Consider the following 57,671-nt stretch of genomic DNA (forward strand, 5'->3'; position numbering starts at 1 on the left):
CAGCAACAAGCTGATCGGGGTATCGCTGTCTCGGGCGAAACGTTCATCGAGATTGCGGATGAAGGCCGGGCGGTTGCCGAGGTTGGTCAGGTTATCGGTGTAAGCCAGACGCTCGATGCGTTGCTGAGCGAGCTTGGTCTGGGTGATGTCTTCGTAGATGCCGATGTAATGCGTCAGCTCGCGGTTGTCGCCGTAGACCTTGGAAATCGACAACTGGCCCCAGTAGGGTTCGAGGTTTTTGCGGCGGCTTTTGAACTCACCCTGCCAACTGTTGCTCTTGGCCAGCGCCGAGTGCGCGTCGAATAACAGTTCGCTGAGGTTTTCCAGTGCCGGCAGTTCCGACAGCCGCTGGCCGTGGACTTCTTCGGTGGTGTACTGGGTGATCGCCGTGAAGCTCGGGTTGACGTATTCCACCACGCCATCGCAACTAACCAGCAAAAAGGCGTTGGCGCTTTGCTCTACCGCACGCTGGAACAGGTGCAGGGCGCTGGTGGCGGTGCGGCGGTTGTGGTTGTTGATGACTTGGGCAAACTGATCCGCCAACTCACCGGCGAAAGCAATTTCGTCCGATTGCCAGGCGCGGGTCATACCGGTCTGTTCCAGGCAGAGTACGCCGACCACTTGGCCATCGACGCGGATGCTGGCGTCGAGCATCGCATTCACATCGCGTGGGCGCAGGTGTTCGGCCATTTCCCGGGTGCGCGGGTCGCGTATGGCGTTGTGGGCGTCGATGGCGCGGCCGGTGTGCAAGGCTTCCACGTAGTCGGGGAAGTTGCTGACGTCGATCGGCTCCGGCAGCAGGTATTCCTGGCTGGCGCGGTGATAGGCCGAAATTGGTACGAGCAGTGAACCTTCGAGGTTCCACAGGCTGGCGCAGTCGATTTCGTAAATGTCACAGGCACTGCGAGTGATCAGTTCGGCGGCTTCTTTCAGGGAGTTGTTGCTGCTATAGCGCTGGCGGGTCAGCAGCAGGATCAAGTCTTGCTGGGCGCGCACCCGGTCCAGGTGCAGAAGCTGTTCCTGCTGCGCGCGCTGATTGAGTTCCAGGGCGATTTGCAGGCGAGAGTTCTGGGTTTCGAGGTCCAGGGCCGGCAGCAGTTGCTCGCCCTCGAACAGGCCGTCGACCACCAGCAGGTAGCCGCGCAGCAGGTGTCGATTGTGTTGTTTGTAGGCTTCGCCCAATTCCAGCAGGTTCAAGGAACCGGCGGCGGTGTGCAGGGTGTAGCGGATCAGGTAATGCGGGCTTTCGGTGAGTTGCTGCTGAACCGCGTCATGCAGTTGGTAACGCGCTTCGGGCTCCATCAGGCTGGCGTAGGGCGAGCCGACCAGAGCGCAGAGCTCCACAGCCGGCAGGCCGAACTGTCGTTCGCAATTGGGATCGAGAAACAGCAGCGCCCAGCTCGCTTCATTCAGCCGTTCGAAACGAAGCATGCCGAGCCGCGAGGGCACAGGCAACTGCGTCACTACCTCGGCCACCATACGGCTGGCGGCATCGGGTTGGCTCTTCATATGGAAGGAAACTCACTTCGAATAGGCTGATCGCGCCGGGCTCTCGCCCTCTTTACTGTTACCTGCGGCAAGGTTGCATCATTGCGACACTGACTGACAAGAGACATGAAGGCCAAGTGCTATAAGAATATGTCGGCCGGCGCGAAGATTTCTCCAGCGCCGGGCCGAAACTAATGCATTTGGCCCTCAAGGGCTCAGCGGAGCGGGATGCTGGTCGACTGCAAAAAGTTGCCGTCCCGGTCGTGATAGCTGACACGAACCTGTTCGGCATCGACGACCACATGGGCAAAGTTGTCCTGGCTGACCACCTGGCTGGTCAGTTCATGCTGATAGTCGCCAGCGGCTGTTCGCGCCAATGGTTGATCGAGGATGAAGGTGGAGGCCTTGGCGTACGGCAGCAGTTTGCTGTTGCACAAGGGTGAGGAGACGATGGTGTGCACCTCGAAATCCGGGTCCTCGCTGTGAGTCAGGCGACTGGTCAGGGAGCCATGGACATCACCGGAAACGAAGATGACGTTCTTGATGCGGTGCGTACGAATCGTCTCCAGCAGCCGCAGACGTTGTTCGGGAAAGGCCTTCCACGCGTCATCACCATGGGCTTTGCGGTCGGGGTAGAACATCACGCTGGTGACCACGAATTTGACTCTGGCCGGAGTGTGAATCAACCATTTGCACAAGGCTTGTTCCTGCTCTTCGTCGAGGATGCGTCGATCATTGGCCGAGAGGTTGCGTCGGGTTCGACTGTCAGTGACAAACCATTCGATATCGCCTTCGGCGAATTGATACCAATAGTGTTCCAGTTTTCTATTTATTTGCCCGTTGGAAAGAAGTTCATGTGCCGGGCTGTGACTGGCTTGATATAACTCATACGCTGTGATGGCGTTTTTGTATAAATAGGCATCGGCCTTACTTTCGTTGGCGGGCCAGTTGTCTTCAATTTCATGATCGTCGAGGATCATGTAAGTCGGCACGCTGGACATTAACTTTGCAATATTGGGTTGGGAAAAAGCTGCGCGGTACTTACTGAGTATTTCCTCGTATTCCCGGTCGGGAGCAATGACGTTCAGGTCGTCGACATAGATTTGATCGCCGGTCATCAACATGGCGCTGATGGGCGGTTCGGCCTGCTGCGCCAGATTCGTGATCGAGGCAAAAATCCGGTCCCCCAGATGCGGTGCCGCCGGGACGCCAGTGGTCATGCGCAGGTAACGACATGAACCGACGATATAGGCCCGTGGAATCTTGGTTTTGCTGGACTGTGTGCGAAACCGGTAGATACCCCGCGGCCATTGCAGCGGCAGTTCCTGAACCGTTTCCACGGTGTGCACCGGGCTCATGGGGCTGAACCAGCCTGCCTGGTACTCGTACTCGGCATCGGTGGCAAGGTCGTTGAGCGAAATGACATCGGACATATCACGCAAGATCGTCAACTTTGCAAATACACCTTGGGACCAGCGCACTTCGCCAAAAATCCGATAACGAATACCCGCAAATACTAAAGCGTTGTTTTGTAGCTCGCCCCGCAAGAAGATGCGTGCGTGACTAGTTGTGGTGTGGCCAATAATAGGGCCGACAGTCGGTTTAAACATGTTCGAATCCATTCGAATTGATGCTAACTAAGCAAAAGAGGCTGGTGAAAGTTATCAGTGATAATTAGTTAAACTAAGCTTAGTTATTGGTTTGCGAAAAATATCGAGCAGAAATGGACTGGCATTGTGGGCGACGTAAGCCGCGAACGTAGGAAAAGGATGTTGCCTGGCTTTCTTGCAGGCAAAAAAAGCCCCGCCAAACTGGCGGGGTTGAGGTACGAGCGTGGCGCTCGGAAAACGTGGAACGCGACGGGCCCTCCGGTGAAGGAGGGCCGATCGGTGTTACAGCAGGATGGTGCGGATGTCCGCCAGCAGGTCGCTCAGACGCTTGGTGAAGCGTGCAGCAGCGGCGCCGTTGATCACACGGTGATCGTAGGACAGCGACAGTGGCAGCATCAGTTTCGGCTGGAAGGCTTTGCCGTCCCAGACTGGCTGAATGGTTGCCTTGGAAACACCGAGGATCGCCACTTCCGGCGCGTTGACGATCGGCGTGAAGCCGGTGCCGCCAATGTGGCCGAGGCTGGAAATGGTGAAGCAGGCGCCTTGCATGTCGTCAGCGGTGAGCTTTTTGTCGCGGGCTTTGGCGGCCAGCACGGCGGCTTCGGCTGCCAGTTGCAGCAGGCTCTTCTGATCGACGTTCTTGATGACCGGTACCAGCAGGCCTTCAGGGGTGTCGACGGCGAAGCCGATGTTCACGTACTTCTTGCGGATGATCGCTTTGCCGCTTGGTGCCAGCGAACTGTTGAAGTCCGGCAGTTCCTTGAGCAGGTGCGCGCAGGACTTGAGCAGCAGCGGCAGGATGGTCAGCTTAACGCCAGCCTTCTCTGCAACGGCTTTCTGAGCAATACGGAACGCTTCCAGGTCGGTGATATCAGCCGAATCGAACTGAGTCACGTGCGGAATGTTCAGCCAGCTGCGGTGCAGGCTCGACGCGCCGATTTGCATCAGGCGGGTCATCGGCACTTCTTCGGTTTCACCGAAGCGGCTGAAGTCTACGACCGGAATCGGCGGGATGCCCGCGCCGCCGGTTGCGCCAGCAGCAGCGGCCGGTGCTTCCTTGGCCTTCTGCATCATGGCTTTGACGTAAACCTGCACGTCTTCTTTCAGGATGCGACCGTGTGGACCGCTGGCGCCGACGGCGTTCAGCTCGACGCCGAACTCGCGAGCCAGTTGACGCACGGCTGGGCCGGCGTGAACTTTGGCGCCCGGCTTGGCTGGAGCCGCAACCGGGGTAGCAGCAGGTGCGGCTGCGGCAGGTGCAGCAGCGGCTGGAGCTGGAGCACTAGGAGCAGCAGCGGCTGGAGCCGGGGCAGCAGCAGGCGCAACGCCTTTGACTTTCAGCTTCAGGATCAGGTCGCCGGTACCGACTTCGTCATCCAGCTTGATGGAAACGCTTTCCACCACGCCAGCGGCAGGCGATGGAATTTCCATGCTCGCCTTGTCGGATTCCAGGGTGATCAGCGACTGATCGGCTTCAACGGTATCGCCGGCCTTGACCAGGACTTCGATGATCTTGGCCTTGCCCGAAGAGCCGATGTCCGGGACATGAATGTCCTGAACGCTGTCGGCAACCGGTGCAGCCGGGGCCGCAGCGGCTGGCGCTGGAGCAGCGGCAGCAGGTGCCGCCGCCTGAGCTGGCGCGGCCGCAGCCGGTGCCGCGGCACCTGCCACTTTCAGGGCCAGAATCAGGTCGCCAGTGCCGACTTCGTCGTTGAGCTTGACGCTGATGCTTTCGACCACGCCAGCGGCGGGCGAAGGAATTTCCATGCTGGCCTTGTCGGATTCCAGGGTGATCAGCGACTGATCAGCCTCGACGGTGTCGCCGACCTTGACCTGGATCTCGATGATCTGGGCCTTGCCCGACGAGCCGATGTCCGGCACGTGCACTTGCAGGGTGGTTGCAGCAGCGGGAGCAGCGGCAGGTGCAGTTGCTGCCGGAGCAGGAGCAGCAGCCGGTTTCGCTTCAGCTTTGGCAGCCGGCGCAGCGGCAGCCGCAGGGGCCGCAGCAGCGGCACCTTCGACTTCCAGCTCCAGCAGTTCGTCGCCTTCTTTCAGGCGATCGCCCAGCTTCACTTTCAGGCTTTTGACGATGCCGGCCTTGGGAGCAGGGATTTCCATGCTCGCCTTGTCCGACTCAAGCGTCAGGATGCTCTGGTCAGCTTCCACGCGGTCGCCGACTTTCACAAATAGTTCGATTACTTCACCTTCACCGCTGCCGATGTCAGGTACGCGAATGAGTTCGCTCACAGAGTGTCTCCTCAGCAGTCCAGTGGGTTGCGTTTTTCCGGGTTGATCCCGAACTTGGCGATGGCTTCAGCCACCACTTTAGGTTCGATATCACCACGGTCAGCCAAGGCTTCCAGGGCTGCCAACACCACGAAATGACGGTCGACTTCGAAGAAGTGACGCAGCTTCTTACGGCTGTCACTGCGGCCGAAACCGTCGGTGCCCAGGACTTTGAATTCCTTGGACGGGACCCACTGACGAATTTGCTCAGCGAACAGCTTCATGTAGTCGGTAGACGCGATGACCGGACCTTGACGGCCGTTCAGGCACTCTTCGACATAGCTCAGTTTAGGCTTCTGACCCGGGTGCAGACGGTTGCTGCGCTCTACGGCCAGGCCGTCGCGACGCAGTTCGTTGAAGCTGGTAACGCTCCACACGTCAGCGCCGACGTTGAACTGTTCACGCAGGATTTTCGCCGCTTCACGAACTTCGCGCAGGATGGTGCCGGAGCCCATCAGCTGAACGTGGTGCGCCGCTTCGCGGGTGTCTTCCTCGAGCAGGTACATGCCCTTGATGATGCCTTCCTCGACACCGGCCGGCATGGCTGGCTGCTGATAGGACTCGTTCATCACGGTGATGTAGTAGAAAACGTCCTGCTGCTCTTCGGTCATCTTCTTCATGCCGTCCTGAATGATCACCGCCAGCTCGTAGCCGTAGGTTGGATCAAAGGTGCGGCAGTTCGGGATGGTGGCAGCCAGGATGTGGCTGTGACCGTCTTCGTGTTGCAGGCCTTCGCCGTTCAGCGTGGTCCGGCCGGCGGTGCCGCCGATCAGGAAGCCACGGGTGCGGCTGTCGCCAGCGGCCCAGGCCAGGTCGCCAATACGCTGGAAACCGAACATCGAGTAGAAGATGTAGAACGGCAGCATCGGCTGGTTGTGGCTGGAGTACGAAGTACCGGCAGCGATGAAGGAGCTCATGGCGCCCGCTTCGTTGATGCCTTCTTCGAGGATCTGGCCCTTCTTGTCTTCTTTGTAGAACATCACCTGGTCTTTATCGACTGGCTCGTAGAGCTGGCCGACGGACGAGTAGATGCCCAACTGACGGAACATGCCTTCCATACCAAAGGTACGGGCTTCGTCCGGGATGATCGGAACGATGCGCGAACCGATTTCCTTGTCCTTGACCAGCTGCGCGAGGATCCGCACGAAGGCCATGGTGGTGGAAATTTCACGGTCGCCCGAGCCGTCCAGGATTGCCTTGAGGGTATCCAGCGATGGCGTCGGGATGTCGAAGCTTTTGGCACGGCGCTGTGGCACGAAACCGCCCAGTGCAGTGCGGCGCTCGCTCAGGTAACGGGCTTCAGCGCTGTTTGGCTCTGGCTTGAAGAACGGCAGGTTTTCCAGCTCTTCGTCCTTGACCGGGATGTCGAAACGATCGCGGAACAGCTTCAGGCTTTCAACATCAACCTTCTTGGTGTTGTGCGCGGTGTTCTTCGCTTCGCCGGCACCGGTGCCATAACCTTTGATGGTCTTGGCCAGGATGACGGTCGGTTGTTCTTTGTGGTTGACCGCTTCGTGGTACGCCGCGTAGACCTTGTACGGGTCGTGGCCGCCACGGTTGAGTTTCCAGATCTCGTCGTCGGACAGATCAGCAACCATCGCCTTGAGTTCTGGCGAGTTGAAGAAGTGTTCACGAACAAACGCGCCGTCTTTGGCTTTGTAGTTCTGGTACTCGCCGTCGATGACTTCGTCCATGCGACGTTGCAGGATACCGTCGACGTCTTTGGCCAGCAGTGGGTCCCAGAAACGGCCCCAGATGACTTTGGTCACGTTCCACTGAGCACCGCGGAACACGCCTTCGAGTTCCTGGATGATCTTGCCGTTGCCGCGAACCGGGCCATCAAGGCGCTGCAGGTTGCAGTTAATAACGAAGATCAGGTTGTCGAGCTTCTCACGGCCAGCCAGCGAGATCGCGCCCAGGGATTCTGGTTCGTCACACTCGCCGTCGCCCAGGAAGCACCAGACTTTTTGCTTGCCTTCAGGGATGAAGCCACGGGCTTCCAGGTACTTCATGAAGCGTGCCTGGTAGATCGCCTGGATCGGGCCCAGACCCATGGATACAGTCGGGAACTGCCAGAAATCAGGCATCAGCCAAGGGTGCGGATAGGACGACAGGCCCTGACCGTCCACTTCCTGGCGGAAGTTGTTCATCTGGTCTTCGGTGATGCGGCCTTCCATGAACGCACGGGCGTAAACGCCTGGCGAAGTGTGGCCCTGGAAGTAGATCAGGTCGCCGCCGTGCTCGTCGGTCGGGGCCTGGAAGAAATAGTTGAAGCCGATGTCGTACAGGGTTGCGCTGGAGGCGAAGCTGGAGATGTGACCGCCCAGGTCAGAATCTTTCAGGTTCGTACGCATCACCATGGCCATCGCGTTCCAGCGTACCAACGAGCGAATGCGGCGTTCCATGAACAGGTCGCCAGGCATGCGTGCTTCGTGGGTAACGGGGATCGTGTTGCGGTATGGCGTGGTGATGGCGTAAGGCAATTGCGAACCGCTACGGGTTGCGAGTTCGCCCATACGGGTCATCAGATAGTGAGCGCGGTCTTCGCCTTCTTTGTCGAGAACCGATTCCAGGGCGTCCAACCATTCCTGGGTTTCGACGGGATCGAGGTCTTGCATGGCTTGCTCCAGGGCGGAAAGGCTTCCAGAATCGGTTGCCTGAGTTTGCGACTGGCCTTGTGGGCAGACGATATAAATTCTTGGATTGCCGAGAGGTTGTTCCGGCGGCGTGTAGTTTTACTACAAATCATCGGGCATTTCAGCCTTTCGAATGTATATACGAGTAGTAAAACTACAGATGAGCGGCTTGTGGCCTCCAGCTGCGTTGTGAGAATAATCGTTAAGGTTGGTCTTTTGCCAACCAGAAAAGGTGAAAGCTTGATGCTGTCTGCCAAAAATAAAGAAATTTCAGCTATTTCTAACCTTTGTTCGACAGTCGATCAGGTAGTGCATTCTCGCGAATCACTACATGCAGCCCTCTACACGCCGATCAAGGATAGACCATGAGCCTCCCTTCGCTTGCCGAACTGCCTGGCATCCTCCTGCCGTTTGTCACCCGCGCCGAGCAGTCGTTCCGTGCGGCTGTCGCGGGGCTTCCCGACGATCATGGCCTGACCGGCTGGACGCCTGAACGCTGGGCGCAATTCGCCCGCGTCACCGCTGCCAGCGACTTCGTGATTGAACAAAGTGTCCGTGACCCGTTGATGTTGCTGGAGCTGGTGCAGTCCGGTGAGCTGGACCGAAGTTTTGCGCCCGGCGAGTTGTGCGCACAGATTGCGGCCGCGGTGAATTCAGCAGAAACCGACGATGGGCTCGGTCGCGCCCTGCGTCGTCAACGTACCCGTCATCAAGTGCGGATCATCTGGCGCGACCTGACGCGTCAGTGCGATCTGATCCAGACCTGCCGCGACCTCTCGGACATGGCCGATGCCAGCATCGATCAGGCCTATCAGTGGTTGTACTCGCGGCATTGTCAGCAGTTCGGCGTGCCGACTGGCCGGCGCAGCGGCGAGCCGCAGCAAATGGTCATTCTCGGCATGGGCAAGCTCGGCGCGGTGGAACTCAACCTGTCGTCGGACATCGACCTGATCTTCGCCTATCCCGAAGGCGGCGAAACCGTCGGCGTCAAACGCTCGCTGGATAACCAGGAGTTCTTCATCCGTCTCGGCCAGCGCCTGATCAAGGCTCTGGACCCGATGACCGTCGACGGTTTTGTATTCCGCGTCGACATGCGCCTGCGGCCTTACGGTTCGGCCGGCGCATTGGTGCTGAGTTTCAACGCGCTGGAGCAGTATTACCAGGATCAGGGCCGCGACTGGGAACGCTACGCGATGATCAAGTCGCGGGTGGTGGCCGGCGATCAAGTGGCCGGTGCGCAATTGCAAGACATGCTGCGGCCGTTCGTTTACCGGCGTTACCTCGACTTCTCGGCGATCGAAGCGCTGCGCACCATGAAGCAGCTGATTCAGCAGGAAGTCCGGCGCAAGGGCATGGCCGACAACATCAAACTCGGCTCCGGTGGCATTCGTGAAGTCGAATTTATCGCCCAGGCGTTCCAGCTGATCCACGGCGGCCGCGACCTGAGCCTGCAACAACGTCCTCTATTAAAAGTACTGAGCACGCTGGAAGGTCAGGGTTACCTGCCGCCGGCGGTGATCAGCGAACTGCGCGAAGGCTACGAATTCCTGCGGTACACCGAGCACGCGATCCAGGCGATCGCCGATCGCCAGACCCAGATGCTGCCGGACGGCGCTCAGGATCAGGCGCGTATTGCCTTTATGTTGGGCTTCGCTGATTGGACGGCTTTCCACGAACAGCTTATGTATTGGCGCGGTCGCGTGGCCTGGCACTTTGGCCAGGTGATTGCCGACCCCGACGAAGAGGAAGGCACCGAAAGCGAAGTGGTGGTCGGCGGCGAATGGCTGCCGCTGTGGGAAGAAGCTCAGGATGAAGAGGCCGCTTGTCGTCAGTTGGAAGAGGGTGGCTTCGTCGATGCCTCCAAGGCTTTGAAAGCCTTGGCTGGCTTGCGCAGCAGTCCGCAATTGCGCGCGATGCAGCGCTTGGGGCGTGAGCGCCTTGATGCCTTTATTCCGCGGTTGCTGGCTCAGGCTGTCGAACACGCCAATCCGGATCTGGTGCTGGAAAGAGTATTGCCGCTGGTGGAGGCCGTGGCCCGTCGTTCCGCGTATCTGGTGTTGCTGACCGAGAATCCCGGCGCGCTGCGACGTTTGTTGACCTTGTGCGCCGCGAGTCCGTGGATCGCCGAACAGATCACCCGCTTCCCGCTGCTGCTCGACGAATTGCTCAACGAAGGTCGGCTGTTCAAACCGCCGCTGGCGCCGGAACTGGCCGCCGAATTGCGCGAACGTTTGACGCGGATTCCCGAAGACGACCTCGAACAGCAAATGGAAGCCCTGCGGCATTTCAAACTGGCGCACCGCTTGCGCGTCGCCGCTTCGGAAATCGCCGGCAGCCTGCCGTTGATGAAGGTCAGCGATTACCTGACCTGGCTCGCCGAAGCGATTCTTGAACAAGTGCTGGCCCTGGCCTGGCGCCAGACCGTGGCCAAATACGGCACGCCGCAGCGCACCGACGGCACCTTGTGCGATCCCGGCTTTATCATTGTCGGTTATGGGAAAGTCGGCGGTCTGGAACTGGGGCATGGTTCGGACCTGGACCTGGTGTTCATCCACGATGGCGACCCGCAGGCGGAAACCGACGGGCCGAAACCTATCGACGGCGCGCAATTCTTTACTCGGCTGGGGCAGCGGATCATTCACTTGCTCACGGCCCAGACCAACTCCGGTCAGCTGTATGAAGTGGACATGCGTCTGCGGCCGTCCGGTGCGTCGGGGTTGCTGGTGAGTTCGCTCGGTGCGTTTGCCCGGTATCAGGAAAATGAAGCCTGGACCTGGGAACATCAGGCGCTGGTGCGGGCGCGGGTGTTGGTGGGCAGCCCGGACGTCGGCCAGGCGTTCGAGAAAGTCCGCGCGGCGGTATTGGGCAAGCCGCGGGACCTTGCAACCTTGCGCCAGGAGGTCAGTGAGATGCGCGCCAAAATGCGCGATAACCTTGGCAGCAAGAGCACCGCGGCGGGCACCGGGGCAAATGCCTTCGAGGCCACGGCGCCATTCGATCTCAAGCAGGACGCCGGAGGTATCGTCGATATTGAATTTATGGTGCAATACGCGGCCCTGGCGTGGTCCGAATCGCACCCGCCATTGCTGCGCTGGACTGACAATATCCGCATTCTGGAAGGGCTGGAGGAGGAAGGGCTGATGCCCGCCGAAGACGCCAGCCTGTTGCGCGAGGCCTATAAAGCCTACCGTTCAGCCGCTCACCGGCAGGCCTTGCAGAAGGACGCCGGGGTGATACCGGGCGACCAGTTCGTGGACGAACGGCGGCAGGTAGTGCGGATCTGGCGCGAGTTGGGGCTAAGCTGAAACCGGATAGTTGAGACATCAAATACCCAAAGTGGGAGCGAGCTTGCTCGCGATGAGGCCGTCACATACAACATTTATGCTGACTGTCACGCCGCCATCGCGAGCAAGCTCGCTCCCACAGTAGATCTGCAGTGTTTTGTAGAATTCTCGAGGCGGGGAGGCGTATGCCTCCCCGGCTCGTTTATGGAAACCACATGAAAATTCTGATCGTTGGGCCCAGTTGGGTCGGTGACATGGTGATGGCGCAGACACTGTTTCAGTGTCTCAAGCAGCGCCACCCGCAATGCGAAATCGACGTGCTGGCCCCCGAGTGGAGCCGGCCGATTCTTGAGCGCATGCCCGAAGTACGCCAGGCCTTGAGCTTTCCGCTCGGTCACGGTGCCTTGGAGCTGGCGACGCGTCGGCGCATCGGCAAATCCCTGGCCGGCCAGTACGACCAGGCGATTCTGCTGCCCAATTCCCTGAAGTCGGCATTGGTGCCGTTCTTCGCCGGCATCCCGAAACGCACCGGCTGGCGTGGCGAGTTCCGCTACGGCCTGCTCAATGACGTGCGCACGCTGGATAAAGAACGTTATCCACTGATGATCGAACGCTTCATGGCCCTGGCTTACGAGTCCGGTGCCGAGCTGCCGACGCCTTATCCACGGCCGAGCCTGCAGATCGACCCGGTCACTCGCGAAGCGGCAATGGCCAAGTTCGGCCTGGCCCTCGACCGCCCGGTGTTGGTGCTGTGCCCCGGTGCCGAATTCGGCGAGTCCAAGCGCTGGCCGTCCGAGCACTATGCCAAGGTTGCCGAAGCGAAGATCCGCGAAGGCTGGCAAGTCTGGCTGTTCGGTTCGAAAAACGATCACGCCGTCGGCGAAGACATCCGTTCGCGGCTGATTCCCGGTCTGCGTGAAGAGTCGGTGAACCTCAGCGGCGGCACCTCCCTGGCCGAGGCCATCGACCTGATGTCCTGCGCCGACGCGGTGGTGTCCAACGACTCCGGCCTGATGCACGTCGCCGCCGCGCTGAATCGCCCGTTGGTGGCGGTCTACGGCTCGACGTCGCCGGGTTTCACGCCGCCACTGGCCGAGCACGTCGAGATCGTGCGCCTGGGCATCGAATGCAGCCCCTGCTTCGATCGCACGTGCCGCTTCGGTCATTACAACTGCCTGCGCCAGCTCATGCCGCAAGCGGTGAACGAAGCCTTGCAGCGTTTGCAGGGCACTGTGGTCGAGGTCAAATAGTTTGCGGGTACTGCTGATCAAGACTTCTTCGCTGGGCGACGTGATTCATGCGTTGCCGGCGTTGACCGACGCGGCACGGGCGATCCCCGGCATCCAGTTCGATTGGGTGGTGGAAGAAGGCTTCGCCGAAATCCCGAGCTGGCACCCGGCCGTGGGCAAGGTGATTCCGGTGGCGATCCGTCGCTGGCGCAAAAACATCTGGCAGACCATCAAGAGTGGCGAGTGGAAGCGCTTCAAGCAAAGCGTTCGCGCCAACAAATATGATTTGGTGATCGATGCCCAGGGCCTGCTGAAAAGTGCCTTGCTGACCCGATACGCCAAAGCCCCGGTGGCCGGGCTGGATAAAAACTCGGCCCGTGAGCCGATTGCCGCACGCTTCTATTCGCGGCGTCTGGCCGTGGCCCGTGGGCAGCACGCGGTGGAGCGGGTGCGTCAGCTGTTCGCCGTGGCCCTGGGTTATGACCTGCCCAAAGGTTTGGGCGATTACGGCCTGAACGTCGAGCGACTGGTGGAATTGCCGCGCAAGAATCCTTACGTGGTGTTCCTGCACGGCACCACGTGGGACACCAAGCACTGGCCTGAAGCCTACTGGCGCGAGTTGGCCGAGCGCGTCGGCTATCTCGGTGTCGCGGTGAAGCTGCCGTGGGGTAATCCGATCGAGAAAGCCCGGGCCGAGCGCATCGCCAAAGACATGAGGCACGTCGAAGTGCTGCCCAAGCTGAACCTGGCGGGTGTCGGCAAAGTGCTGGCCGGCGCGCAAGCCTGCGTGGCGGTGGACACCGGTCTCGGTCACCTCGCCGCTGCACTGGACGTACCGACGCTGTCGCTGTTTGGCCCGACCAACCCGGGCCTGACCGGTGCCTACGGTAAAGCGCAGATTCACATCGCCAGCGATTTCCCCTGCGCGCCGTGTATGCAAAAGAAATGTATGTATCAACCGACGGCCGAAGATGCCCGTCAGTTTGACCTTAAGCGCGAGTGGCCCCTGTGCTTCACGCGTCTGAATCCCGAGCGTGTCGCGACCCGACTGAGCACGTTGTTACTGGCTGAGGAGCTGCGCTGATGCAATTGGCATTCGTCTTGTACAAGTACTTTCCATTCGGGGGCTTGCAGCGCGATTTCATGCGCATTGCCCTTGAATGTCAGCAGCGCGGCCATCAGATTCGGGTCTACACGCTGATCTGGGAAGGCGACATTCCACCGGGCTTCGAAGTGTTGGTGGCGCCGGTCAAAGCGTTCTTCAATCATCGACGCAACGAGAAGCTCAGCGAATGGATGGAAGCGGATCTGGCCAAGCGTCCGGTGGACCGTTTGATCGGCTTCAACAAAATGCCGGGTCTGGACGTCTACTACGCCGCCGACGGCTGCTTCGAAGACAAGGCGCAGAACCTGCGCAACTCGCTGTACCGTCGTTGGGGTCGCTACCGGCACTTCGCCGAGTACGAGCGCGCCGTGTTCGCCAAGGATGCCAAGACCGAAGTGCTGATGATTTCCGAAGTCCAGCAGCCGCTGTTCATCAAGCATTACGACACGCCGCTTGAGCGCTTCCATTTGCTGCCGCCGGGTATCTCTCAGGACCGTCGCGCGCCGGCCAATGCCGCCGAGATCCGTGCCGAATTCCGTCGCGAATTCAACCTGAAAGACGATGATCTGCTGCTGGTGCAAATCGGTTCCGGGTTCAAGACCAAGGGCGTGGATCGTAGCCTCAAGGCGCTGGCCGCATTGCCCGCCGATCTGAAGAAGCGCACCCGGCTATTTGTAATTGGCCAGGACGACCCCAAATTATTCCAGGTGCAGAGCGCCACACTGGGGCTCGGCGATAACGTGACATTCCTCAAGGGCCGCAGCGACATCCCGCGTTTTCTGCTCGGCGCCGATCTGTTGATTCACCCGGCGTACAACGAAAACACCGGGACCGTGTTGCTCGAAGCCCTGGTGGCCGGGTTGCCGGTGCTGGTGAGTGCGGTGTGTGGTTACGCCCATTACATCGCCGAGGCCGACGCCGGTCTGGTGCTGGACGAGCCTTTCGATCAGGCGCAGCTGACTCAGTACCTGACCGGCATGTTGAACGACGCTCAAGCACGGGCGGCCTGGAGCCGCAACGGTCTGGCCTTCGCCGAGACGGCCGACCTCTACAGCATGCCGCAGCACGCGGCCGATGTGATTCTGGCGGAGCACGCTTAATGAAGTTGATGCTGGCTGAACCGTTCAAGAGCCTCTGGGCCGGACGCGACCCGTTCGCTGAAGTCGAGGGCCTCCAGGGCGAGGTATACCGCGAACTTGAAGCGCGCCGGACCCTGCGTACCGAAGTCAATGGCAGTGGCTTTTTCGTGAAGATCCACCGTGGCATTGGCTGGGGCGAGATCTTCAAGAACCTGCTCACGGCCAAGCTGCCGGTGCTCGGTGCCGGCCAGGAATGGAAGGCCATCCAGCGCCTGCAGGAAGTCGGCGTGCCGACCATGACCGCCGTGGCTTATGGCGAGAAGGGCAGCAACCCGGCGGACCAGCATTCGTTCATCGTCACCGAAGAGCTGGCGCCCACTGTCAGCCTCGAAGACTTCAGCATCGACTGGGTCAAGCAGCCGCCCGAGCCAAAACTCAAGCGCGCGCTGATCGCCGAAGTCGCGCGCATGACCGGCATGATGCACCGCGCCGGGGTCAACCATCGCGACTGCTACATCTGCCACTTTCTGCTGCACACCGACAAACCGGTGACGGCCGACGATTTCAGGCTCTCGGTGATCGACCTGCACCGTGCCCAGACCCGTCCGACGATTACCCAACGCTGGCGTAACAAGGATTTGGCGGCGCTGTATTTTTCGGCACTGGACATCGGCCTGACCCGTCGCGACAAATTGCGCTTCCTCAAGGGTTATTTCCAGCAGCCCCTGCGCCAGATTCTGGGTGAAGAAGCCGGGTTGCTCGCCTGGCTCGAAGGCAAGGCCAACAAACTCTACGACCGTAAACAGCGATACGGGGATGCGCTCTGATGGCGGGTTGGAAACTGGAGCCTGAGTACAGCGATCTGGCAGAAGATTTCGGCAGTCTTGAGGCTGTGTTTGCGCTTCAGGGAGAACGCCTGACGCGCGACCTGTTGTCCGAGGTCATTCGCGTCCAGCGCAATGGCGTCAACTATTACGTCAAACGCTACACGGGTGCCGGTAAAGGTCTGCGCCGTTACCTGGGCAAGCCTCGAGTGAAAGCCGAGTGGCAGAATCTCAAGCGCTTCGCCAAGTGGGGCATTCCTACCGCTGAAGTGGTGGCCTGGGGCCTGGAACGTCGCGGTGCGGCGTACGATCGCGGGGCAATGATCACCCGTGAGCTGCCGCATACCGAAGACTTGTCGGCTTTGGCCGAACGGCATGATCCGAAACTGACGGACCGCGCCTGGGTCGACAACGTCAGCCGGCAGCTGGCGGGTTATACCCGGACCATGCACGACCACCGCTTCACCCATAACGATTTGAAGTGGCGCAACCTGTTGATCGACGATGAGCCCCGGCTGTTTTTGATCGACTGCCCCAATGGCGATTTCTGGCGCGGCTTTTGGCTCAAGTACCGGATCACCAAGGACCTGGCGTGCCTGGACAAGGTTGCCAAGTATCACTTGTCGGCTACCCAGCGCCTGCGCTTTTACCTGCAATACCGCCAGTGTGATCGGCTGAATGCCGCCGACAAAAAACGGATCCGGCACGTGGTGAGATTTTTCGAGGGGCGCGAATGACTGATTTCCTGGCGGCTGAAGACCGTGCGCTGCTTGAGCGTCACGGCCTCGGCACCTTTGACGCACTCTGGGCCAAGCAGCTCGACGCTGTGGACGAGCCCAACACAGCTCGCGGTGGCTGGAGCAGCGTGTTTCGGCTGGATCTGGAAGGTCATGGCTACTACCTCAAACGCCAGAGCAACTACCAGATGCGCACCTTGCATGCGCCCTTTGGCGAGCCGAGCTTTGCCCGTGAGTTTCGCAATATCAGTCGCTATGAAAAGTTCGGTATTCCGGCGTTGAAAGCGGCGTTTTTCGGTGAGCGCAAAGTCGACGGCGAAGTCCGGGCGATTCTGCTGACCCGTGCCCTGGACGGTTGGGATGACCTGGATTCGCTGTTGCAGCGCTGGTCTGATCTGAGTTCGGCACAGCATTCGGCCATTCTGAAGGCCTGTGGGCAACTGGCCCGGCGCCTGCACGGCGCGCGTCAGGTTCACGGTTGCTTCTACCCCAAGCACATTTTTCTCCAGGCCACTGGCGACGGTTACCTGGCCCAGTTGATCGATCTGGAAAAGACCCGGCCGTTGCTGTTTGGTCTGCGTGATCGGGCCAAAGACCTGGAGCCGTTGCTGCGTCGGGCGCCTGAGTGGAGCGAAGCGCAGTTGCGCGAGCTGCTGGCCGCCTATCTGGATCAATCGCAAGACAGTTCGCTGATCGACAGCTGGCTTACGCGTCTGACCGCGCGGCGCACTCACAAGGAGACGCGCTGATGCGTTTGTCGGAACTGAAAAACGCAGGTCGCAGCCCGAGCCTGCCGCTGAGTATTCCACTGGCCGATGCCGCCGGGCCTGCCGAGTTGCAGTTGCTCAGTCTGCTGCGGGTATTGCCCGGTCAGCGTTACGTCGGTGCGGGCGTCTGGCGTGGGCGGCCGGTGCTGGCCAAGTTGCTGGTCGGCAGCAAAGCGGCGCGGCATTTTCAGCGGGAACGCAACGGTGTGCATTTGCTCGCCGCCCAGGGCTTGACCACGCCGCAACTGTTGGCCGACGGCCTGAAGGACGGCGAGGGCGGCTGGTTGCTGTTCGAGTTCATCGAGGGCGCCGAAAGCCTCGGTGAAACCTGGAAACAGGTCGAGCATTTGCCGGTGCTGGCGGATATGCAAGGGGCTGTGCTGGCCGAGGCGTTGGGCGCTATCGGCCAAATGCATCGCAAGGGGCTCTGGCAGGAAGACCTGCACCTGGACAACCTCTTGCGCCAGCGCGGCCGGTTGTATTTGATCGATGGCGGCGGCGTCTGCTCCGAAACCCCTGGCCAACCGCTCTCGCGGCAGAAAGTCCTGGAAAACCTCGGGGTGTTTTTCGCCCAGTTGCCCAAGTCGCTGGAGCCCTTCACCGAAGAATTGCTGGTGTATTACCTGCTGAGCAACGGCGAGCATGCCCTGCCCATGGAGGCGTTGCAGAAGCAGATCAGCAAGGTTCGCACCTGGCGTCTGAAGGACTTCCTGATCAAGGTCGGCCGCGAATGCACGCTGTTCAGTGTTCAGCGCGGAGCGTTCGGCTTGCGGGCGATTCGCCGCGAGGAAGAGGCAGCGATGCTGCCGGTGCTGGCGCAGGCCGATGCGTTGCTCGATCAGGGTCATCTGTACAAGACCGGCGGCGCGGCGAGCGTCGGCAAGGTCGAGGTGGCGGGTCGTACGCTGGTGATCAAACGCTACAACATCAAAGGTTTTGCCCACTGGCTCAAACGCTTCTGGCGCCCGAGCCGTGCCTGGCACTCCTGGCGTGAAGGCAATCGCCTGGCGTTTCTCGGCATCGCCACGCCGAAACCGTTGGCGTTGCTGGAAAAGCGTTTTCTCTGGTTCCGCAGTCGGGCTTATCTGGTGACCGAGCATTTGCCGGGGCCGGACATCATCGAGCGGTTTGCACCTTACGTTGAAAGCGGTGAGGCGCCGGAAGCCGAATTGCTGGCGCTGGATCATTTGTTTGCCGAGCTGATTGGCGAGCGGATCAGTCACGGGGATTTCAAGGGGCATAACCTGTTCTGGCAGCACGATCGCTGGGCGCTGATTGATCTGGATTCGATGTGTCAGCACGCCTCGCTCAGCAGCTTCGCCCCGGCCTATGCGCGGGATCGGGCGAGGTTCATGCGTAACTGGCCTGAGAGCAGTGCGCTGTATCGGGTCATTGATCAGCGTCTTCCCAAAGATATCTCCAGCGCTGCCTGAATCCCCATCGCGAGCAAGCTCGCTCCCACAGGGGATCTTCGGCGTTACATAGATCCAGTGTGGGAGCGGGCTTGAACTGGCCTAATAATTCCGGACACCTCTTAAGGGCGATATGATTTCGCCAACTTGGAGGCTCCATGAACGAAAGAAAGGTCTATTCGCGCGAGTTCAAACTGCGTGCTGCCAGCATGGTACTTGATGATGATTGTCCCGTTCCAGACGTCTGCGCGTCGTTGGACATTGGGCCTACCGCTTTGCGGCGGTGGGTCGAACAGGTTCGTAAGGAGCGCGAAGGCCAGCCGGTAAAAGGAACCAAAGCGATTACCGAAGATCAGCGTCAGATTCAGGAGCTGAAGGCCAAAATCAAGCAAATGGAGTTGGAGGCCGAGATCTTAAAAAAGGCTACCGCGCTCTTGATGTCGGATCCCGCTCGTTTTCGATGATCGCGGAGCTGAGAGCGTCGTATCCGACCGCCACGCTGTGTCGTGTTTTCAACGTCAAGCGCAGTAGCTTCTATGAATGGATTCAGCGGCGCTCCCGCCCCAAAATCAGGCGTGAAGAGCTTATGGCTCAGGTGGTCAACCTACACGCTGAGAGCCGCGAAAGTATGGGCTCCAGAATGATCTCCAAACGCCTGAAGGCCGAGCATTTTCCAGTAGGAAGAAGCCTCGCTGCGTCGCTGATGAAGGAAGCCAACATTGTCAGCAAACAGCGCCGACCGCATCCATTCAGATCCAAGGGGGTCGAAGCCTTTGTTGCGCCTAATCGACTCGAACGTAACTTCAGGCCGGCGGCCATCAACCAGGTCTGGTGTGGCGATGTAACAGTCTTTTAGTGGGAAAACGCTGGTGCCACCTGGCAATCGTGATCGACTTGTTTGCGCGGCGTGTCATTGGCTGGGCGTTTTCCCTGATCAATGATGCCAACTTGGTCAGCAAAGCACTGCGCATGGCAGCAGACCTTCGACAAGGTGCGCCAGGGCTGATGTTCCATTCTGATCAGGGCTGCCAATACACGAGCCGCAAGTTTCAAGGGGAGTTGGAGCGATATGGCATATTGCAGAGCATGAGCCATCGTGGGCAATGTTGGGACAACGCACCGACGGAGAGGTTTTTCGGAACGCTGAAGTCGGAATGGGTACCTCGCAAAGGCTACGGCAGCACCGAAGAAGCACAAACCGACATGGTTCGCTTCTTCATGTACTACAACCGCACTAGGCTCCACAGCTACAACAACTACCTGTCGCCAATAGCTATGGAGCAAAAAGCGGCATAAACACCGTAACCGGTGTCCGGATTTGCTTGACCAGTTCAGCTTGCTCGCGAAGGGGCCAGAACAGCCACTCGAGATTTAGGGACAGGTTTTTATGAATCGTCCTACATGATCTACAGAGCCCATGAACTGTGCCCTGAATACCCGCGATGCTAGTTTGCCTGACGTTCACGGAGGGCAGATTTTGACGATGAAAATGACGGTGCTACTGAGCACTTTTGCGCTGGTTTTATCAGGCTGCGGGACCGCTGTTACGGTACTGCAGGATGACGAAGACTCGGCTCGTAGCCTTAGAAAGCAAAAGACCTACTGTCAGTCCATCCCGCGTATCTACAGTGGTCTGGCCTACGACTTTTGCGTATTAAACGCAGCGCCTGACCCCACGGGTATTCTTTTGCCGTTCGTATTGGTGGATTTCACCCTGTCGGGTGTTTTCGATACCGTCCTCCTGCCCTATACGGTTTACCGGCAGGCTACTGACGGCAATATCAGTATTTACTGGAGGTCAGGCCGCGGATGAGCAATGCCGCCTGCTTTCGCCCAAGTCATATTTACGGGGGTAATAAGCGCTGGGTCATTCCCGTCATGTTTACGCTATAATCCCGCCCTTTAGCTGCCACTCGCCCTTTGCGAGGGCACATTAATCTTTGAGGCGCCTTGCGCCTGCATGCAGACTAAAGAGGCTAGACCCCTGTGGCATTGACGATTCTTGGCCTGTCCGGCGCCCTTAGCCATGATCCTTCCGCAGCGTTGTACATCGACGGCAAGCTGGTCGCGGCGGCTGAGGAAGAGCGCTTTGTGCGCGATAAACATGCAAAGAACCGCATGCCTTACGAGTCGGCGAAGTTTTGCCTCGAACAGGCTGGCATCAAGCCGTCCGACGTTGATGTGGTGGCGATTCCATTCGCACCGATCAGTCTGTTCGGCAAGGCTCGTTGGCAGTACGCCAAGCGTTACTGGTACGCCCCGGATCGCGCTCTTGACGCGATCCTGATGGGCAACCGTCGCTACAAGCGCTATCGCAACAAGATTGTCTGGTGCCTCGAGCAACTGGGCTTCGATCCGAAGAAAATCAAGATCGAGCCGGTCGAGCACCACCTGGCCCACGCCTCCAGTGCTTACCACTGCTCCGGTTTCAAAGAGAAAACCGCGATCCTCGGGATCGACGGCAAGGGTGAGTACGCCACGACCTTTTTCGGTTACGGCGAAAACGGCAAGATCCACAAGATCAAGGAATTCTTCGATCCAGACTCCCTCGGCGGCCTGTACGGCGCGATCACCGAGTTCCTCGGTTTCGATATGCTCGATGGCGAGTTCAAGGTCATGGGCATGGCGCCGTACGGCGACGCCAGCAAATACGATTTCTCGCGCCTGGCTTCGTTCGAAAACGGCGAGTTGGTGATCAACACCGACTACGCCAACGTCATTGGCCTGCGTCGTTACAAAGAGAAGGGCAAAGGCTACTACTTCTCGCCGAAGCTGATCGAGTGGCTGGGACCGAAGCGCGAAGGCGACATCGCTGACGAGCCGTACATCCACTACGCCGCGAGCATTCAAGCGCTGTTCGAAAAAATCTCGCTGCAGATGATCGATTACTACCTGGGCGACGTGCTCAAGGAAACCGGCAAACTGGCCTATGCCGGTGGCTGTGCATTGAACGTCAAGCTCAACCAGAAAATCATCGCTCGCGATGACGTCAAAGAGCTGTTTGTCCAGCCTGCATCCGGCGACGCCGGCACCGCGGTTGGCGCGGCGGCCTATGTGTCCCACGCCCGTGGTGTGCCGGTCGAGAAGATGGAACACGTCTACCTCGGTCCGTCGTACACCAACGAAGACGTGCTCGCTGCATGCGCCCGTCACCCGAGCAAGCCGGTATGGCGCAAGCTTGAGAACATGCCGGAAAACATCGCCAAAATCATGGTCGACGGCAACCCGGTGGCCTGGTTCCAGGGCCGAATGGAGTTCGGTCCGCGCGCCTTGGGCGGTCGTTCGATCATTGGTTGCCCGAGTGCGACCGGCGTGGCTGACCGCATCAACCACCAGATCAAGTTCCGCGAGCGCTGGAGGCCTTTCTGCCCGTCGATGCTCGACACCGTTGCACCGCAGATGATCAAGATCGATCACCCGGCGCCGTTCATGACCTTCACCTTCGAAGTGGCGGAAGAGTGGAAGACCCGCGTGCCGGAAGTCGTCCATGAAGACGGTACGTCCCGGGCTCAAGTGCTCAAGCGCGAATACAACCCGCGCTACTACGACATGATGAAGGCGCTGGAAGTGCTGACCGGTAACGGCGTGTCGCTGAACACCTCGCTCAACCGTCGTGGCGAACCGATGATCTGCTCGCCGACGGACGCCCTGAACATGTTCTTCGGTTCCGATCTACAGTATCTGATCATGGAAGACATCCTGGTGGTGAAAGAGGGCGCGGACGCATATGACACGCTCGGCTGAACGCCATGTGCTGCAGTTCTGTCACGGCTATGACGGGCCGTTTCTGGACTGCGCCCGGCAGTACGCCAGCCTGTTCGCGGGGACCGGTTATCGAGTGACCACGGTGTTTCTGACCGGGGCTGCCGATGCCGAAGTTGCCGCGGGCTGCGCTTCCGATGAAGTGCTGTTCATGGAGTACAGCTCCAAGGCCATTCGTGGCCTGAAGCTGGGCGCCATCGGCGATCTGCGCAAGATCGCCGCCTCGCGCAATTTCAGTTTTTGCATCGCTCACCGTTTCAAACCTATTTATATCGCCTTGCTCGGTACGTCGTTGCCGGTGATTGGCGTGCATCACGCGTTTGACGATTACAAGCGCGGCACGCGCAAACTCTTCGCGAATATTTTCCGCAAGCGCCTGAGCCTGCTCGGGGTTTCCGATGCCGTGCGCGACGACATGCGCCATTGCCTGCCGAAGTGGCCGGCGGCGCGGATTCAGACGCTCTATAACCGTATCGATGTGCAGACCTTGCAGGACAGCCAGGTGTCGGTTCGCGAGGCCCGGGAAACCCTCGGCCTGGCGCCGGATGCCTGGGTTGTCGGCAATGTCGGACGGCTGCATCCGGACAAGGATCAGACCACGCTGCTGCACGGTTTTGCTGCGGCGTTGCCGGGTTTACCGGCCAGCAGTCAATTGGTGATTCTCGGTGCCGGTCGACTGGAGCAGGACCTCAAGGCTCTGGCGCGTGAGTTGGGTATCGGCGACCGCGTGCTGTTCCTCGGTCAGGTGCCTGAAGCCCGACGTTATTTTCGTGCCTTCGATGTGTTTGCCCTGAGTTCCGATCACGAACCGTTCGGCATGGTGCTGCTGGAGGCCATGGCTGCCGGCGTGCCGTTGCTCGCCACGGCGTGTGGCGGGGCGAAGGAAGTGGTCGAGGGCGTCGGTATTCTGTTCCCGCTGGGCGATGCCGAACACTTGGCTCAAGGGCTGCAACATCTGGCCGCGATGGACGAGCAGCAACGTCACCAGTGCGCCGAGCTGATGCTCGATCGCCTGCGTGAACGCTTCTCCGACCGCGCGGTTCGCGATGCTTTCTGGCGTTTGCCACACGTTACCGAACTGGCGCCGAGGGGCTGATGCTCAACCGATTTCAAGGCTGGCGCGAACGTGGCTGGGCGGTAGTCGACGCCTCGACATATGCCGAGGCCTGGCAACGTTATGGCGGCAGCGTCGCCACTCATCCCATGGTGGTCGAGCGGCTGGCGCAGTTGGCCGACATTCCTGTGCGCTACCTGGCCTGGGAGCAAAACGGTGAAGTCAAAGCCGCGATCCCGACCTGGGGCCGCGACCTCGCCTTGTCCAAGGACGTGCTCAAGCGCTGCGGTAAAAAAGGCCTGTTCGATCTCGGTAATGCCGAGTTCATCCTGCCGGCCGCTGCCGATGCACAAGCGCCGCTGCGTCATCGTGGACGCTACCTGTCGGCGCTGAATGAGGGCCGCTTCACCGGCATCAAGTTGCAGGCTGAACAGCTGGCGATGGCCCGCACTCCCGAAGAACTGTCGAAGAAGTTTCGCTACAACCAGCGCCGTGAATTGCGATTGCTGGAGGAAGCGGGCGGAGTGGTCCGGCCGGTCGCGGAGTTTTCCAGCAGTGAACTGGCGGCGATCTATTGCGACCTGTTCCAGCGTCGCTGGGGCTTCCCGGCGACGGGGGCCGAGCGCATGGCTGAGGTCATCGAGTTGCTGCGTGATTTGCTGATCGGCTCGGTGATTTTTCTCAACGATGCGCCGATAGCGATTCAACTGGTCTACCGTGTCGAGACACCGCAGTGGATCAGCGTCGAGTACATCAATGGCGGCGTCGATCCCGAAACCCGCGAATTCAGTCCGGGCAGCGTGCTGAGCTTTCTCAATACGCAAAGCGCCTGGGAGCATGCCCGGGCGTTGGACAAACCGTTGCGCTTTTCTTTCGGTCGCGCCGACCGTGAATACAAGGATCGCTGGTGCAATCCTGTGCCGGTGTTCACCGTATGAGCCAGCCCATGAACCGCAAACAACAATTGCTCAAGCGCCATCGGCGCAACAAGCGCATCGGTCTGCTCATCGCGCTGGTGCTATTGATTGCCATGGGTGTGCTGGTGACCTGGTGGCTGCCGTTGGTGCTCGCGGTTCTGGGCTGGATTGCCCACGAGGCATGGTTTGCCGACCATTTGTTTTATTCGCCCAAAGACGATTATCAGTACAGCTTTCCACCGTACACCCAGCAGCCCAAGGTTCACCTCGACGGTGAGCGTTTGCGCCTGGACGACGGTGTCATGCTGGTCGACGACGCCACTCTGGTTTTGGCGCTGCGGATAAAAAGCACCTGGCTGGGACGCTTCATCGATCCCGTGGTCGAGTTGTCGGGGGGGGATAACCCGGACCGACAAACTTTCGAGCGTGGTGTGAACGGCCTGCGTTACCTCAACCTCAGTGGTCAGGCGCAGGTTCTGTCGCAAGGTGAGTTACGCCTGCGTGGGCGTTTCTGCCGACTGCTGGGTGAGCCGGTGCTCAGGGCGTTCGAGCATCCGGATTACAGCCGTCAACGGGTGATGGTGATCGCGCCTCACGCCGACGATGCCGAGTTGGCCGCCTTCGGGTTGTACAGCAGCGCCAGTCAAAGCTGGATCGTGACCTTGACTGCCGGTGAAATCGAGGCCGGGCACTATCAGCAGATGGGGCTCAATGGCGTTGAAGCGTCCCGGTTGAAAGGCTCGCTTCGCGCCTGGGATAGCATCAGCGTTCCGCTGTGGGGCGGCGTACCTCAGGAGCGCTGTATTCAGTTGGGGTATTTCTGCCTGCAATTGGCCGCCATGCAAAGCACGCCGACCGAGGCCGTGGTGTCCCGTGAGGCACAGCTTGGCGATACCCGATATTTTCGACGGTTCAATCCGTTTGCCCTGGCCAGTGACGTCGATGGCATACCGTCCTGGAACAATCTGCTGGCCGACCTGAGTGAGTTGATCGAGCGCATTCAGCCTCAGGTCATCGTTTTGCCACATCCGCGTTTCGACCCGCACCCAGACCATCTATGCTCACAGCAAGCGGTGATGCAGGCACTGAACGGTACAGCCTGGCAGCCCGAAACCTTGTTGCATTACGCCAATCATCTACACGACAACGATCGCTGGCCAATGGGTGATGCCGGGACCGGTGTGACACTGCCGCCACAGATCAATAATCACGAACCGTTGCGGCCCTGGGCGCTTTGTCTGTCGACCGAAAAACAGTGGCACAAGGCTATGTCGTTGGGCATGATGCACGACCTTCAGCCCCGACTTCCCCTCAAGCGTCTACTTCGCCGGGCGATCCAACGTTGTCTGGCGGCCCGACACTGGCCGGCTTTCGGCGAAAACGAGTTCTTCCGTAAAGCGGTGCGACGCCACGAATTATTCTGGGTCCAAGAGCTGTCTGGAAAGAGAGAGACCAATTGAAAGTTCTGTTTCTGGTGCAGAAAGAGCAGCGAGCGATCCTCGATCGACTGTATGACGGTATCGCCGAGCACTGCGACTGCGACAAGCGCGAGCTGACCAGCGCAGAGCAGGACGACTTGCGTGGATACTTTCGCAAGCATGTCGATGTGACCCGCTACGACCGGATTGTTTTTTTTCTGCGCTTCAAAAAAGAAATCAGACAGGTGAGGTTCATCCAAACCCTGCCCAACCTGGTTATTCTGGAACACGATGCGTACCAGAATTACATCCCGTGCAAGTACACCGGCAAGTTCAGTGCGCATTACCGCAAGCTGCCTTGGGCGCGGGTGATCAGCTCGGGTTTCATGGTCAGCCAGCGCTTGCGTGAGGAAGGGTTTGACGCGCATTTCGTGCCCAAGGGCTACGATCAGGCACTGTTGCAAAACTGCCAGCGTGAACGGGATATCGAGCTGGGTTTCGTCGGCAGTCTCAACAGCGTGGCGTATGCCGGACGCAAGGCCATGCTCGAGTCCGTGGCCGAAGTGGAGAACCTGCTGATCACCCGCACCAAGTCGGGTGAGGAATACTGCGAGACGTTGAGCCGGATCCGTTACTTCGTGAGTGCCGACGTCGGCATGGGCGAATACATGATCAAGAATTTCGAGGCCATGGCCTGTGGTTGTGTGCTGTTTGCTTACGATCAAGGGGAAGCAGAGAATCGCGCGCTGGGGTTTGTCGATATGCACAACATCGTGCTCTATCGAACCCGCGACGAACTCAGGGAAAAGCTGGCGGTGTTGCGCGAGTCCCCACAGCTGACCGAGACCATTTCATTGGCCGGACAGGCTTTGGTAGAGCAGCGTTACACCTTCCGGGCTGTAGGGCATGCGATTGTCGACGCCCTGCGTGCGCCGCTGCGCGAGCATGTCCCGCTGGGCTGGAAAGAAAAATTACGCTTGTCGCTGGGGCTGTGAAGCCGGGCGATTAAACAACCAATGGTGCGGTGCAAATAAATGCTGTTCAGCGAGACTAGCGACATTTCGGTAGTAATCACTAGTTGCGGTCGCTTCGATCTGTTGAAGCGTACCCTCGAGACGTTTGACCGGTACAACACGGCTCCCATCCGTAAAGTGTTCATTACAGAGGACTCCGGTGACAGCGCCGTAGAGGCCTGTATTCCGGAGCACTGGAGGGCGCATACCCAGTTTTTCATCAACAAGCCACGCCTGGGTCAGTTGCGGTCCATCGATGCCGCTTATGCTCAGGTGCAGACATCGTGGATTTTCCACTGTGAAGACGACTGGGATTTCTACCGCGAAGGGTTCATCGAAGAGTCCCAATGCCTGCTGGAGGAAGATCCGCAGGCACTGCAGGTTTGGTTGCGCAGCTTCAATCATGACCTGATGGTTCATAGTCCTTACGTGTTCCTGAACGAGCGCAAAGTCAGCCATGGCATTCCTTTCTATGTACTGGGCTCGCAAAAAGCCGAGTGGCAAGGTTTTTCCTTTAATCCAGGGCTGCGCCGTCGTGCGGATTACTTGATGCATGCGCCGTATTCCGGATTTTCCGGGGAGAAAGACCTGTCGCGTCTGTATGCTGGCGAAAATCGCTATGCGTTGATTCTGGAAAACGACGCGGTATTGCACACCGGTTTCGGTGAGCATGTGGTGGTCCCGAAGGAGCGGGAGAACAAATTACGACGTAAACGTCTCGATCGGCTGAAGCTGATCGCAGCTCTTATCTTGGGTCTGGCAATAGGTTGGGTACTGCATGGAATTTAGCGGCATGAAGCCAGGAAAGAACACCATGGCGTATTTCGGAACGGTGCTCTGTCTGTTTCTTTTGAGCTTTGTGGTGGGCTGGTCGTCGAAGTGGACCAACAACCTGTTCTACGTCCTGGTGGCATTGCCGGGCCTGGTCTTCCTGATCAAGGAACGCGGTGCGGGCTTGCTCAAGGAGCCGCTGGCGTGGGGTTGGCTGGCGTTCATTCTGTGGTTTCTGGTGCCTGCGACGATTGCAGGGCAGATGCAGTTCTACAAACACGTCTTCTATGTACTGATGTTCGTCATGGTGGTCGGCGCCCTCACCGATCCGCAGTTCTTCCGCAGTGCGGCGTTCATTCGCGCTCAGTTCTGGATCCTGACGTTGTACATTTTCAGCAGCGCGCTCTACGGTTGGGTAACCGGTGAATTCGCCATCGGCGGCCGGGTGGCGATACTTCCGGCACGCTTGGAGAACGTCATCTACGCCAGCATTTGGCTGTTCTGTGCGCTGGCGCTGGCGCTGCCAATCTGGCTCAGGGAACGAAAGTATATCGAAGGTGGCCTGGCCATTGTTTTGTCGGTGTTCGCGGTAGCCTTCGTCCTGCAGACGCGTACTGCGTTTGTGGGGGCTGTGTTCCTGTTTGGCATCTGGTTGCTTTACGGCATTTACCTCAAGCCGCGGCTGGTGGGTACTGCGGTGGCGATTGGCGTAGTTGTTTTAGGCCTGCTGTTCCTGGTGGTGCACAACGAAGCCTGGTACCAGTCCCTCTGGAACCGAGGTGATTCGTACCGCCTCGAGATTTTCCATATCATGGTCGGCGAGTGGCGCCACTGCGGCTGGGCACTGGGCTGCGGTATCGGCTTCCACACCGCTCAGGTACTCGATGGCTGGATGCCGATTCAGCATCCGCACAACATTTTCGTAGCGCTGGGGCTGTACAGCGGCGGGGTCGCGCTGGCGTTGTTCGTAGCGCTGATGGTTGCAAGCCTTTGGCAGGCCTGGCGTCTGCGCGACGGCTGGGGTATGTACCTGGCGTGTGCGCTGGTGATGCTGAATTTCGATGGCAGTTTGCTGATTGGTAACCCTGACGAGTTGTGGCCACTGGTGCTGCTGCCCGCTGCGATGATCCTCTCTCGCGTGCTGAAGGCGCGACAACCCGCGCTGGCGTAATGCCTGACCTTCGCCTCCTCCCCGGAGGCGAAGGCAGTCAGATCATTTTTGCAGGGCGACGCTCAACTCCTCCGGGGAGCAGATGCTCTGAGTCTGGCCATAATGGTGCATGAAGACTTCGCCGTGACCGTCGAGCAGCCATTGCCGATCTTGTGGGTAACGCACCATATGCTTGAAGTTGCGCAGCCGCAGAGTCTTGCGCAACGGACGGCGATACACCCGCATGTCGGCGATGTCGATCAGGCCCAGCTGATGCTCGGGTGTGAGCACGATGTTGCCCAGGTGCGCCGAGCGAAAATAAATCCCCCGCTCATGCAAAGTGGCCATGAAGACCCCCAATTGACCGCGTAACGGATCGGCATCGCCCTGGATGTCCAGCAGCTGACGCAGGGTCTGGCCCGGCAGTGGATCGTAGTGCACGGCATCGCGCTCGATACTCGCAATACGGTAAACCTGACGAATCGACGGGCAGGGGATGTGCCGTTCACGCAACGCATCGCAGTTGTCGGCAAAGCGTTTGGCGTACGGGTACCACGCGGCCGACGTCAGCAGGCGTTTGCGGCGAAACAGTTTGAGTATTGAACCGTCCGTCAACCGCAGAACCTTGTCCCCCGAACCATCCGCTTCAAGGACTTGTGCTCCCTCGCGCAGGGCGAGATATCGGGTGTGATCAAGCGCTTGCATCAATACTCCGGGTTGGGCGCCGTGAGGCATGGATAGCCGGCCATGTTACCGCAGCTCAGCGACTAAAATGGCCTGTGTTACACTCGCGGGCTCTTTTCTCATACAACGGGTTCTCATGACCAGCCCTGATTCGCCTGCGCCGTCGAGCTTGAAGATTTACCTGCGCCTGCTGTCGTATGTGCGCCCGTACTGGGGCATGTTTGCCATCAGTATCGTCGGCTTTGTTATTTTTGCCTCGACGCAGCCCATGCTCGCAGGGATTCTCAAATATTTCGTCGATGGCCTGAGCAACCCCGAAGCGGTGCTCTTCCCGACTGTTCCCTATCTGCAAGACTTGCAGTTGCTGATGGCCGTGCCGCTGCTGATCATCCTGATCGCCGCCTGGCAAGGCCTGGGGTCTTTCCTGGGTAACTACTACCTGGCCAAAGTCTCCCTTGGGCTGGTCCACGACTTGCGTGTCGAACTGTTCAACAAATTACTGGTATTGCCCAACCGTTATTTCGACACCCATAACTCCGGGCACCTGATTTCGCGCATCACCTTCAACGTGACCATGGTCACCGGTGCGGCCACGGACGCCATCAAAGTGGTCATTCGTGAAGGCCTGACCGTGGTGTTCCTGTTTGCTTACCTGTTGTGGATGAACTGGAAACTGACCCTGGTGATGTTGGCGATCCTGCCCATCATCGCGATCATGGTGAGCAGCACCAGCAAAAAATTCCGCAAGCAAAGCAAGAAAATCCAGGTGGCGATGGGCGACGTGACTCACGTGGCCTCCGAAACCATCCAGGGTTATCGCGTGGTGCGCAGCTTTGGTGGCGAAAGCTATGAAGAGCGTCGTTTCGCCGAAGCCAGCCAGGGCAACACCGACAAGCAACTGCGCATGACCAAGACCGGTGCGGTCTACACACCCATGCTGCAATTGGTGATCTACACCGCTATGGCCGTGCTGATGTTCCTGGTGCTGTTCCTGCGCGGTGACGCCACCGCCGGTGACCTGGTGGCCTACATCACCGCAGCGGGCCTGTTGCCCAAGCCGATTCGTCAACTGTCGGAAGTCAGCTCGACAATCCAGAAAGGCGTTGCCGGTGCCGAGAGCATTTTCGAGCAACTGGACGTCGAGCCAGAGATTGACCAGGGTACCGTCGAGCGCGATCGCGTCAGCGGCCACCTGGAAGTGCGCAACCTGAGCTTCACCTATCCGGGGACCGAGCGTGAAGTGCTGAAGAACATCAGTTTCACGGCGGCACCGGGGCAAATGATCGCCCTGGTCGGTCGTTCGGGTAGCGGCAAGTCGACCCTGGCCAGCCTGATTCCGCGTTTCTATCACCACGAAACCGGTGAAATCATGCTCGATGACGTGGAAATCGAAGACTATCGTCTGCGCAATCTGCGTCGACACGTGGCGCAGGTGACGCAGCATGTGACCCTGTTCAACGACACCATCGCCAACAACATCGCTTACGGTGACCTGGCCGGCGCCCCACGTGCCGACATTGAAAAGGCCGCGACGGATGCTTACGCGATGGACTTCATCTCGGAAATGCCGCAAGGCCTGGACACCCAGGTCGGGGAAAACGGCGTGTTGCTGTCCGGTGGCCAGCGTCAGCGCCTGGCGATTGCCCGGGCCTTGTTGAAGAACGCACCGTTGCTGATTCTCGACGAGGCAACGTCGGCGCTCGATACCGAGTCCGAGCGGCACATTCAGGCGGCACTGGATCAGGTCATGAAAGGTCGCACCACGCTGGTGATTGCTCACCGGTTGTCGACCATCGAGAAAGCCGACCTGATCCTGGTCATGGACCATGGTGAAATCGTCGAGCGTGGCACCCACGCTCAACTGTTGGCGCAAAACGGCTACTACTCGCGCCTGCACGCGATGGGCCTCGATGCCCCGGTTGGCGACATCGCCTGACCCCACAAAAGGGGTGAGCCTGGCTCACCCCTTTTGCACACCTGGCGTGCAATGCGTCCGGTGATGTGTACCCAGACCTTTACCCTTCTTGACCAAGCCTGAATAAATCTGCGCACCGCGGACGGATTTTCTGATCAATAAATGAGCAAAAAGCCCCGCCGAATCATCCCATTGCAGCCGTCACACAAGCCCACGCCAACCCTGTGTTAATATCGCGCCCCTGTTCATTTTGTATGTGGGTTGCTCCATGAAGTTGTCCATGCCGCGATTCGATCAAGCCCCTGTCTTGGTGGTCGGCGATGTCATGCTCGACCGTTACTGGCATGGTGGTACCTCACGGATTTCCCCTGAGGCGCCGGTACCGGTAGTCAAGGTCGAGCAAATCGAGGACCGCCCGGGCGGTGCCGCCAACGTTGCGTTGAACATTGCCGCCCTCGGCGCACCGGCCTCGCTGGTCGGCGTGACCGGCGACGATGAAGCTGCCGACAGCCTGGCCAATAGCCTCAAGGGCGCTGGCGTACGGGCGTTGTTCCAGCGCATCGCGCACCAGCCGACCATCGTCAAGCTGCGGGTCATGAGCCGTCACCAGCAACTGCTGCGTATCGACTTCGAAGAACCTTTCGCCACCGACGCGTTGGCGTTGGGAGAGCAAGTCGACGAATTGCTCGAAGGCATCAAAGTATTGGTGCTGTCCGACTACGGCAAAGGCGCGCTGAAAAACCATCAGGTGCTGATCCAGGCGGCACGTGCCCGTGGCATTCCGGTGCTGGCCGATCCCAAGGGCAAGGATTTCTCTATCTACCGTGGTGCGAGCCTGATCACCCCGAACCTCAGCGAATTCGAAACCATCGTCGGCGGTTGCGCCGATGAGCACGAGCTGGTGAGCAAGGGCGCGCAGCTGATGCACGACCTCGACCTCGGCGCGTTGCTGGTGACCCGCGGCGAACACGGCATGACCCTGTTGCGTCCGGATCATCCGGCGCTGCACCTGCCGGCCCGTGCCCGTGAAGTGTTCGATGTGACCGGTGCCGGCGACACGGTCATTTCCACCCTGGCGGCCGCCATTGCCGCTGGCGAAGAACTGCCTCACGCGGTGGCGCTGGCCAACCTGGCGGCGGGCATCGTGGTCGGCAAACTCGGTACGGCGGCCATCAGCGCACCGGAGCTGCGTCGCGCCATTCAGCGTGAAGAAGGTTCGGAGCGCGGTGTACTCGGCCTTGAGCAGCTGTTGCTGGCGGTCGATGATGCACGTGCGCATAAAGAAAAGATCGTTTTCACCAACGGCTGCTTCGACATTTTGCACGCCGGCCACGTGACCTACCTCGAACAGGCGCGGGCCCAGGGCGATCGACTGATCGTCGCGGTCAACGACGATGCGTCGGTCAGCCGCCTGAAAGGCCCGGGCCGTCCGATCAACAGCGTCGACCGTCGCATGGCCGTACTGGCAGGTCTGGGCGCCGTGGATTGGGTGATCAGCTTCGCTGAAGGCACCCCGGAAAACCTGCTGCGTGAGGTCAAGCCGGACGTGCTGGTCAAGGGCGGGGACTACGGAATCGAGCAGGTTGTCGGCGCGGACATCGTGACCGCTTACGGCGGAACGGTGAAAGTGCTGGGGCTGGTGGAAAACAGCTCGACTACCGCGATTGTCGAGAAAATCCGCAAGTCCGAGTGAAGCCTAAAAGATCGCAGCCTCGTTTCACTCGACAGCTCCTACAGGGAATCGCATTTCAATGTAGGAGCTGTCGAGTGAAACGAGGCTGCGATCTTTTGACCTTTTGCTTTAAGAGCTGACTTTTTTACGCGGTACGATTCTCTTCAGCAATTGCTTCGCCTTCCCACGCAGCCGCGCCAAACCTGAATCCTTCCCCGGTGGGCTCAAGCCCTGTTGCCGCACCCAATCCTTCCAGCGAATCCGCTCATCCCTCACCAGCCAGCCTTCCTGCTGGGCAAAACTCTCTGCCAGGTACAACCCGCGAGTACTCGCCGGGTACAGCTGATCCTTTTTCAAGGTATAGAGCTCGGCCATCGGTTGGCCGTCCTGCAGCGGCATCAAGTACAAATCGGGACGTTTTCGATCGAGCCGGGCCACCAGTTGATCGCCTTCCAGTCGCTCGTCGACATGGAACAGGCTCAGGGATTTGGCTTCCTTGGGCACGTCCAGGCGCAAGTCATAGATCAATTGCAGCGAAGCCGTCGGCAAATGCACGTAAGCCCGCGGGCGTTCGATCAACTGCATCTTGGCGCAACGCACCGGCCGCGCGGAGCCGGACAGCGGCGTCAGGCGAAACGGCAGGGCTTCGCGATAATGCAGCGCGGACGAGTAAGGCGCCGGCAGCCAAGTGTCGTTGAAGCGCCCGCCGAGCCAGCCTTCCGGGGTTTCCAGCAGGCACTCTTCGGCAATTTCCTGAATCGCGGTGTGCAGCGGCAGGTTCAGCTCATGGGCGGGCACGTAACCGGAGATCAGCTTGAGCACCACGTCGCCACGGTCTTGCCGACGCTGACGCACCAACACCCAGTAATCGCGATTCTGCCAATGCAGGGTCAGGCGCACCGAGACCCCGAGGTTGGCCAGCTCAAGCGAAAACCGCTGAGTGTCGGCGACCGTCACCGGGCGGCGACGTTGCAGCGTCTGGGAGAAATTGAGCGGCATCCCGACGCTTTGATAACTCAGGCCTTCGGGAGTCGCTTCGACGAATAACGGCAGGGTCTTGAAGTTGCTCGGGTTCTTTCTTATGAGCGTACGCGGCATGTCGGCTCCTGCTTAAGGCCGCGTGGGCGGCATCAGTTTCTACGTAGGACCTGGGCAACGGTCGCGACGTTATGGGCGAGGTGCAGCGGATTAATGGTCCCGACAATAGCACTGGCAACACCCGGATGTTCAAACAACAACTCGAAGCTGGCGCGAACAGGGTCCACACCCGGACTCAGGCATACGTGGCCACTGGCGAGGGCTTTTTTGACCAGAATGGCTTTGCCGTGAGCAGCAGCATAGTCAATGACTGGCTTCTCGTTCTGCTCGTTCAGATTGTAGGTGACCATCGCGCAATCACCTTGTTCCAGAGCCTTCAAACCGCCTTCGACGGTTTTGCCGGAAAAACCGAAGCCGCGAATCTTGCCTTCGCTCTTCAACGCCGCAAGAGTCGCATAGACGTCGCTGTCATTGAGGATCGCCAGGTCGTTGCCATCGGAGTGCACCAGCACCAGGTCGATAAAATCCGTTTCCAGGCGTTGGAGGCTGCGCTCGACCGAGAGCCGGGTATGAGCGGCGCTGAAGTCGTGATGGGACTGCCCGTCGGCAAACTCTTCGCCGACCTTGCTGACGATCACCCAGTCCTGACGCTGACCCCGCAGCAGCGGACCGAGGCGTTCTTCGCTGCGGCCATAGGCCGGGGCGGTGTCGATCAGGTTGATGCCCAGGTCGCGCGCGAGTTTGAGCAGCCTGCGTGCTTCGTCGTCATCGGGAATCTGGAAACCGTTGGGGTATTTCACGCCTTGGTCGCGGCCGAGTTTGACGGTGCCCAGACCCAGTGGCGAAACCAGCAGGCCGGTGCTGCCCAAAGGGCGATGCAGATCGTGCAGGGTCGGTTGGCTCATGGCAGCAGTTGCTCCCAGGCAGGCACGCCCATCGGCGGTTTTGGCAGGTCGGGCAGCGGCGCCGGATGGCTTGGCTGGATGCCGTCGCGCTGCAAGGCCGCGATGACGCGATCAGCAAAGTCTGGAGCGAGCGCCAATTTGGTTGGCCAGCCGATCAGCAGCCGGCCTTCTTCGGCAAGGAATGCATTGTCAGGGCGGGTCAGTCCCGATTGCAGTGGCTCGGCGCGATCCACTCGAAGGGTGGCCCATTGCGCCGTACTCAGGTCGATCCATGGCAGCAGTTGGCCGAGTTCTTTCTGCGCGGTGGCAATTTGCTCGGAGGGTTCGCGGGCAACACCTTCGGCTTCAGCGATATCGCCGCCCAGATACCAGACCCACTGACCATCGGCGGCCGGATGGGTGGTCACGGTAATGCGCGGCTTGGTGCCGCCGCCCAGGCAGTGGGCATACAGCGGTTTGAGACCCGGACCTTTGGCGATGATCATGTGCAACGGTCGGCGTTGCATGGCGGGTTGGCTCAGCCCCAGTGCTTCGAGCAGCGCTGCCGTACCGGCACCAGCGCTCAAGACGATGCGCTGGGCGCGAATCTCGCGCTCGTCAACCTTCAGGCCGACCAGTTTTCCACCTTCCAGCAGCGGTTCGATGTTCTGGCCGGCGAGCAGGCCATCACCCGCCAGATCGGCCAGGCGCTGGATCAGGCTCGGCACGTCGATCACCAGTTCCGCCAGGCGATAGACCTTGCCCTTGAAGCGCTTGTCTTGCAGGGCGGGCGGCAGTTGCTCGCCCTTGACCTGATCGACACGGCCGCGCACGGCCTTGCTGGCGAAGAAGCTGGTGAGATTGCCGGCGATCGTGCCGGGGGACCAGAGGTAATGAGCTTCGGACAGCAGGCGCACGCCGGTCAGGTCCAGCTCGCCGTCACCGGCCAGGGCTTCACGCCAGCGCCGAGGCATGTCGGCGATGGCTTCCGAGGCGCCGGTCAGTGCGCCATGCAGTGCGTACTTGGCGCCGCCATGGATGATGCCTTGGGACTTCACGCTTTGCCCGCCACCGAGACTGGCGCTTTCCACCAGCACGGTCGAAAAACCCTGGCGGCGCAGGCGCGCATTCAGCCAGAGGCCGGCGACACCAGCGCCGACAATCAGAACGTCGGTGGAAATAACGGATGGCATGCAGCGACCTCAGTGTTCAAGACGAGGGCGCAGTATACAGACTCGAAGAAAAGGGGATTTGCTGGTGATCAATTGGAGGGATGCAAAACCTGTAGGAGTGAGCCTGCTCGCGATCGCGTCATGCCAGCCGATACCTATGCAAGCTGACACACCGCTATCGCGAGCAGGCTCACTCCTACACTGGATCGTGTTTTGGCTTTAGTGGCCGGCGGTTTTGGAGAATAGTTGGATCACTACGACGCCCAGTACGATGAGCGCCATCCCCAGCATCGCCGGCACATCCAGTTTCTGCCCGTAGATAAACAGCGCCGCAACGCTGACCATCACGATCCCCATGCCGGCCCACACCGCGTAAGCCACGCCCACCGGAACGCTACGGACCACCAGCGTGAGCATCCAGAAGGCAATGCCGTAACCGACAATAACCAGAATCAGCGGCAGCGGAGTGCTGAGGCCTTTGACCGCTTTCATCGAAACGGTGGCGATCACTTCGGCGCAGATGGCAATGGCCAGGTAGTAGTAAGCGGTCATAGGTGCATCCTCGTGTGAAGTGTTGCTTTCTGAGGTCGGCATTTTAGAGATTCTCCAGATGCGGTAAAGTCATTACCTATCTGTTCTGAAGATGGGTTGAGCCATGAACACGCAATGGAATCTGGAGCAGCTGCGGCTGTTTGTCAGCGTAGCGGAGCAGCGTTCGTTTTCTGCGGTGGCGCGGGATCAGCGCAAGGCGCAGTCGGCGGTCAGCAGTTCGATTGCGCTGCTGGAAGAGGACTTGGGCGTCAGCCTGTTCGACCGTAGCAGCGGCCGCCAGCCGAAACTCACCGAGGCCGGTAACGCGTTGCTGGATGAGGCGCGGGAAGTGCTGCGCCAATGTGAACGCCTTAACGGTCGGGCGCTGGCCATGATGCGCGGTCAGGAGGCGCGTTTGCGTGTCGCCCAGGATGAGGCGATGCCCTATCAGCCGATCATCGAAAGCTTCGAAGCCCTGGCTCAACAATTTCCCAGCCTTGAAGTGCAACTGACCAGCGCCGCCCAGGGCGATGTGGCGCGCAAACTGGTGGAGCGTCGGGCCGATCTGGGGTTGCTGTTTTATCACGATCAGATTCCCGAAGCGCTCGAGCGGCGGGTGTTGGGCAGCGTTGAAATGGTCACGGTGTGCGGCGTCGGCCACCCATTGGCGAAACAGGCTCAGGTCGATTGTCAGCAATTGGCGCAACACCGACAGTTGCTGATGTCCACGCAGTCGAGCGTCTATCCCGGAAGCGAGCCCGCCAGCCCGCAAGTCTGGCGGGCCGACAGTTTCTACGTAATGGCTGAATGGTTGGTGCGCGGCCTCGGTTGGGCCTGGCTGCCGCGCCACGTGGTGCAGTACCCGGCATATCAGGACCTGATGGTCGAACTGGTCAGCGAATGGACCCCGCCAGCGCTGGTGGTGGAACTGGTCTGGCGCCGCGATGAACCTCTGGGGCCGGCGGCTCGTTGGTTGGCGGAACGTTTTGCCGTGCACTTGCAGACGATCGGTGAAAAAAGCCGATAAACTCCGCCGCCATGAATAGAACTCTCTACACCGCGCTGTTTTACCTGGGGCTGCCACTGGTAGCGATTCGGCTTTGGCTGCGGGCGCGCAAGGCGCCGGCGTATGCCAAGCGCATTGGCGAACGTTTCTCCCTCGGGTTACCGACGATGAAAACGGGCGGCATCTGGGTGCACGCGGTGTCGGTGGGCGAAAGCATTGCCGCGGCGCCGATGATTCGCGCTTTGCTGCAACGTTATCCACAGTTGCCCATTACCGTGACCTGCATGACCCCGACCGGTTCGGAGCGCATCCACGCACTGTTCGCCAATGAGCCGCGCATCCAGCACTGCTATTTGCCTTACGACTTGCCTTGCGCAGCGAAGCGCTTCCTTGATCGGGTCCAGCCGAAACTGGCGGTGATCATGGAGACCGAGCTCTGGCCGAACCATATCCATCAGTGCGCCAGGCGCGGGATCCCCGTGGCCCTGGCCAATGCGCGACTGTCCGAGCGTTCGGCCAAGGGCTATGGTCGCTTCAGCAAACTGACCCAGCCGATGCTCGCCGAGATGAGCCTGTTCGCGGTGCAGACCGAGGCCGAGGCGCAGCGCTTCCGCGATTTGGGTGCACGCTCGCAAACCGTGGAAGTGACCGGCTCGATCAAGTTCGACCTGACCATCGACCCGGCACTGCTTCAGCGTGCCGCCGAGTTGCGTGCGCAATGGCAGGCGCAGGAGCGTCCGGTGTGGATCGCCGCGAGTACTCACGAAGGTGAGGACGAAGTGGTGCTGGCGGCTCATCGTCAGTTGCTGGCCAATCATCCCGATGCGTTGCTGATTCTGGTGCCGCGCCATCCAGAGCGTTTCAACCCGGTGTTCGAGTTGTGTCGGCAACAGGGTTTCGCCACGGTCCGTCGTTCCACTGGCGAGCCCGTCACCGCCGGTACGTCGGTGCTGCTGGGCGACACCATGGGTGAGTTGCTGTTTCTGTATGCCTTGGCTGACAGCGCTTTTGTCGGCGGCAGTCTGGTGCCGAACGGCGGGCATAACCTGCTGGAGCCGGCGGCTCTGGCGAAACCGGTATTGAGCGGGCCGCACCTGTTCAATTTCCTCGAAATTGCCACGCAACTGCGCAACGCCGGGGCATTGCAGGAAGTGGAGGATGCCGAAGGTCTGGCGCTGGCGGTGCAGCGGCTGTTCGAATTGCCGCGCGATGCGCAGCGGATGGCGGAGGCAGGGTTGAAAGTCATGCGCACCAATCAGGGTGCGTTGCAGCGGTTGCTGGATGGGTTGGGGCGGTTGATCGAGCGTTAGACCGAGTCGCTTGACATAAAAAGATCGCAGCCTCGTTTCACTCGACAGCTCCTACACGAGTGAAACGAGGCTGCGATCTTTTGCTTTTTATTGCGTCGGATTTGCCTTCAACTGCGCCGCCGCAGCCTTCGCCAGATCCGGCGGCAGGAAGTCTTTGTCCGGGTTGTAATCAGCCTTGAGATAGCGCGCCAGGTCCTGCAAATCCCCCGGGTTCAACGTACCCGCGGCCTGTTTCAAGCGCAGGTTGTCGAGGATGTAGTCATAACGCGTGTTGTTGTAGTCGCGCACCGAGGTGTACAGCTGACGCTGCGCATCCAGTACGTCGACGATGTTTCGCGTACCCACCTGATAGCCGATTTCGGTCGCTTCCACGGCGCTCTGGTTGGAGATGATCGACTGCTTGCGTGCCTGCACCTGTTCAACGTCAGTGTTCACTGCGCGATGCAGGTTGCGGGTGCTTTCCACCACTTGCCGGCGCAGGGCTTCACGCTGCTGCTCGGACTGATCCAGCTGTGCATACGATTGGCGCACCTGGGAGTTGATCAGGCCGCCGCTGTAGATCGGGATGTTCAGCTGCAGGCCAACCGTCGTTTGCTCGACGTTGCCACCGTACGGTTGGGGGAAGCCATTCGGGTTGCTGAAGCCCAAAGCGTCGTTGTCACCTTTCTCGTACTTCGCCACGGCGTCGAGGGTCGGCGCATGGCCGGCCTTGCGCTGCTTGAGGGTTTCTTCGGCGGCGTTGACGGCGTAGTTGCTCGCGAGCAGATTGAGGTTCTGTCTGGCTGCCGTATCGACCCAGGCCTTGGCGTCGTTCGGTGCTGGCGGCAGGATCGGCAAGGTATGGGAAATGCCCCAGATCGAGTTGTACTGACGGTTGGTCAGGGTGATCAGGGCTTCGAACGCATCATCTACCTGGCGCTGCGCGACGATTCGGTTGGCGCGTGCAGTGTCGTAGCTGGCTTGCGATTGCAGCACATCAGTTTTGTCCGAGAGACCGACGTCGAAGCGTTCGTTGGACTGATCGAGCTGGCGTTTGAACGCGGCTTCTTCGGCCTTGGTTGACGCCAGATTGTCCTGGGTTCGCAAGACATTGAAGTAGCTGACGGCAGTTTGCAGGATCAGGTTTTGCTGGGTTGCCGAGAGCTGCAACGCAGCCTGTTCGTTAACGTCTTTGGCGGCCTGGAACTGGAACCAGCGATCAGCACGGAACAGCGGTTGCGCCAAGGTCGCCTGATAGGAATGAGCATTGCGGTTGGCGGTAGCTGAAGGCTGATCGATCACCGTGCGCACGTTGGCAAGTTCGGCGCCGCCAGAGAGGTTCGGTAGCAGCCCGGCGCGGGCCTGGGGCACGACTTCTTTCTGAGCGCCATATTGAGCGATGGCTGCAGCAAGGTCGGCGTTGTTGTCCACCGCTTCCTGATAGACGCTGACCAGATCGTTCTTGGTCGATAAGGGCGCTTCTGCTGCCCAGGCCATTCCATTGGACGCACAAGACACGGCAAGGGCCAGTGAGAGTTTGCGCAGCATGAGGCCATCCCTAAAAAATTACGCTGATAATTTGAGCGCCAAGGCTACGGCGCGGCTCATACAGCGTCAAGGCGCAGCATGGCATGGCGAGTGTAGTTGTGCGCAACGACCGCAACAATCCTGTAATTACGCCATTCATCATGGTGTTTACTGCGGTGTTGGCGTTCTTTGCCAGTTGTGTCTAGACTGGCCGGGTTCTTGTCGGGGTGCCTTGCTATGAGGCTGAGATCGAATAATTTCGGATCCCGTTGAACCTGATCAGGTTAGCGCCTGCGTAGGGAACAAGATTTCTCGTCACCCGGCGAGTCCTCTTGTGCTTCGTCCGGGATGTTGTTCGACAATCGAACACCCCTCGAGCACTGAGCACAGCACAGCTGGTTTTCCCAGCGCCCGTGCGTCCATTCGTTTACAGGTTCGCTCCGACAAAAAATCCACTGCCTGGATGTGTTCGGAGAGCCCGTGATGACGATAAAACTAAAAAACACTACGAACCTGAGTGATTCGGCCCAAGTCGATCAGCAATCGGTTCAGCCGTTTACCCGCTCGCAAAAAATCTATGTTCAGGGCTCTCGCCCGGACATCCTCGTGCCGATGCGCGAAATCAGCCTTGATGTGACCCCGACCGACTTCGGCGGCGAGATCAACGCGCCTGTCGTTGTGTACGACACCTCGGGCCCTTACACCGACCCCAACGTCATCATCGACGTGCGCAAAGGCCTGGCCGATGTGCGTTCGCCGTGGATCGAATCCCGTGGTGACACCGAGCGTCTGCCGGGTCTGAGTTCCAACTTCGGCCAGGAACGCCTCGCCGATGCCGAGCTGACCAAGCTGCGTTTCGCTCACGTGAACAACCCGCGCCGCGCCAAGGCCGGTGCCAACGTCAGCCAGATGCACTACGCCCGCAAAGGCATCATCACCGCCGAGATGGAATACGTCGCCATCCGCGAAAACATGAAGCTTGAAGTGGCACGTGCCGCTGGGCTGCTGGACCAGCAACACGCCGGTCACAGCTTCGGTGCCAGCGTACCGAAAATCATCACCCCCGAATTCGTCCGTGACGAGATCGCCCGCGGTCGCGCGATCATTCCGGCCAACATCAACCACACCGAACTGGAACCGATGATCATCGGCCGTAACTTCCTGGTGAAGATCAACGGCAACATCGGCAACAGCGCTTTGGGTTCGTCCATCGAAGAAGAAGTGGCGAAACTGACCTGGGGCATTCGCTGGGGTTCGGACACGGTCATGGACCTGTCCACCGGCAAACACATTCACGAAACCCGCGAGTGGATCATCCGTAACTCGCCGGTGCCGATCGGTACGGTGCCGATTTATCAGGCCCTGGAAAAAGTCGGCGGCGCGGCCGAAGACCTGACCTGGGAGCTGTTCCGCGACACGCTGATCGAACAGGCCGAGCAGGGCGTCGACTACTTCACCATCCACGCCGGCGTGCTGCTGCGCTACGTGCCGCTGACCGCCAAACGCGTGACCGGAATCGTCTCCCGTGGCGGCTCGATCATGGCCAAGTGGTGCCTGGCGCACCACAAAGAGAACTTCCTCTACACCCATTTCGAAGACATCTGCGAAATCATGAAGGCCTACGACGTCAGCTTCTCGCTGGGCGATGGCCTGCGTCCGGGCTCGATTGCCGACGCCAACGACGCGGCACAATTCGGTGAGCTGGAAACCCTCGGCGAGCTGACCAAGATCGCCTGGAAGCACGATGTGCAGTGCATGATCGAAGGCCCGGGCCACGTGCCGATGCAGTTGATCAAAGAGAACATGGACAAGCAGCTTGAGTGCTGCGACGAGGCGCCGTTCTACACCCTAGGTCCGCTGACCACTGACATCGCGCCAGGCTACGACCACATCACCTCGGGTATTGGTGCGGCGATGATCGGCTGGTTCGGTTGCGCGATGCTGTGCTACGTGACGCCGAAGGAACACTTGGGTCTGCCGAACAAGGATGACGTGAAGACCGGGATCATCACCTACAAGATCGCCGCACATGCCGCCGATCTGGCAAAAGGGCATCCGGGCGCGCAGATCCGCGACAATGCCTTGAGCAAGGCGCGTTTCGAATTCCGTTGGGAAGACCAGTTCAACCTGGGCCTTGATCCGGACACGGCTCGTTCGTATCACGATGAGACCCTGCCGAAGGATTCGGCCAAGGTCGCGCACTTTTGCTCCATGTGCGGGCCGAAATTCTGTTCGATGAAGATCACCCAGGAAGTCCGCGAATACGCGGCCAACCAGCGCATCGAAACCGTCGACGCCGAAGTCGCCCAGGGATTGGCGGACCAGGCCGAGCGGTTCAAGCAGGAAGGCAGTCAGCTGTACAAGAAGGTTTGATCTGACCTGAAAAGGCGGGGCCTGAAAGGGCCCCATCGCCAGCAGGCTGGCTCCCACACTGGATTTGTGGTGTTCACAAGTCCCCTGTGGGAGCCAGCCTGCTGGCGATAGCGATCAAAAGAACAACAAATGTCCCTCTGAGATAACACCCTTGAGCATTCAACCCAGCACTTACTCCCCGGATTCTGCGGTTCCGATCGACAAACGTGTCTTCGGCGGCCGCGATCTGTTTTCCCTGTGGTTCTCCCTCGGCATCGGCCTGATGGTCCTGCAGACCGGCGCTCTGCTCGCGCCAGGTCTGGGCCTGTCCGGCTCGTTGCTGGCAATCTTCCTCGGCACCCTGGTCGGCGTTTTGCTGCTGGCCGCCGTCGGCGTGATCGGCAGCGACACCGGACTGTCGTCGATGGCCGCGCTCAAACTCAGCCTCGGTGCAAAAGGCGCGAGCCTGCCGGCCGTGCTGAACCTGCTGCAACTGATCGGTTGGGGCTCGTTCGAAATCATCGTCATGCGCGACGCCGCCAGCCTGCTCGGCGCGCGGGCGTTCAGCGAAGGCAGTCTGCTGTCCAATCCACTGTTGTGGACCGTGTTCTTTGGTGGTTTGGCGACCTTGCTGGCCGTCAGTGGTCCGCTGACATTCGTCCGTCAGATCCTGCGCAAGTGGGGCATCTGGTTGCTGCTGGCCGCGTGCATCTGGCTGACCTGGAACCTGTTTGCCAAAGCCGATCTGGCGGCGTTGTGGGCGCAGGCCGGTGATGGTTCGATGCCGTTCGCCGTGGGCTTCGACATTGCCATCGCCATGCCGCTTTCGTGGTTGCCGCTGATTGCCGACTACTCGCGTTTCGGCAAGCGTGCGAAAAATGTGTTTGGCGGCACGGCAGTGGGTTTCTTTATCGGTAACTTCTGGCTGATGAGCCTGGGCGTGGCCTATACCCTGGCGTTTGCGCCGAGCGGTGAAGTGAATGCCTTGCTGTTGGCATTGGCGGGTGCTGGCCTCGGGATTCCGCTGCTGCTGATCCTGTTGGACGAGTCGGAAAATGCTTTCGCCGACATTCACTCGGCGGCCGTTTCCAGCGGGATTCTGCTGCGCATGAAGGTCGAACATCTGGCGCTGGCCATCGGTGTGATCTGCACACTGATCGCGTGTCTGGCGCCATTGGCTCAGTACCAGAACTTCCTGCTGTTGATCGGTTCGGTGTTTGCGCCGCTGTTCGGCGTGGTGCTGGTGGATCACTTCATCCTGCGCAAACGCGGTGCTCGCATGGCGTCAGCCGCATTGCGCTGGCCGGCGTTGCTCGCCTGGTTGGGCGGGGTGAGCACCTATCATTTGCTGGCTAATCTGTATCCGGACATCGGCGCAACCCTGCCGTCACTGATTCTGGCAGGGCTGCTGCAACTCGTGCTGGGTCGGGCCTTCAGTTACGGCCAGGAAACAGCTCGGGCTTGAGAATGCCGTTCAGGCGAGGGTAAGGGATCTTCAGTTCGACGTGACCCAGCGCGTAAGGCGCGATGGTGCTCACTTCGTACTTGAGGATCACCCCGCCGTACGTCAGCGCCACGTTCGGGGTTTTCTGGAACGGCCACTGCTTCACGAACTCCGGTTCCTGATCGAGCTTGGTGCTGATCAGCCAGCTGTTGTGCGCGACTTGCGCGGCTTTCCAGAACGCCTCTTCCTGCCCCGGCACCAACATGTCCGACAGTGTCAGCACTTTGTGTTGCTGGCGCGAATAGTTGATGAAGCTGCGGCCCGGCGTGCCATGGTCGCCGCCGGTGTCCAGGTAGCTGGAGAATTCAACGATCACCAAGCCGTCATGCTGCTCACGTACCTTGGCTTGCAGATAACTGCTGTAACGCGGGCCGGCACTGCTCAAAAACTGCTCGCGATACGCTGCCAGCGTCGGCGCCACCGGGGCGTCGGGCGAAGTGCGGGTCATTTGCAGCAGGCGTTTTTCGATGATGCCGTCCAATTGCGGTTCGGCCGGGAAGCGCAGCGTATCGATGTTCACCAGCGGGCAGTCAGGTGTTGTGCAACCCGGTTTCAGCTGTTCGGATGCATCGCGGGTAGTTTCCAGCGGCGTCCGGTAGTTGGGCTGGAACAAACTCTGGCACGCGCCCAGGGTCAGGGCGATTACAGCCACGGAGGCGATTTTAAAAAGCGACATGGGCGTCCTTCATAAAACAGGGAAAGGCAAAAAGTTATCCGCTTCGACTCTCAACGAAGCAGTCAGTTCGCCACTAAGCTAATTAGAGTTGGTTTCACCCTCACCGTCTATCCCGCTGACTGTAAAGGGGCTGCATCAAAGGTCGCGGGCGCGTTAGGATGGCGCGAAGTCGAGGTTGCAAGTAACAAAAAGGAGCCTCATAACGGATTTGCAGTAAAGAGGATAGTCATGACTGATTTTGCCAACGCCATTCCGACCGCCGTTGATATCGTTCGGCGCGAAAGGTGCTACGAGGGCTTCTACAAGCTCGATCGTGTGCACTTGCGTCACGAATTGTTCGCCGGTGGCATGAGTCGCGAGATCAATCGTGAAGTGTTTGTTCGCCACGATGCGGTGTGCGTGTTGCCGTACGATCCGCAGCGCGACGAAGTGGTGTTGATCGAGCAGTTTCGCGTCGGCGCCATGGGCAAGACTGACAATCCTTGGCTGATCGAACTGGTCGCCGGTCTGATCGACAAGGATGAAGTGCCGGAAGAAGTTGCTCACCGCGAAGCGCAGGAGGAAGCTGGGCTTGTGTTCGGGGCGCTCTGGCCGATGACCAAATATTTTCCATCGCCGGGCGGCAGCAATGAATTTGTGCACTTGTACCTGGGGCGTTGCGACAGCACCGGCGTCGGCGGCCTGCATGGGCTGGAGGAAGAAGCAGAAGATATCCGCGTCACGGTCTGGGCGTTCGAAGATGCCCTGCAGGCTGTACGCGACGGACGAATTGCCAACGCGGCCAGCATCATTGCCTTGCAATGGCTAGCTTTGAACCGCGCTGAAGTGAGGGGGTTATGGTCGTAAACAAACTGCGCGATCGCTATCGGGTCGACCTCGTGGGGCTGCAAGCCTCCTGCGAGGCCAACTACGCGCGCCTGATGCGACTGTTGCCAGACATGCGCAACGAGCCGGAGGCGCGGCGCATTGCCGTGACCCACGGCGACCAGATGCTCGGCGTGCTGGCCCTCGAAGTGCTGCAGGTCTGTCCGTATACCACGACCCTGCAAGTGCGCCAGGAACACAGCCTGCCGTGGCTGCCGGTGCCGCAACTGGAAGTTCAGGTCTATCACGACGCGTGCATGGCCGAAGTCGTCAGCGCCGAACATGCGCGACGCTTTCGCGGCATCTATCCTTACCCGAATGCCTCAATGCATCAGCCGGACGAAAAGGCCCAGCTGAATATGTTTCTGGGCGAGTGGCTGAGCCATTGCCTGGCCTGCGGGCATGAGTACGCGGTTGTGCGGTAGATGTGAACTGCGTCAGGTTCACACGTTTCCCCTTTTGATCATCCCCCAGCATAATTGCGGCACTCATCCATCCCGTGATTCAGCCCTGGGAGAACGCCTTGCCGAGCGTATCCACATTGACCACCGCCGATTCGGCGTTGCTGGTGCAACTTTCCGACAGTCATCTGTTTGCCGAAACGGACGGGACGTTGTTGGGCATGAATACCCGTGACAGCCTGCAAAAAGTCATTGAGCTGGTGCGGCTTCAGCAGCCGCAGATCGACCTGATTATTGCCAGTGGCGATCTTTCTCAGGACGGGACGCTGGAGTCCTATCAGCAGTTTCGCGACCTGACGCGGCAGCTCGATGCGCCAGCGCGCTGGATTCCCGGTAATCATGATGAGCCGCTGATCATGGCGGAGGCCGCCGTGCAGAGTGCGTTGCTGGAGCCGGTGGTGGATGTCGGTAACTGGCGCATCACGTTGCTCGATTCGGCCGTACCGGGTTCGGTGCCGGGGTATTTGCAAGATGAGCAGCTACAGTTGCTGGCCCGTTCGTTGAGTGAGGCGCCGGAGCGCCATCATCTGGTGTGTTTTCACCATCATCCGGTGTCGATCGGGTGTGCGTGGATGGAGCCGATTGGATTGCGCAATCCAGACGCTTTGTTTGCCGTGCTGGATCGGTTTCCGCAGGTGCGCGCTGTTTTATGGGGGCATGTGCATCAAGAGATCGACCAGGATCGCAAGGGTGTGCGGCTGATTGCCTCGCCTTCGACGTGTATTCAGTTCGAACCGGGCAGTGATGATTTCAAGGTCAGTGACCAGGCGCCGGGGTATCGGTGGTTGCGACTTTTGCCGGATGGCCGGCTCGAAACCGGCGTGGAACGTGTTACCGGGTTCGACTTTCAGGTCGATTACGGCTCCAACGGTTACTGATTTTTTGGCATTTCCAAAGACCGAGGTGCGGCCATCGCGAGCAAGCTCGCTCCCACATTGGAATGCATACCCCTGTGGGAGCGAGCTTGCTCGCGATGGCGGCGGCTCAGGCAACCTGAATCCTGCGGATTCCCCCGACACCCTGTAAACTGCGCCTCTTTACCCGACGCACAGGGAGCTCAAATGTCTGGTTCGATCCTTTATATCCACGGTTTCAACAGCGCGCCTTCGTCTAAAAAGGCCACGCAGTTGGTACAAGTAATGGAACGTCTGGGCTTGAGCGATCAACTGCGCGTTCCAGCCTTGCATCACCACCCGCGCGAGGCCATCGGTCAGCTAAACAAGGCGATTGAGGAGCTTGGGCGGCCACTGCTGGTCGGCAGCTCACTCGGCGGCTACTATGCGACTCACTTGGCCGAGCGCCATGGCCTCAAGGCCCTGTTGATCAACCCTGCCGTCAGTCCGCACCGGATGTTCGACGGGTATCTGGGGACGCAGAAAAACCTGTATACCGATGAGGCCTGGGAATTGACCCACGACCACGTGATGGCCCTGGCCGAGCTGGAAGTGCCGGCGCCCCAGGATCCGCAGCGGTATCAGGTGTGGTTGCAGACCGGCGACGAAACGCTGGACTATCGCCTCGCCCAGCAGTATTACCGGGCCTGTGCCTTGCGCATCCAGGCCGGCGGCGACCATAGTTTCCAGGGTTTTGCCGAGCAATTGCCGGCAATGCTGAGTTTTGCCGGCATCGGCGCAGATTTGTATCAGGCGATCGATTTCACTGCACTGTGAGTCGTCGCCTCTATTTCACAGAACATTTGACGACGAGACCCCATGGCCACTCCCAGCGCTAGCTCTTATAACGCAGACGCCATCGAAGTCCTCTCGGGCCTCGACCCGGTGCGCAAACGCCCCGGCATGTACACCGACACCAGTCGGCCGAACCACCTCGCCCAAGAAGTCATCGACAACAGCGTCGACGAAGCCTTGGCCGGGCATGCGACCTCGGTGCAGGTCATCCTGCACGCCGATCACTCCCTGGAAGTCAGCGATGACGGCCGTGGCATGCCGGTGGATATCCACGCCGAAGAAGGCGTGTCGGGCGTCGAGCTGATCCTCACCAAGCTCCACGCAGGCGGCAAGTTTTCCAACAAGAACTACCAGTTCTCCGGCGGTCTGCACGGGGTGGGTATTTCCGTGGTCAACGCCTTGTCGAACGAAGTCCGGGTGCGCGTAAAGCGTGACGGCAACGAATACCAGATGACCTTCGCCGACGGTTACAAGAAAACCGAGCTGGAAATCATTGGTACCGTCGGCAAGCGCAACACCGGTACCAGCGTATTCTTCGCGCCGGACCCGAAATACTTCGATTCGCCGAAATTCTCCATCAGCCGCCTCAAGCACGTACTCAAGGCCAAGGCCGTTCTGTGCCCGGGGCTGCTGGTCAGTTTTGAAGACAAGGCCACCGGCGAGAAAGTCGAATGGCATTACGAAGACGGCCTGCGCTCCTATCTGGTGGACGCGGTCAACGGATTCGAGCGTCTGCCGGACGAGCCGTTTTGCGGCAGCCTGGCCGGTAACAAAGAAGCGGTCGATTGGGCGCTGCTGTGGTTGCCGGAAGGTGGCGACAGCGTGCAGGAAAGCTACGTCAACCTGATCCCCACGGCGCAGGGCGGTACCCACGTCAACGGTCTGCGTCAGGGCTTGCTAGACGCGATGCGCGAATTCTGCGAGTTCCGCAGCCTGCTGCCTCGTGGCGTGAAACTGGCGCCGGAAGACGTCTGGGAGCGCATCGCCTTCGTTCTGTCGATGAAGATGCAAGAGCCGCAATTCTCCGGCCAGACCAAAGAGCGTCTGTCGTCCCGTGAAGCGGCCGCGTTCGTTTCCGGTGTGGTCAAAGATGCCTTCAGCCTGTGGCTCAACGCCAACCCGGAAACCGGCATGTTGCTGGCGGAACTGGCGATCAACAATGCCGGCCGTCGTCTGAAGGCCAGCAAGAAGGTCGAGCGCAAGCGCATCACCGCGGGGCCGGCGCTGCCGGGCAAACTCGCCGACTGCGCCGGGCAGGACCCGATGCGTTCCGAGCTGTTCCTGGTGGAAGGTGATTCCGCCGGTGGTTCGGCCAAGCAGGCGCGGGATAAAGAATTTCAAGCGATCCTGCCGTTGCGCGGCAAGATTCTGAACACCTGGGAAGTCGACGGCAGCGAAGTGCTGGCCAGCCAGGAAGTGCACAACATCGCCGTGGCCATCGGTGTCGATCCGGGCTCGGCGGACATCGCTCAGCTGCGTTACGGCAAGATCTGCATCCTCGCCGACGCCGACTCCGACGGTCTGCACATCGCCACCTTGCTGTGCGCGTTGTTCGTCCAGCATTTCCGCCCGTTGGTGGATGCCGGTCACGTCTACGTCGCGATGCCGCCGCTGTACCGTATCGACCTGGGCAAAGAGATTTACTACGCCCTGGACGAAGCCGAGCGCGATGGCATCCTCGATCGTCTGGTGGCCGAGAAGAAACGCGGCAAGCCGCAGGTCACACGATTCAAAGGTCTGGGTGAAATGAACCCGCCGCAGCTGCGCGAAACCACCATGGACCCGAACACTCGGCGTCTGGTGCAGCTGACGCTTGACGATTTTGAAGCGACCTCGGAAATGATGGACATGCTGCTGGCGAAGAAACGCGCCGGTGACCGCAAATCCTGGCTGGAATCCAAAGGCAACCTGGCCGAGGTTCTTGGCTGATGCGGGTTGGCTTTGCCCTGGCGTGTGCGTTACTTCTGACCTCGATTTCGGTGTTTGCCGAACCGGTGCCGGAACTGCGCCTGTTGTCCGAGCATCCCGTTGACGGTATGCGCGGCGGCAACCTGTCAGGGCTGGCCCAGTGTGGCAAGGATATGTGGACGGTGTCCGATCGCGACGACGATCAGATTTACCGGCTCGATACCCGCGACAGGGTATGGCAAGCCGAAACCGTGGGCATCGGCGTACCACCGGTGCCAGACAGCGGTTTGCCCTGGGGCTTGCGTGCGCGAACCTGGGTGGCGTCGTTTGTCCGTGGCGGGGATCTGGATTTTGAAGGCATTACCTGCGACAGCGCCGGTAATCGCTACATCGTCAGCGAATCCCATGCCGCGATTCTGCAAGTGCCACCCGTTGGGCCATCGTCCTGGCTGAAGATTTCGCCGATTTTGATTCGCGAAGCGCGGGCCAGCGGCATGCTACTGCACTTCAATGCGTTGTTTGAAGGCTTGGCGGTCAATCCGGCGGGTGATCAATTGTGGCTCGCCGCCGAGCGTCAAAGCCGTGGCTTGTTGTTGATCAAGCGCAAACAAACGGTATGGGATTGCGATGGTGGCTGTGTGTTGCTGAGCGAAGCCGGGAAAGAAATGCAGCCGGCGCAGTTTCCCCGAGCCAAAGCAGTGTCCCGAGACTTTGCCGACCTGTCGCTGTTCAACGGCAAGCTGTTTACCCTTGAGCGCAACGCTTACCAGATCTGCCGCCGTGATTCGGTGACGGCCAAGGTCGAGCGCTGCTGGTCGTTTGCCAATGAAGCCTTGCAGGCGCATCGCCGCTATTCAAATCCTTACGGCCTGACCGAAGCGTTGATTATTGACGCCGAGGGCGCGTGGATTGGCACCGACAACAACAACGATGCCCGCGCCGATGGCGAGGAACGTCCGATCGTCTGGCGCTTTGCCGCACCTGAAGGTGGCTGGAGTGCCAAGCCATGAGTCAGCAGCCGCCAGGCAAACGCGCCGGTCGAGTGTTGATGGTGCTGGCGTGGTGCGCGGCGCTGTTTCTGGCGACGCGGTTTTTCGGCCAGTGGGAGGCGCGTCAGCAGAACCCCAACACCGTCGTCAGCTCTGAGCAGGGCGAAGGGTTTATCGAAGTGAAACTGGCCAGCAACACGCAGGGCCACTTCGTCGCCAGCGGCCAGATCAACGGCCAGCCGGTGGATTTCATGCTCGATACCGGGGCGACCGACGTGTCGATCCCGGCGGAAATGGCCGAACAGCTAAAACTGGAAAAAGGCTTCGGGGTGACCCTGAGCACAGCCAACGGTCGCACCCAGGGTTACCGAACCCGTATCGACCGGCTGCAACTGGGCGACATTGTGTTGCGTGATGTGCGCGCCCTCGTCGTGCCAGGCCTGGATGGCAAACAAGTGCTGCTCGGAATGAGCGCGCTGAACAAACTTGAATTTACCCAGCGCGGTGGCACCATGCTGCTGCGCCAGACAACGAACCGATGAGGCCCGCATGAGCGACTCCCTTGATCTCAGCCTGGACGGTGTAGAACGCCGGTCACTGGCTGACTTCACCGAAAATGCCTACCTCAACTACTCCATGTACGTGATCATGGACCGTGCCTTGCCGCATATCGGCGACGGCCTGAAACCGGTACAGCGGCGCATTATCTATGCGATGAGCGAGTTGGGGCTGGACGCCGATTCCAAGCACAAGAAATCGGCGCGTACCGTCGGTGACGTGCTTGGTAAGTTCCACCCGCACGGTGACTCGGCCTGCTACGAAGCCATGGTCCTGATGGCCCAGCCGTTCAGCTACCGCTACACACTGGTCGACGGCCAGGGTAACTGGGGTGCGCCGGATGATCCCAAGTCCTTCGCCGCCATGCGTTACACCGAGGCGCGGCTGTCGCGCTATTCCGAAGTGCTGCTCAGCGAACTGGGCCAGGGCACCGCGGACTGGGGCCCGAACTTCGACGGCACCCTCGACGAGCCGCTGGTGTTGCCGGCACGTTTGCCGAACATCCTGCTCAACGGCACCACCGGCATCGCCGTGGGCATGGCCACCGACGTACCGCCGCACAACCTGCGCGAAGTCGCTACGGCGTGCGTGCGTTTGCTCGATGAGCCGAAAGCCACGGTCGAACAGCTCTGTGAACACATCCAGGGCCCGGATTACCCGACCGAAGCGGAAATCATCACGCCGCGCGCCGACCTGCTGAAAATCTACGAAACCGGCAAGGGCTCGGTGCGCATGCGCGCCGTGTACCACATCGAAGACGGCGACATCATCGTCACCGCGCTGCCGCATCAGGTGTCGGGCGCCAAGGTGCTGGAACAGATCGCGGCCATGATGCAGGCCAAACCGTCGAAAGCCCCGCAGATCGCTGACCTGCGAGACGAGTCCGACCACGAAAACCCGTGCCGGATCGTGATTATTCCGGGCGCACGCAAAAACTTTGATCACGACGCGCTGATGCAGCACCTGTTCGCCAGCACCGAGCTGGAGTCGAGCTACCGGGTCAACATCAACATCATCGGCCTCGACGGCAAGCCGCAGCTGAAAAACCTGCGCGCGCTGCTGGTCGAGTGGCTGGAGTTCCGGGTTCAGACCGTTCGTCGCCGCCTGCAATTCCGCCTCGATAAGGTCGAGCGTCGCCTGCACCTGTTGGACGGTTTGTTGATTGCTTACCTCAACCTGGATGAAGTGATTCACATCATCCGCACCGAGGAGCACCCGAAAGCCGCGCTGATCGAGCGTTTCGCCCTGAGCGAAATCCAGGCTGACTACATTCTCGACACCCGTTTGCGTCAGTTGGCGCGACTGGAAGAAATGAAGCTGCGTGCCGAGCAGGATGAACTGCTCAAGGAACAAGCCAAGCTGCAAGCCCTACTGGGCAGCGAAGCCAAGCTGAAAAAACTGGTTCGCACCGAGCTGATCAAGGACGCCGAAACCTACGGCGACGACCGTCGTTCGCCAATCGTCGAGCGCACCGAAGCCAAGGCCCTGACCGAGCACGATCTGCTGCCAAACGAGAAAGTGACCGTCGTTCTGTCGGAAAAAGGCTGGGTTCGCTCCGCCAAAGGGCACGAAATCGACGCCACTGGGCTTTCCTACAAGGCTGGGGATGGTTTCAAGGCCTTGGCGCCCGGACGCTCCAACCAGTTTGCGGTGTTTATCGATTCCACCGGTCGCAGCTATTCGGTGGCTGCGCACACGCTGCCATCGGCCCGTGGCCAGGGCGAACCGCTGACCGGTCGTCTGACGCCGCCACCAGGGGCGACGTTTGAATGCGTGCTGATGCCGGAAGACGATTCGCTGTACGTGATCGCGTCCGACGCCGGTTATGGTTTCGTGGTAAAAGGTGAAGACCTGCAAGCCAAGAACAAGGCGGGCAAGGCGCTGTTGAGCCTGCCGAACAACGCCAAGGTGATTCTGCCGCGTCCAGTGGCTGATCGTGAGCAGAACTGGCTGGCCTCGGTGACCACCGAAGGTCGCCTGCTGATCTTCAAAATCAGCGATCTGCCACAATTAGGTAAGGGCAAAGGCAACAAGATCATCGGGATCTCCGGTGAGCGTGTTGCCAGTCGCGAAGAATATGTCACGGACATCGCCGTATTGCCGGATGGCGCCACATTGGTGCTGCAGGCCGGAAAACGTACCTTGTCACTGAAAGCGGACGACCTCGAGCACTACAAAGGTGAGCGTGGACGTCGTGGTAACAAATTGCCACGTGGCTTTCAGAGGGTAGATGCGCTGCTCGTCGAAAACCTCAATTAAGCGTCCTAGAGCGCTCGATCTACGATTTAACGCGTAGATCGACGCTTTGGCGCTGGAGTCGGAACGCATATTCACGGATGATATGGCCTTTCAAGCGCCGGCGTGGCCGAGCGTTCTTCACATTTATTGAGTATTTTCACTGTGGTTAGCCTTGTGGCAACCACCTGGATGGGACGATGACTGCTCTGCGCCTTCCTTTTATTTTGATGCTCGCTGGCGTTCTTGGCCTGGCGGGTTGCAGCGTTCACCAACCGGTGTCGCTGTATCAGCTGGACAGCGGAAGTCCGGCTCAGCCTGCGCAAAGCGCGGGCATGGCTGTATTGCTGGGTCCGGTAACGGTAGCCGATTATCTGCAACGCGAAACATTGTTGCAGCGACAGCCGGATGGCAGCCTGCAAGCTTCGGTGGATGGTCGTTGGGCGGGTAGCCTTTCGTCGGATATCGACCAGCTGTTGCTGCGTCAGGTCGCCGGTCATCTGGACAGCCAGCGCGTGGTGCTGGCGCCAGCGACAGTGGGCTTCACGCCGGATGTGCAGGTTCTTCTGACGATTACTCGCCTGGACTCGGGTGAGGCGCAACCGGCGATCCTTGATGCGCAATGGCGTCTGATCGACCGTCGTGGCCAGGTTCGTGATAACCGCATCATTCACCTGCAAGAGCAACATGCGGGCGGGACGGCGGCTCAGGTTCAGGCTCAGGGTGTGTTGCTGCAGCGTCTGGCCGAGCAACTGTCGACGGCGCTCAAGCCGCTGGCTAATCAGCCACCGATTGCCGAAGCGCCAAAAAAACCGGCTGCCAAGCCGGCGGCACCTGCGGCGGAAGCGGAAAAGCAGCCGAAGATCCCGATGGCTTCGCCGATCCGGACCGATATGGAAGTGTTCAGGTTCTAAGCCTGGATTGATCCAAGAACAAAGCCCGCATTAATGCGGGCTTTGTTGTTTCTGCAGGTTGGAGATCTTCGGTGCTGCTGAAGGCCTCATCGCGAGCGGGCTCGCTCCCACAGGGGATTTGTGAGCAACGCAGATCCAATGTGGGAGCGAGCTTGCTCGCGATGAGGCCCAAACAGGCAACAAAAAGCCCGCAGGCGAGTGATCACCTGCGGGCTTCGTTATTGCGGGGCTAAGATTTACGCCCGACGCTCATGCATCCGCGCCAGTTGCCGCTCAAGCATCGATGGATAAGGCTCCATCAGTCGCTCCACACAGCACGCACCCTCAGGGCTGGCGATCGGTCGGATTCGTGCGCGTTGGCGGATCAGCGCGTCGTCACCGATCTTGCGCTCCACCAGCAACAGATTGCGGCTGTGTTGCGACAGGGCCAGCGCATCCTGAGCGGTTTCGGTCAGCAGCAGATCAATCTGGCTCAGGCCGAACAGTTCGTCACCCAGTGTCAGGCCCAACTGCAATTGCAGAGTGATGCCGCTGTCAGCGACTTCGATCTGCAACTGATGGCCCAAGGCACGCAACAATTCACCGCAGCAGATGGCGTTGGTCAGGTAGTCGTCGCCGCTGTCTTCGGTGTGGAACAGCATCAGCGTGCTGCCATCGTTCAGGGTGTGCAGCTCGCTCTGGTAGAGCGAGGCGGCCTGATCGAGGCAGTCGCGATAGCGTTTGAGCAGTTCTTCCAGGCGTGTGCGGGGCAGACGACGCAGCTGATCCTGAGCGCCCAGTTGCACGGCCAGCACCGCGCTGTGCTGCGGCACGTTCGATGGTTGTGGTTTTGCTACCGGTTTCGGCGCGGTCGACGCTGATTCATCACGCAAGTCGGCAAATGCATCGTCGTCATCATCGTCTTCAACGGTGCTGACAATGCGCCGTGGCGCAGGTTTGAGGCCGGCCACAGGCTTGGATTCATCGAAACTCGGGTCACGCAAATTGCGCACTTCGAAGGTTGGCTCGTTATCGTCCGCGTCTTCGTAGTCGCTTTCGTCGTATTCAGGCTCAGGAGCGGGTTCCGGCTCGGCGGGCTCTGGCGCGAAGTCGGCGTGCAGCTGGCGAGCCAGATCGCCGATCTCATCCTGACGCTCGGTGGCCGGGGTGTATTCGTCGATATGGCGCAGCCACACCCGCAATTGCAGCAGCGGCGTGGAGATGTGCCGACCCAGGCGCAGGCTCAAGGCCAGGGATAGCGCCAGCAGAATCGCACTCAAAATGCCCATGCTTTGCAGGCTGATGGTCATCGGCTGCTGGAACTGATCCATGTCCAGGCTGATGCGCAGTTGCCCGGCGGTCACGTCCTGGAAAGTGATCTTGCTCTGGTACATGCCTTCGGCTTCGCCCAGCAGGCTATGCTTGGGGCGCTGACCGGCTTCGGCGAGGATGCGGTTATCCACGCTGTAGATGGCAGCGTGAGCCACCAGCTTGTTTTTGGTCAGGTTGTTGAGCAGCACGTTGAGGCTGAGGATGTCGTTGGACACCAACAGCTCCGTGGCGGACGTGGCAGTCTGCGTGGTCAGGCTTTCGCCCAGGGCATCTGCCTGCTCGTGCATGGCCTGCTTGAACTGCAAACCCATCACGCAGGCATAGATCACCAGGGCCAGAGCGACCAGGATCACGTTATGGCTGGCGATGCGCAATGCAATCGGTACACGGCGGTGGCGCAGTGCACGGAAGATCAGCAGAAAGAAGTTATCGGTTTTTACTGGCGTGGGCCGGTTCACTTGAGCTCGGCTCTTTTGTCCGTGAAGTTGACGCGCAGTATAGCGACAGGCCCTAGACCGTCAAAGCGCTCACGGTGCCCGATGGTCACTGAATGTGGGTAGAATGCGGTTTTTTTCCACCTGCGGGGGTGCGCCTTGCGCGAAATCGTCCTGATAAACATCACGGGAGTCGACCGTCCGGGTCTGACTGCGGCCATTACCGGCGTTCTGGCCCAGGGTGGTGTGAACATTCTCGACATTGGTCAGGCGGTGATCCACGACACCCTGTCGTTCGGCATCCTGGTTGAAATTCCTGACACCGAGCAAGGCAAGTCGGTGCTCAAGGACATCCTGTTCACGGCTTACAAACTCGATCAGCAGGTGCGTTTCACGCCGGTGTCCGAAGAGGATTACCAGCAGTGGGTCGGCAATCAGGGCAAGAAACGCCACATCGTGACCCTGCTGACCCGCAAAGTGACCGCCGGGCAATTGCAGGCCGTGAGTTCGATCACCGCCAAATACGGCCTGAACATCGACCACATCGATCGTCTGTCCGGGCGCATGCCGCTGGACACGCCGGCTGATCAGGGCAAGGGCTGCATCGAGTTTTCCGTTCGTGGTGAAGCGGCTGATCCGCAAGCGCTGCGGGCAGAATTCCTCAGTGTCGCGCAGGAACTGAACGTCGACATCGCCTTCCAGGAAGATTCGCTGTTCCGTCGTAACCGTCGCCTGGCGGTGTTCGACATGGACTCGACGCTGATCGAAGCCGAAGTCATCGACGAACTGGCCAAGGCTGCCGGCGTGGGCGATCAGGTGTCTGCGATCACCGAGCGGGCGATGGCCGGCGAATTGGACTTCCGCGCCAGCTTCAAGGAACGCCTGGCCTTGTTGAAAGGGCTGGACGTCAGCGTACTGGATTCCATCGGCACCTCCCTGCGCCTGACCGAAGGTGCCGAAACCCTGTTCGCCGAGCTCAAGCGTCTGGGCTACAAAACCGCCATCCTGTCGGGCGGCTTTACCTATTTCGCCAAGCAATTGCAGGCCAAGCTGGGCATCGACTATGTGTTCGCCAACGAACTGGAAGTGGTCGACGGCAAGGTCACCGGTGTGGCGGTCGAGCCGATTGTTGATGCGCAGCGCAAGGCGGATCTGCTGAAGGAGCTGGCGCACAAGGAAGGTTTGCGTCTGGAGCAGACCATTGCGGTCGGCGACGGCGCCAACGATTTGCCGATGCTGGCGATTGCCGGGTTGGGCGTTGCGTTCCGCGCCAAGCCGCTGGTCAAGCAGTCGGCGAAGCAGGCGATTTCCACCTTGGGGCTGGATGGCGTGCTGTATCTGCTGGGCTTCCGGGATCGCGACGGGCAACTTTAAGAAAGATCAAAAGATCGCAGCCTGCGGCAGCTCCTACAAAGGAATATGCGTTTCCCTGTAGGAGCTGCCGCAGGCTGCGATCTTTTGCTTTTGTAGCCCCCGGTTAAAGCGTTTTCCACAATGAATCAAAATCCTCCTCTGCA

Annotated in this window: 48 protein-coding genes and 1 riboswitch (2 of these 49 running past the window's edge); of the genes, 35 read left to right on the forward strand and 13 right to left on the reverse strand. The window is 59.8% G+C overall.

From position 1 onward, the window contains the following. The 4 genes from ACYZTZ_RS30390 to aceE all read right to left on the reverse strand — a co-directional run. Window positions 1–1,509, reverse strand: partial view of a putative bifunctional diguanylate cyclase/phosphodiesterase gene (locus tag ACYZTZ_RS30390; protein WP_462000563.1) — the 5' portion only. It extends 1,185 nt beyond the left edge of the window; 1,509 of the gene's 2,694 nt are visible here — the first part of the coding sequence; its start codon is at window positions 1,507–1,509; the stop codon falls past the left edge of the window. Between the two features lie 194 nt (window positions 1,510–1,703). Continuing rightward, window positions 1,704–3,098, reverse strand: coding sequence for an alkaline phosphatase D family protein (locus tag ACYZTZ_RS30395; RefSeq protein WP_462000564.1), 1,395 nt, complete (start codon window positions 3,096–3,098; stop codon window positions 1,704–1,706). A 282-nt stretch (window positions 3,099–3,380) separates the two neighbouring features. Beyond that, a complete protein-coding gene (aceF, locus tag ACYZTZ_RS30400) occupies window positions 3,381–5,345 on the reverse strand; it encodes a dihydrolipoyllysine-residue acetyltransferase (protein ID WP_462000565.1) in 1,965 nt (654 codons plus the stop codon). Between the two features lie 11 nt (window positions 5,346–5,356). Beyond that, window positions 5,357–8,002: a pyruvate dehydrogenase (acetyl-transferring), homodimeric type gene (gene aceE / locus ACYZTZ_RS30405; RefSeq protein ID WP_462000566.1), complete on the reverse strand. Its 2,646-nt coding sequence runs from the start codon at window positions 8,000–8,002 to the stop codon at window positions 5,357–5,359. A 383-nt stretch (window positions 8,003–8,385) separates the two neighbouring features. Between aceE and glnE the strand changes: the two genes are divergently transcribed. The 19 genes from glnE (at window position 8,386) to ACYZTZ_RS30500 (ending at window position 28,563) form a co-directional block, all read left to right on the forward strand. Further along, window positions 8,386–11,325 carry a bifunctional [glutamate--ammonia ligase]-adenylyl-L-tyrosine phosphorylase/[glutamate--ammonia-ligase] adenylyltransferase gene (glnE, locus tag ACYZTZ_RS30410; RefSeq protein ID WP_462000567.1) on the forward strand — a complete coding sequence of 980 codons (2,940 nt, stop codon included), beginning with the start codon at window positions 8,386–8,388 and terminating at the stop codon, window positions 11,323–11,325. Between the two features lie 194 nt (window positions 11,326–11,519). Continuing rightward, a complete protein-coding gene (gene waaF / locus ACYZTZ_RS30415) occupies window positions 11,520–12,554 on the forward strand; it encodes a lipopolysaccharide heptosyltransferase II (protein ID WP_462000568.1) in 1,035 nt (344 codons plus the stop codon). 1 nt (window position 12,555) lies between these two features. Continuing rightward, entirely contained in the window at window positions 12,556–13,617 is a 1,062-nt protein-coding gene (gene rfaC, locus ACYZTZ_RS30420; protein ID WP_462000569.1) for a lipopolysaccharide heptosyltransferase RfaC, read from the forward strand. After that, the gene (locus ACYZTZ_RS30425) at window positions 13,617–14,738 is read left to right on the forward strand and encodes a glycosyltransferase family 4 protein (protein WP_056746459.1); all 1,122 of its coding nucleotides are present in this window, start codon (window positions 13,617–13,619) and stop codon (window positions 14,736–14,738) included. Before rfaC ends, ACYZTZ_RS30425 begins: the two co-directional genes overlap by 1 nt. After that, on the forward strand, window positions 14,738–15,544 hold the full coding sequence (gene rfaP, locus ACYZTZ_RS30430) for a lipopolysaccharide core heptose(I) kinase RfaP (protein ID WP_462000570.1): 807 nt from the start codon (window positions 14,738–14,740) through the stop codon (window positions 15,542–15,544). The genes ACYZTZ_RS30425 and rfaP overlap by 1 nt, the downstream gene beginning before the upstream one ends. Continuing rightward, window positions 15,544–16,278: a lipopolysaccharide kinase InaA family protein gene (locus ACYZTZ_RS30435; RefSeq protein ID WP_462000571.1), complete on the forward strand. Its 735-nt coding sequence runs from the start codon at window positions 15,544–15,546 to the stop codon at window positions 16,276–16,278. The genes rfaP and ACYZTZ_RS30435 overlap by 1 nt, the downstream gene beginning before the upstream one ends. Beyond that, complete coding sequence (locus ACYZTZ_RS30440; protein ID WP_046045676.1) at window positions 16,275–17,027, forward strand: lipopolysaccharide kinase InaA family protein; 753 nt, start codon at window positions 16,275–16,277, stop codon at window positions 17,025–17,027. The genes ACYZTZ_RS30435 and ACYZTZ_RS30440 overlap by 4 nt, the downstream gene beginning before the upstream one ends. After that, window positions 17,027–18,478 carry a lipopolysaccharide kinase InaA family protein gene (locus ACYZTZ_RS30445; protein WP_462000572.1) on the forward strand — a complete coding sequence of 484 codons (1,452 nt, stop codon included), beginning with the start codon at window positions 17,027–17,029 and terminating at the stop codon, window positions 18,476–18,478. The genes ACYZTZ_RS30440 and ACYZTZ_RS30445 overlap by 1 nt, the downstream gene beginning before the upstream one ends. A 137-nt stretch (window positions 18,479–18,615) precedes the next feature. Beyond that, window positions 18,616–18,921, forward strand: coding sequence for a transposase (locus tag ACYZTZ_RS30450; protein ID WP_056742306.1), 306 nt, complete (start codon window positions 18,616–18,618; stop codon window positions 18,919–18,921). Further along, window positions 18,918–19,313: an IS3 family transposase gene (locus ACYZTZ_RS30455; RefSeq protein WP_462000573.1), complete on the forward strand. Its 396-nt coding sequence runs from the start codon at window positions 18,918–18,920 to the stop codon at window positions 19,311–19,313. Before ACYZTZ_RS30450 ends, ACYZTZ_RS30455 begins: the two co-directional genes overlap by 4 nt. Then, window positions 19,313–19,753, forward strand: a complete 441-nt coding sequence (locus ACYZTZ_RS30460; RefSeq protein WP_462000574.1) for an IS3 family transposase — start codon at window positions 19,313–19,315, stop codon at window positions 19,751–19,753. The genes ACYZTZ_RS30455 and ACYZTZ_RS30460 overlap by 1 nt, the downstream gene beginning before the upstream one ends. A gap of 181 nt (window positions 19,754–19,934) precedes the next feature. Further along, window positions 19,935–20,270 carry a YceK/YidQ family lipoprotein gene (locus ACYZTZ_RS30465; RefSeq protein WP_462000732.1) on the forward strand — a complete coding sequence of 112 codons (336 nt, stop codon included), beginning with the start codon at window positions 19,935–19,937 and terminating at the stop codon, window positions 20,268–20,270. Window positions 20,271–20,443: 173 nt separating this feature from the next. Then, window positions 20,444–22,201 (forward strand): carbamoyltransferase family protein, encoded by a 1,758-nt coding sequence (locus ACYZTZ_RS30470; RefSeq protein ID WP_223432819.1) that lies wholly within the window; start codon window positions 20,444–20,446, stop codon window positions 22,199–22,201. Continuing rightward, window positions 22,185–23,315: a glycosyltransferase gene (locus ACYZTZ_RS30475; protein WP_462000575.1), complete on the forward strand. Its 1,131-nt coding sequence runs from the start codon at window positions 22,185–22,187 to the stop codon at window positions 23,313–23,315. The genes ACYZTZ_RS30470 and ACYZTZ_RS30475 overlap by 17 nt, the downstream gene beginning before the upstream one ends. Further along, entirely contained in the window at window positions 23,315–24,211 is an 897-nt protein-coding gene (locus tag ACYZTZ_RS30480) for an antimicrobial resistance protein Mig-14 (RefSeq protein WP_056746444.1), read from the forward strand. The genes ACYZTZ_RS30475 and ACYZTZ_RS30480 overlap by 1 nt, the downstream gene beginning before the upstream one ends. Window positions 24,212–24,219: 8 nt before the next feature. Further along, window positions 24,220–25,650 (forward strand): PIG-L deacetylase family protein, encoded by a 1,431-nt coding sequence (locus ACYZTZ_RS30485; protein WP_462000576.1) that lies wholly within the window; start codon window positions 24,220–24,222, stop codon window positions 25,648–25,650. Continuing rightward, window positions 25,647–26,603 (forward strand): glycosyltransferase family protein, encoded by a 957-nt coding sequence (locus ACYZTZ_RS30490; RefSeq protein ID WP_192409952.1) that lies wholly within the window; start codon window positions 25,647–25,649, stop codon window positions 26,601–26,603. Before ACYZTZ_RS30485 ends, ACYZTZ_RS30490 begins: the two co-directional genes overlap by 4 nt. Window positions 26,604–26,642: 39 nt before the next feature. Further along, a complete protein-coding gene (locus ACYZTZ_RS30495; RefSeq protein WP_462000577.1) occupies window positions 26,643–27,410 on the forward strand; it encodes a glycosyltransferase family A protein in 768 nt (255 codons plus the stop codon). 4 nt (window positions 27,411–27,414) lie between these two features. Next, window positions 27,415–28,563, forward strand: coding sequence for an O-antigen ligase domain-containing protein (locus ACYZTZ_RS30500; protein WP_462000578.1), 1,149 nt, complete (start codon window positions 27,415–27,417; stop codon window positions 28,561–28,563). A 42-nt stretch (window positions 28,564–28,605) separates the two neighbouring features. Here ACYZTZ_RS30500 and ACYZTZ_RS30505 read toward each other — a convergent pair whose 3' ends face one another. Beyond that, a complete protein-coding gene (locus ACYZTZ_RS30505; protein WP_223432824.1) occupies window positions 28,606–29,247 on the reverse strand; it encodes a BUD32 family EKC/KEOPS complex subunit in 642 nt (213 codons plus the stop codon). Window positions 29,248–29,362: 115 nt separating this feature from the next. On the opposite strand from ACYZTZ_RS30505, the gene msbA reads away from it, so the two are divergent. Beyond that, window positions 29,363–31,162, forward strand: a complete 1,800-nt coding sequence (gene msbA / locus ACYZTZ_RS30510; RefSeq protein ID WP_046056443.1) for a lipid A export permease/ATP-binding protein MsbA — start codon at window positions 29,363–29,365, stop codon at window positions 31,160–31,162. A 247-nt stretch (window positions 31,163–31,409) separates the two neighbouring features. Beyond that, window positions 31,410–32,834: a bifunctional D-glycero-beta-D-manno-heptose-7-phosphate kinase/D-glycero-beta-D-manno-heptose 1-phosphate adenylyltransferase HldE gene (gene hldE / locus ACYZTZ_RS30515; RefSeq protein ID WP_033055483.1), complete on the forward strand. Its 1,425-nt coding sequence runs from the start codon at window positions 31,410–31,412 to the stop codon at window positions 32,832–32,834. 108 nt (window positions 32,835–32,942) lie between these two features. Here the strand turns inward: hldE and ACYZTZ_RS30520 are convergent, their stop codons facing one another. From ACYZTZ_RS30520 to ACYZTZ_RS30535, 4 genes are all read right to left on the reverse strand, one after another. Continuing rightward, complete coding sequence (locus ACYZTZ_RS30520; protein ID WP_008146227.1) at window positions 32,943–33,911, reverse strand: hypothetical protein; 969 nt, start codon at window positions 33,909–33,911, stop codon at window positions 32,943–32,945. Between the two features lie 32 nt (window positions 33,912–33,943). Next, window positions 33,944–34,756, reverse strand: coding sequence for an aldo/keto reductase (locus tag ACYZTZ_RS30525; RefSeq protein ID WP_462000579.1), 813 nt, complete (start codon window positions 34,754–34,756; stop codon window positions 33,944–33,946). Next, a complete protein-coding gene (locus ACYZTZ_RS30530) occupies window positions 34,753–35,928 on the reverse strand; it encodes an NAD(P)/FAD-dependent oxidoreductase (RefSeq protein WP_462000580.1) in 1,176 nt (391 codons plus the stop codon). Before ACYZTZ_RS30530 ends, ACYZTZ_RS30525 begins: the two co-directional genes overlap by 4 nt. A gap of 198 nt (window positions 35,929–36,126) precedes the next feature. Next, window positions 36,127–36,459, reverse strand: coding sequence for a DMT family transporter (locus tag ACYZTZ_RS30535; protein WP_462000581.1), 333 nt, complete (start codon window positions 36,457–36,459; stop codon window positions 36,127–36,129). 103 nt (window positions 36,460–36,562) lie between these two features. Here ACYZTZ_RS30535 and ACYZTZ_RS30540 point away from each other — a divergent pair, with 103 nt between their 5' ends. Then, window positions 36,563–37,465, forward strand: a complete 903-nt coding sequence (locus tag ACYZTZ_RS30540; protein WP_008146219.1) for a LysR family transcriptional regulator — start codon at window positions 36,563–36,565, stop codon at window positions 37,463–37,465. Between the two features lie 11 nt (window positions 37,466–37,476). Continuing rightward, window positions 37,477–38,754 (forward strand): lipid IV(A) 3-deoxy-D-manno-octulosonic acid transferase, encoded by a 1,278-nt coding sequence (gene waaA / locus ACYZTZ_RS30545; RefSeq protein WP_462000582.1) that lies wholly within the window; start codon window positions 37,477–37,479, stop codon window positions 38,752–38,754. Between the two features lie 87 nt (window positions 38,755–38,841). Here the strand turns inward: waaA and ACYZTZ_RS30550 are convergent, their stop codons facing one another. Then, on the reverse strand, window positions 38,842–40,281 hold the full coding sequence (locus tag ACYZTZ_RS30550) for a TolC family outer membrane protein (protein ID WP_462000583.1): 1,440 nt from the start codon (window positions 40,279–40,281) through the stop codon (window positions 38,842–38,844). Window positions 40,282–40,473: 192 nt separating this feature from the next. Continuing rightward, window positions 40,474–40,579, forward strand: a riboswitch (TPP riboswitch). Between the two features lie 164 nt (window positions 40,580–40,743). On the opposite strand from ACYZTZ_RS30550, the gene thiC reads away from it, so the two are divergent. Continuing rightward, window positions 40,744–42,633 (forward strand): phosphomethylpyrimidine synthase ThiC, encoded by a 1,890-nt coding sequence (gene thiC / locus ACYZTZ_RS30555; RefSeq protein ID WP_054053301.1) that lies wholly within the window; start codon window positions 40,744–40,746, stop codon window positions 42,631–42,633. Between the two features lie 151 nt (window positions 42,634–42,784). Next, window positions 42,785–44,077: a putative hydroxymethylpyrimidine transporter CytX gene (gene cytX / locus ACYZTZ_RS30560; protein WP_462000584.1), complete on the forward strand. Its 1,293-nt coding sequence runs from the start codon at window positions 42,785–42,787 to the stop codon at window positions 44,075–44,077. Here cytX and ACYZTZ_RS30565 read toward each other — a convergent pair. Continuing rightward, window positions 44,046–44,792 carry an RsiV family protein gene (locus ACYZTZ_RS30565; protein WP_462000585.1) on the reverse strand — a complete coding sequence of 249 codons (747 nt, stop codon included), beginning with the start codon at window positions 44,790–44,792 and terminating at the stop codon, window positions 44,046–44,048. The genes cytX and ACYZTZ_RS30565 overlap by 32 nt on opposite strands. 228 nt (window positions 44,793–45,020) lie before the next feature. On the opposite strand from ACYZTZ_RS30565, the gene ACYZTZ_RS30570 reads away from it, so the two are divergent. The 9 genes from ACYZTZ_RS30570 (at window position 45,021) to ACYZTZ_RS30610 (ending at window position 54,409) form a co-directional block, all read left to right on the forward strand. Then, window positions 45,021–45,638, forward strand: a complete 618-nt coding sequence (locus tag ACYZTZ_RS30570) for an NUDIX domain-containing protein (protein WP_149630063.1) — start codon at window positions 45,021–45,023, stop codon at window positions 45,636–45,638. Then, window positions 45,629–46,081, forward strand: a complete 453-nt coding sequence (locus ACYZTZ_RS30575) for a DUF1249 domain-containing protein (RefSeq protein ID WP_008153350.1) — start codon at window positions 45,629–45,631, stop codon at window positions 46,079–46,081. The genes ACYZTZ_RS30570 and ACYZTZ_RS30575 overlap by 10 nt, the downstream gene beginning before the upstream one ends. 98 nt (window positions 46,082–46,179) lie before the next feature. After that, on the forward strand, window positions 46,180–46,995 hold the full coding sequence (gene cpdA / locus ACYZTZ_RS30580) for a 3',5'-cyclic-AMP phosphodiesterase (RefSeq protein WP_462000586.1): 816 nt from the start codon (window positions 46,180–46,182) through the stop codon (window positions 46,993–46,995). A gap of 183 nt (window positions 46,996–47,178) precedes the next feature. Beyond that, window positions 47,179–47,787, forward strand: coding sequence for a YqiA/YcfP family alpha/beta fold hydrolase (locus tag ACYZTZ_RS30585; protein ID WP_462000587.1), 609 nt, complete (start codon window positions 47,179–47,181; stop codon window positions 47,785–47,787). Between the two features lie 42 nt (window positions 47,788–47,829). Further along, window positions 47,830–49,734, forward strand: a complete 1,905-nt coding sequence (parE, locus tag ACYZTZ_RS30590; protein WP_046045699.1) for a DNA topoisomerase IV subunit B — start codon at window positions 47,830–47,832, stop codon at window positions 49,732–49,734. Next, window positions 49,734–50,723: an esterase-like activity of phytase family protein gene (locus tag ACYZTZ_RS30595; RefSeq protein ID WP_462000588.1), complete on the forward strand. Its 990-nt coding sequence runs from the start codon at window positions 49,734–49,736 to the stop codon at window positions 50,721–50,723. The genes parE and ACYZTZ_RS30595 overlap by 1 nt, the downstream gene beginning before the upstream one ends. Next, window positions 50,720–51,244, forward strand: a complete 525-nt coding sequence (locus ACYZTZ_RS30600; RefSeq protein ID WP_056746406.1) for a retropepsin-like aspartic protease family protein — start codon at window positions 50,720–50,722, stop codon at window positions 51,242–51,244. The genes ACYZTZ_RS30595 and ACYZTZ_RS30600 overlap by 4 nt, the downstream gene beginning before the upstream one ends. A 7-nt stretch (window positions 51,245–51,251) precedes the next feature. Beyond that, the gene (parC, locus tag ACYZTZ_RS30605) at window positions 51,252–53,519 is read left to right on the forward strand and encodes a DNA topoisomerase IV subunit A (protein ID WP_056746404.1); all 2,268 of its coding nucleotides are present in this window, start codon (window positions 51,252–51,254) and stop codon (window positions 53,517–53,519) included. Between the two features lie 176 nt (window positions 53,520–53,695). Continuing rightward, complete coding sequence (locus ACYZTZ_RS30610; RefSeq protein ID WP_462000589.1) at window positions 53,696–54,409, forward strand: PqiC family protein; 714 nt, start codon at window positions 53,696–53,698, stop codon at window positions 54,407–54,409. A gap of 236 nt (window positions 54,410–54,645) precedes the next feature. Here ACYZTZ_RS30610 and ACYZTZ_RS30615 read toward each other — a convergent pair whose 3' ends face one another. Then, window positions 54,646–56,178, reverse strand: coding sequence for an AhpA/YtjB family protein (locus ACYZTZ_RS30615; protein ID WP_462000590.1), 1,533 nt, complete (start codon window positions 56,176–56,178; stop codon window positions 54,646–54,648). Window positions 56,179–56,313: 135 nt separating this feature from the next. Between ACYZTZ_RS30615 and serB the strand changes: the two genes are divergently transcribed. Continuing rightward, entirely contained in the window at window positions 56,314–57,528 is a 1,215-nt protein-coding gene (gene serB / locus ACYZTZ_RS30620; RefSeq protein ID WP_462000591.1) for a phosphoserine phosphatase SerB, read from the forward strand. A gap of 103 nt (window positions 57,529–57,631) precedes the next feature. On the opposite strand, the gene ACYZTZ_RS30625 is transcribed toward serB, so the two are convergent. Then, window positions 57,632–57,671, reverse strand: the 3' end of a protein-coding gene (locus tag ACYZTZ_RS30625) for a molecular chaperone (protein WP_462000592.1). Its footprint extends 1,748 nt past the window's final position; 40 of the gene's 1,788 nt are visible here — the last part of the coding sequence; its start codon lies beyond the right edge, outside the window — the gene reads right to left on this strand; the stop codon is at window positions 57,632–57,634.

This window comes from Pseudomonas sp. LB3P58 (assembly GCF_054897895.1).

Bases quoted from the DNA above. Each gene is read 5' to 3' on its own strand.
- ACYZTZ_RS30395 (WP_462000564.1), bottom strand. From the start codon at position 3,098: ATGTTTAAACCGACTGTCGGCCCTATTATTGGCCACACCACAACTAGT.
- aceE (WP_462000566.1), bottom strand. From the start codon at position 8,002: ATGCAAGACCTCGATCCCGTCGAAACCCAGGAATGGTTGGACGCCCTG.
- glnE (WP_462000567.1), top strand. From the start codon at position 8,386: ATGAGCCTCCCTTCGCTTGCCGAACTGCCTGGCATCCTCCTGCCGTTT.
- waaF (WP_462000568.1), top strand. From the start codon at position 11,520: ATGAAAATTCTGATCGTTGGGCCCAGTTGGGTCGGTGACATGGTGATG.
- ACYZTZ_RS30425 (WP_056746459.1), top strand. From the start codon at position 13,617: ATGCAATTGGCATTCGTCTTGTACAAGTACTTTCCATTCGGGGGCTTG.
- rfaP (WP_462000570.1), top strand. From the start codon at position 14,738: ATGAAGTTGATGCTGGCTGAACCGTTCAAGAGCCTCTGGGCCGGACGC.
- ACYZTZ_RS30435 (WP_462000571.1), top strand. From the start codon at position 15,544: ATGGCGGGTTGGAAACTGGAGCCTGAGTACAGCGATCTGGCAGAAGAT.
- ACYZTZ_RS30440 (WP_046045676.1), top strand. From the start codon at position 16,275: ATGACTGATTTCCTGGCGGCTGAAGACCGTGCGCTGCTTGAGCGTCAC.
- ACYZTZ_RS30445 (WP_462000572.1), top strand. From the start codon at position 17,027: ATGCGTTTGTCGGAACTGAAAAACGCAGGTCGCAGCCCGAGCCTGCCG.
- ACYZTZ_RS30450 (WP_056742306.1), top strand. From the start codon at position 18,616: ATGAACGAAAGAAAGGTCTATTCGCGCGAGTTCAAACTGCGTGCTGCC.
- ACYZTZ_RS30455 (WP_462000573.1), top strand. From the start codon at position 18,918: ATGATCGCGGAGCTGAGAGCGTCGTATCCGACCGCCACGCTGTGTCGT.
- ACYZTZ_RS30475 (WP_462000575.1), top strand. From the start codon at position 22,185: ATGACACGCTCGGCTGAACGCCATGTGCTGCAGTTCTGTCACGGCTAT.
- ACYZTZ_RS30480 (WP_056746444.1), top strand. From the start codon at position 23,315: ATGCTCAACCGATTTCAAGGCTGGCGCGAACGTGGCTGGGCGGTAGTC.
- ACYZTZ_RS30485 (WP_462000576.1), top strand. From the start codon at position 24,220: ATGAACCGCAAACAACAATTGCTCAAGCGCCATCGGCGCAACAAGCGC.
- ACYZTZ_RS30495 (WP_462000577.1), top strand. From the start codon at position 26,643: ATGCTGTTCAGCGAGACTAGCGACATTTCGGTAGTAATCACTAGTTGC.
- ACYZTZ_RS30500 (WP_462000578.1), top strand. From the start codon at position 27,415: ATGAAGCCAGGAAAGAACACCATGGCGTATTTCGGAACGGTGCTCTGT.
- ACYZTZ_RS30505 (WP_223432824.1), bottom strand. From the start codon at position 29,247: ATGCAAGCGCTTGATCACACCCGATATCTCGCCCTGCGCGAGGGAGCA.
- msbA (WP_046056443.1), top strand. From the start codon at position 29,363: ATGACCAGCCCTGATTCGCCTGCGCCGTCGAGCTTGAAGATTTACCTG.
- hldE (WP_033055483.1), top strand. From the start codon at position 31,410: ATGAAGTTGTCCATGCCGCGATTCGATCAAGCCCCTGTCTTGGTGGTC.
- ACYZTZ_RS30520 (WP_008146227.1), bottom strand. From the start codon at position 33,911: ATGCCGCGTACGCTCATAAGAAAGAACCCGAGCAACTTCAAGACCCTG.
- ACYZTZ_RS30525 (WP_462000579.1), bottom strand. From the start codon at position 34,756: ATGAGCCAACCGACCCTGCACGATCTGCATCGCCCTTTGGGCAGCACC.
- ACYZTZ_RS30530 (WP_462000580.1), bottom strand. From the start codon at position 35,928: ATGCCATCCGTTATTTCCACCGACGTTCTGATTGTCGGCGCTGGTGTC.
- ACYZTZ_RS30535 (WP_462000581.1), bottom strand. From the start codon at position 36,459: ATGACCGCTTACTACTACCTGGCCATTGCCATCTGCGCCGAAGTGATC.
- ACYZTZ_RS30540 (WP_008146219.1), top strand. From the start codon at position 36,563: ATGAACACGCAATGGAATCTGGAGCAGCTGCGGCTGTTTGTCAGCGTA.
- waaA (WP_462000582.1), top strand. From the start codon at position 37,477: ATGAATAGAACTCTCTACACCGCGCTGTTTTACCTGGGGCTGCCACTG.
- ACYZTZ_RS30550 (WP_462000583.1), bottom strand. From the start codon at position 40,281: ATGCTGCGCAAACTCTCACTGGCCCTTGCCGTGTCTTGTGCGTCCAAT.
- thiC (WP_054053301.1), top strand. From the start codon at position 40,744: ATGACGATAAAACTAAAAAACACTACGAACCTGAGTGATTCGGCCCAA.
- ACYZTZ_RS30565 (WP_462000585.1), bottom strand. From the start codon at position 44,792: ATGTCGCTTTTTAAAATCGCCTCCGTGGCTGTAATCGCCCTGACCCTG.
- ACYZTZ_RS30570 (WP_149630063.1), top strand. From the start codon at position 45,021: ATGACTGATTTTGCCAACGCCATTCCGACCGCCGTTGATATCGTTCGG.
- ACYZTZ_RS30575 (WP_008153350.1), top strand. From the start codon at position 45,629: ATGGTCGTAAACAAACTGCGCGATCGCTATCGGGTCGACCTCGTGGGG.
- ACYZTZ_RS30585 (WP_462000587.1), top strand. From the start codon at position 47,179: ATGTCTGGTTCGATCCTTTATATCCACGGTTTCAACAGCGCGCCTTCG.
- parE (WP_046045699.1), top strand. From the start codon at position 47,830: ATGGCCACTCCCAGCGCTAGCTCTTATAACGCAGACGCCATCGAAGTC.
- ACYZTZ_RS30595 (WP_462000588.1), top strand. From the start codon at position 49,734: ATGCGGGTTGGCTTTGCCCTGGCGTGTGCGTTACTTCTGACCTCGATT.
- ACYZTZ_RS30600 (WP_056746406.1), top strand. From the start codon at position 50,720: ATGAGTCAGCAGCCGCCAGGCAAACGCGCCGGTCGAGTGTTGATGGTG.
- parC (WP_056746404.1), top strand. From the start codon at position 51,252: ATGAGCGACTCCCTTGATCTCAGCCTGGACGGTGTAGAACGCCGGTCA.
- ACYZTZ_RS30610 (WP_462000589.1), top strand. From the start codon at position 53,696: ATGACTGCTCTGCGCCTTCCTTTTATTTTGATGCTCGCTGGCGTTCTT.